The following is a 57671-nucleotide window of genomic DNA, read 5'->3' on the forward strand; positions in this document are numbered from 1 at the left end:
AGACCAAAGAAGCGGGTTTCTTCTTCCGCCATGCCCGGCTCCCATTTACGCGTGGTGTGGGTATCGCCAACGGAAAGGTAGCCTTCATCCCACAGCGGATGGTAGGGCAAGCCGTGCTGCTTCAGATACTGATGCACCTGACGGTTATCCCAGTCGATGATAGGTAAAATTTTAAATACACCGCGTTGCACCGCCAGCACCGGCAGGCTGGCGCGGCTGCCGGACTGATCGCGGCGCAGTCCAGCAAACCAGGTTTGCGCTCCGGTCTGCTGCAGCGCCCGGTTCATCGGCTCCACCTTGTTGATCATATTGTACTGCTCGATCCCCTCAACGCCCTGCTCCCACAGCTTGCCGTAGCGCGCTTCCTGCCACGCTGGCGAGGTTTCCGCGCGGAAGATGTGCAGATTGAGGTTCAACGCGTCGGTTAACGCATCAATAAAGCGATAAGTTTCCGGGAACAAGTAGCCGGTATCCGTCAGGATCACCGGGATATCCGGTTTCTGCTGCGTGACCATATGCAGCAGCACCGCCGCCTGAATGCCAAAGCTGGACGAGAGCACGAATGCGCCCGGCAGCTGCTCCAGCGCCCAGGCCACACGCGCCTCCGCCGACAGCTTCTCCAGCGCCACGTTGCTCGCCGCCAGCGCCATAATGCGATCGACTTTAGACGACGCGTTCAGCGTGGTCAGATCGGGTAATGTCATACGCCCTCCGCATCCCAGAAATCGCGGGCCGGATCCCGCACGGCTTTGACGATCCCGGCGCGCACGGTAAAGTCGCCGAAACCTTCGCCGTCGCTGCGCTCCGTGGCCCAGCGCGCCACCAGCTCATCGATAACGGCGAGAATCTCATCTTCGGTGATGTTTTCACGATACATACGCGGAATCCGCGTGCCAATACGGTTGCCGCCGATGTGCAGGTTGTAGCGGCCCGGCGCCTTGCCCACTAACCCCAGCTCCGCCAGCATAGCGCGCCCGCAGCCGTTCGGGCAGCCGGTAACGCGCAGTACGATATGCTCATCACCCACGCCGTGCTGGTGCATGATGCCTTCTACTTTGGTCACAAACGACGGCAGGAAGCGCTCGGCTTCGGCCATCGCCAGCGGACAGGTAGGAAACGCCACGCAGGCCATGGAGTTTTCGCGCTGCGCCGTGACGTTTTCCATCAGGCCATGCTCACGCGCGAGGGCTTCAATCTGCGCTTTCTGCTGCTCAGGTACGCCAGCGACGATCAGGTTTTGATTGGCGGTGAGGCGGAAATCCCCTTGATGCACCTTGGCAATTTCCGCGATGCCGCGCTTGAGAGGACGCCCGGGATAATCCAGCAGACGACCATTTTCAATGAACAGCGTCAGGTGCCATTTCTCGTCGATGCCTTTCACCCAGCCGATGCGGTCGCCGCGCGTGGTGAACACGTAAGGGCGAATCGGCTCAAAGGTGAATCCGGCGCGCTTCTCAACTTCGGCTTTAAAGGTGTCAACGCCCACCCGCTCCAGCGTGTATTTGGTTTTGGCATTTTTACGGTCGGTGCGGTTCCCCCAGTCGCGCTGCGTGGTCACCACCGCCTCTGCCACAGCCAGAATTTTCTCCACCGGCAGGAAGCCAAACTCGCTGGCGGTGCGCGCATAGGTCGCTTTGTTACCGTGTTCAATGGATAACCCGCCGCCCACCAGCAGATTGAAACCAATCAGCTTGCCGTTCTCGGCAATGGCGACAAAGTTCATGTCATTGGCGTGCAGATCCACGTCATTGTGCGGCGGCACCACCACGGTGGTTTTGAATTTACGCGGCAGATAGGTCTGACCAAGAATCGGTTCCTGATCGGTGGTGGCCACTTTCTCTTTATCCCACCAGATTTCGGCGTAAGCGCGGGTTTGCGGCAGTAGGTGCTCGGAGAGTTTTTTCGCCCACTCGTAGGCTTCCTGATGCAGCGCCGACTCCACCGGATTCGAGGTGCACAGCACATTACGGTTTACGTCGTTAGCGGTAGCCAGCGCATCGAGCCCCACTTCATGCAGCATCTGATGCGACGGCTTGACGTTCTTTTTCAGAATACCGTGAAACTGAAAGGTCTGCCGGTTGGTCAGACGAATGCTGCCGTACAGCGTTTTTTCCGTGGCGAACTTATCAATAGCCAGCCACTGTGTGGGCGTGATGATCCCGCCCGGCAAGCGGCAGCGCAGCATCATCGCGTGACGCGGTTCGAGCTTTTGCGCCGCGCGCTCGGCGCGAATATCGCGGTCATCCTGCTGGTACATGCCGTGGAAACGGATCAGCAGGAAATTATCGCCGCTAAAGCCGCCGGTCAGCCCATTGTCCAGATCCTCGAGAAGGGTACCACGCAGGTAGTTACTCTCTTTTTTCAGTCGCTCAGCGTCAGACAGTTTGCCTTCCACGACCAGCGGCCCGGGGTGTTTTTCGCTCATTAGTAAACGTCTCGCTGATAGCGGCGCTCAATGCGCAGCTCACTTAAAAATTCGTCAGCCGTTTCACGATCCATGCCGCCGTGCTCGACCACCACATCCAGTAACGCCTGCTCGACGTCTTTCGCCATTCGGTTGGCATCGCCACACACATACAGGTGCGCGCCCTCCTGAATCCAGCGCCACACTTCAGCGCCGCGCGCGCGCAGTTTGTCCTGGACATAAATTTTTTCGGCCTGATCGCGTGACCACGCTAAGTCGATGTGGGTCAGTAAACCTTCTTTGACATAGCGCTGCCACTCCACCTGATACAGGAAATCATCGGTAAAGTGCGGATTACCGAAGAACAGCCAGTTTTTACCGCTGGCACCGTCGTTTTCACGCTGCTGCATGAAGGCGCGGAACGGCGCAATCCCGGTGCCGGGGCCAATCATAATCACCGGCGCATCGGGGTTGGCGGGCAAGCGGAAGTTGTCGTTGTGTTCAATGAACACGCGGATCGCCGCGTCCTCCTCCAGGCGATCGGCCAGCCAGGTAGAGGCACCGCCGCCGCGCGGGCGACCGTCAATGTCATAGCGCACGGCGCCGACGGTGATGTGTACCTCGCTCTCGGTCTCCGCTTGCGAAGACGCGATGGAGTAGAGGCGCGGCGTCAGCGGACGCAGCAGGCCAATTAACTGTTCGGCGTTAAGTTCACCGGGTGCCTGGCGGAACATATCCACGATGGGGAAATCTTGCGCGTAGCGCTGCAGCTTGGCTTTGTCGCCCGCGAGTGCAAGCAGCGTTTCATTGCGCGTCAGCGCGGCATACTGCTCCACAATTTGGGCGGTATTGACCGTCAGCTCAAACTGCGTTTGCAGCGCCTCAGCCAGCGGCATGGCGTGGCCGTTAACCTCAACCTGCTCGTCGCCTTTGAGCCACACCAGCGCGAGTAACTCCTCAACCAGCGCGGGATCGTTCTCATACCATACGCCCAGCGCATCTCCCGGTTGATAGCGCAGACCGGAATCCCCCAGATCAATTTCAATATGGCGCACGTCTTTATCCGAGTCGCGTCCGGTGATCTTCTGGTTGACCGCCAGGGTCGCGGTCAATGGCGCTTCTTTAGTATACGGACTGCTATGAATATCGTTGACCGCCCCCGTCGCCGACGCGGCGACAGCCGCCGTGGATTCTGTCGGCGCACGCGCTTTGAGGATTTCCGTGAGCTGTTGACGCCAGGCCGAGGCCTGCGCCTGATAATCAACATCGGCATCCACGCGATCCAGCAAGCGTGAAGCCCCCAGTTCTTCGAGACGTCGGTCAAAATCTTTGCCAGCCTGACTGAAAAACTCGTAAGAGGTGTCACCCAGTCCAAACACGGCGAACGCGGCGCCGTCTAGCGTCGGTGCTTTCTTCGACAGCAAGAATTTATGCAGCGCCACGGCTTCTTCCGGTGGCTCCCCTTCGCCCTGTGTCGACGTCACCACCACCAGCAATTTTTCCTGGCCAATCTGTTTGAATTTGTAGTCACCGGCATTGACCAGGTTGACCTGCAGCTTGGCTGCCAGCAGATCGTCGCGCAACTGTTCGGCTACGCGGCGCGCGTTGCCGGTCTGGGACGCGGAAATCAGCGTGATGCCGGGCTGGGCAGCCTGCGCCGGTGCAGGAGCGGCCACTCCGGGTGCCTGATTGACCATGCCCCAGAAATAGCCCGAAAGCCAGGCCAACTGTGTAGGATTGAAATCGGTGGTCGCCGCCTGTAAGCGTGCAAGTTGCTCCGGTGAAAGCGGAAGCATTGCGGGAGGTGCCTGAGTCGTCATCGCGTTAAAAATTCCAGGTCAAATGGACCGTTTAGTGACGGAAGAGTCGGTAGGTTACTGTGCTGTATATTAACGATTAAAGACGCCTTCGACATAAATAATAACCAAAACGACTAAGAGGTTTTATGGGTAGATGAAATCGAAAAAAGTGGTAGATAAATATGTTTATATTCAACGTATTGATAACCTGCTCGCCAATGCTTCGCTGTTTAACGGGCTTTTCTGCGCCAGCGAGTGCGGAAAATCTGCTTTTACGGTAGACTTCAGCGGTTTTTTCGTCAGAGAGCCATTATGTCTACCACGTTGTTTAAAGAGTTCCAGTTTGAAGCGGCTCACCGCTTACCTCACGTGCCGGAAGGGCATAAATGCGGTCGTCTGCACGGCCACTCCTTTCTGGTACGGCTGGAAATTACCGGTGAAGTGGATGCCTATACCGGTTGGGTAATGGATTTTGCCGAACTTAAAGCGGCCTTTAAGCCGCTGTACGAGCGCCTCGATCATCATTATCTCAATGACATTCCAGGGCTTGAGAATCCTACCAGTGAAGTGCTGGCGAAGTGGATTTGGGATGAAATGAAGCCGCTGCTGCCCGAGCTCAGCGCGGTGATGATCAAAGAAACCTGCACCGCGGGCTGCGTCTACCGCGGGTAAGGTAAAAGCAAAAAGGCGGCCCGATGGCCGCCTTTTTATCAGGCAATGTTCAGATACTTGTGCGTTTGCATCGAAAGCCGCCAGTTGCGGGCAATGCACGTTTCAATGCACAGTTTGGTCGCGGCATCGCCCCGGCTGATAGGCTGTAGCGCCACAATCCGCGGCTTATCATCGTGCAGTTCCGCCAGCAGCGCGTCCAGTGCCTCAACGTCACGCTCACGCGCCACCGGATGTTTAATTTCGTCAGCACGCGCCAGCGCCTGGGAAAGCACATCATAACCGCCGCGCATATTCACCTTGGGCGACACCGTGACCCAGGTGGCGTCTGAACAGCGTATCTCATGCGTGCCGCTGGTTTCGATTTGGCATTGGAATCCTGCCGCCTCCAGCGCCTGCGTCAGCGGACGTAAATCATATATCGCCGGCTCGCCGCCGGTGATCACCACGTGGCGCGCCGTCCAGCCCTGACGGGCAATCGTATCAATCAGCGTTGCCGCATCGGCGCTGCCCCAGGCATCGCTTTCCACGGTTTTTACCAGAATATCGCCCAGCGAGGTCTCCCGATCGGCCAGCTTTTCCCAGGTGTGCTTGGTGTCGCACCAGCTACAGCCCACCGGACATCCCTGCAAGCGGATGAACAGCGCCGGTACGCCGGTGTAGAACCCTTCGCCCTGTAAGGTCTGGAACATTTCGTTAATCGGGTAGAACATTTTTTACTCGTATCTGAAATTGGGGGCGCAGATTATGGCAGATTTTCCACGGCGCTTCACTGTCGCATTGTGCGCTATAACGCAAAAGCCCCGCACAAGGCGGGGCTTTCACAACGGCGATGCTGCATGCAGCAGCATCAGCAGGCGATTACGCCTGGCCTTTGACTTCTTTCAGGCCGTTGAACGGGGCTTTGTCACCCAGCGCTTCTTCGATACGAATCAGCTGGTTGTATTTCGCCACACGGTCTGAACGGCTCATCGAGCCGGTTTTGATCTGGCCCGCTGCCGTACCCACCGCCAAGTCGGCGATGGTCGCATCTTCGGTTTCGCCAGAACGGTGTGAAATCACCGCGGTGTAGCCAGCGTCTTTCGCCATCTTGATCGCGGCCAGAGTTTCGGTCAGTGAACCGATCTGGTTGAACTTGATCAGGATAGAGTTAGCGATACCTTTCTCGATGCCTTCTTTCAGGATCTTGGTGTTGGTCACGAACAGGTCGTCGCCCACCAGCTGGATTTTATCGCCCAGTACTTTGGTCTGGTAAGCGAAGCCGTTCCAGTCAGACTCATCCAGGCCGTCTTCGATGGAGACGATAGGATACTGCTTGGTCAGATCTTCCAGGAAGTGCGTGAACTCTTCAGAGGTGAACGATTTGTTACCTTCGCCCGCCAGCACATAGTTGCCGTCTTTGTAGAATTCAGAAGCCGCGCAGTCCATCGCCAGGGTGATGTCTTTGCCCAGCTCGTAGCCAGCCGCCTTCACCGCTTCAGCGATAACCGCCAGCGCTTCAGCGTTAGAGGCCAGGTTAGGCGCGTAGCCACCTTCGTCACCGACAGCGGTGCTCATGCCTTTGCCTTTCAGCACTTTAGCCAGGTGATGGAACACTTCTGAACCCATGCGGATAGCTTCTTTCAGGGTTTTCGCGCCCACGGGCTGAATCATAAACTCCTGAATATCCACGTTGTTGTCCGCATGCTCACCGCCGTTGATGATGTTCATCATTGGCAGCGGCATAGAGAATTTGCCTGGCGTGCCGTTCAGCTCAGCGATGTGTGCGTACAGCGGCAGGCCTTTTGAGGCCGCAGCGGCTTTCGCAGCTGCCAGTGAAACCGCCAGAATCGCGTTTGCACCGAAGTTAGATTTGTTATCTGTACCGTCCAGCTCGATCATGATCTTGTCGATGTTCGCCTGGTCTTTGGCATCTTTGCCTTTAATCGCGTCAGCGATAGGGCCGTTAACCGCCGCGATCGCTTTGGTCACGCCTTTGCCCAGGAAACGAGACTTGTCACCGTCACGCAGTTCCAGTGCTTCGCGTGAACCGGTTGACGCACCGGATGGCGCAGCAGCCAGACCAACGAAACCGCCTTCCAGATGCACTTCTGCTTCTACAGTTGGGTTACCACGTGAGTCGATGATTTCGCGACCAATGACTTTAACGATTTTGGACATTCGATTTTCCTCAGTACAAGTTAGTCAATCCTAAGACAAACAACGCGCGAAAAGTTCGCGCGCTGTTCGTTAAACTTTTACTTCGCTAAACGCTTCTGGTGTTCATGTGCGGCTTTAACAAAGCCGGCAAACAGCGGATGACCATCGCGTGGGGTCGAGGTAAATTCCGGGTGGAACTGACAGGCGACAAACCACGGGTGATTAGGAATCTCAATGATCTCCACCAGCTGATCGTCACCCGAACGACCGGCAATATGCAGCCCGGCCGCTTCAATAGGCTTCAGCAGCATGTTGTTCACTTCATAGCGGTGACGGTGACGCTCGGTGATCACATCAGAACCGTACAGCTGACGCACCTTGCTCTCTGGCGTGAGCTGGCACTGCTGACTGCCGAGGCGCATCGTGCCGCCCAGATCGCTCTGCTCGGTACGCTGCTCGACGTTACCGTTCTCATCACGCCATTCGGTGATCAACGCAACCACCGGGTATTTACAGTCTGGCACAAATTCCGTGGAATTTGCCCCTTCCATGCCCGCCACGTTACGGGCGAATTCCATCAGCGCGATCTGCATGCCTAAGCAAATACCCAAATACGGGATCTTGTTTTCGCGCGCGTACTGCGCCGTGAGCAGTTTGCCCTCGACGCCGCGGTAGCCAAAGCCACCCGGGATCAAAATGGCATCGAGATCTTTAAGAATTTCCACGCCGCGCGTTTCAACGTCCTGCGAATCAATCAGCTTGATATTCACAGTCACGCGGTTTTTCAGGCCACCGTGCTTCAGCGCTTCGATCACCGATTTGTAGGCGTCCGGCAGCTCAACGTATTTGCCCACCATACCGATGGTGACTTCGCCACCTGGATTGGCTTCTTCGTAAATCACCTGCTCCCACTCGGCCAGATTCGCTTCGGGTGCGTTGAGGTTGAAGCGCTTGCAGATGTAATCATCCAAGCCCTGCGATTTCAGCAGGCCGGGGATTTTATAAATGGAGTCCACGTCTTTCAGCGAAATAACGGCTTTTTCTGGCACGTTACAGAACAGTGCAATTTTAGCGCGCTCGTTGGCTGGCACTGCGCGGTCAGAGCGGCAGATCAGCACATCGGGCTGAATCCCGATAGAGAGCAGCTCTTTCACCGAGTGCTGCGTCGGCTTGGTTTTCACTTCGCCCGCCGCTGCCATATACGGCACCAGCGTCAGGTGCATATACATGGTGTGCTCACGGCCGACATCTACGGCCATCTGGCGAATCGCTTCAAGGAACGGCAGCGATTCGATATCCCCAACCGTGCCGCCGATTTCCACCAGAACGACGTCATGGCCCTCGCCACCTTCAATGATGCGCTCTTTGATGGCGTTGGTGATATGAGGAATAACCTGGATCGTGGCGCCCAGATAGTCGCCGCGACGCTCTTTGCGCAGCACTTCGGAGTAGATCCGGCCAGTGGTAAAGTTGTTGCGGCGCGACATTTTGGTGCGGATGAAGCGCTCGTAGTGACCCAAATCCAGATCGGTTTCGGCCCCGTCGTCGGTGACAAAGACTTCACCGTGCTGGGTGGGGCTCATGGTGCCCGGATCGACGTTGATGTACGGATCGAGCTTCATGATGGTCACATTAAGACCACGTGCTTCAAGGATAGCTGCGAGGGAGGCTGCGGCAATGCCTTTGCCCAGAGAGGAAACGACCCCGCCGGTCACAAAAATATAATTCGTTGTCATGCTGAACCTGAGAGTTTAGGTTTAAAGACGGTGGAATAACCAGGACGGGAAAACAGTATACCCGAAGTCGTCCGCAGCCACAATTGATGAATCACACCATCCTCCCACGCATTGCAGTCTGCAACATAGCCGATAACCTCGCATTGAAATTTGACCTGCGTCACAAACTAAGGCAAAAGCTGAATCGAGTAAGCGCAGACGTCCACTTTATGCACAGCGCAGGAATAATCACGCACGCTGCCCCTGAAGGCTACCCCTTGTTTTCACCCGCTTTAACCTGCTGCCACGCTGCTTCCATCTGCGCCAGCGTCGCCTGCGCCATGGTGAGGCCCTGCTGCGCGACAATCGCCTCGACTTCGCGGAAACGACGCTCAAATTTGTCGTTGGCTTTCTGCAGCGCCACTTCGGCTTTGCTGCCCAGATGGCGTGAAAGGTTGACCGTAGCAAACAGCAAGTCGCCAATCTCCTCTTCAAGCTTGTCGGTATCGATCACCGCCTGCTGCGCTTCGTGCATCACTTCATCAATTTCTTCATGCACTTTATCCAACACCGGCCCCAGGCTGTCCCAGTCAAAGCCGACGCTGCTACAGCGCTTCTGGATTTTGTGCGCCCGCATCAGCGCCGGCAGGGCTTTGGGGATATCATCCAGCGCCGAATGCTGGGATTTCTCCGCCCGCTCACGCTGTTTTATCGCTTCCCAGTTGCGCAGTACCGCCTGCGCGTTTTCCGCTTTTTCATCACCGAAGATGTGCGGGTGACGTCGCTCCAGCTTGTCACTGATCGCGTGACAGATGTCATCAAAATCAAAGCGCTGCTGCTCGGCCCCCATTTGGGCATAGAACACCACCTGAAACAGCAGGTCGCCGAGTTCTCCGCGCAGATCGTCAAAATCCTCGCGTTGGATAGCGTCCAGCACTTCATACGTCTCTTCCAGCGTGTAAGGCGCGATAGAGGTAAAGGTCTGCTCCCGATCCCACGGACAGCCGCGCGCCGGATCGCGCAGGGTTTGCATAATGGTCAGAAGCCGATCGATGGCAGTCATGGGATTTCCTCAAATTTTACGATAAAAAAGGCCGCCGGTAAGGCGACCTGTGAGTACGGTCCGCTGCGCAAAAACGCTTAATTCAGGCGGCGGGCATCAATGATATCCGGCACCTGATTCAGGCGTGCCAGCACCCGACCCAGCACCTGCTGGTTATAGATTTCAATGTCCATGTCGATGGTGGCGAGCTGCTTTTTGGTGTCGCTGCGGCTGGAAACGCCCAGCACGTTGACCTTTTCATTAGCCAAAATTGTGGTGATATCCCGCAGCAGGCCGCTGCGATCGTTGGCGGTGACGCGCACCACCAGCGAATAGCCGCTGGAGTAGCTCTCGCCCCATACGGCATCCACGATGCGCTCTGGCGCGTGCGAAATCAGCTCGCTCAGCTGGTCACAATCGGCACGGTGGATGGAGATACCGCGCCCCTGCGTAATGAAGCCTACGATATCGTCACCGGGAATCGGCTGGCAGCAGCGGGCAATGTGGTGCAGCAGATTGCCGACGCCCTCAACCACCACGCGGCCGCTCTCCTTACGCGACGACGCAGGCTGATACGACTTCTGCGTCAGCTGGCGCAGCGCCTCGCGATCTTGCTCTTCCGCGCTCGGCTTGTGCAGCTTGGCCTGCAGGAAGTTCACCATCTGATTCAGGCGAATATCGCCGCCGCCAATCATCGCCAGCAGCTCGTCCTGCGAACTCACGTTATAGCGCGGCAGCAAGACTTTCTCCGCCTCGCGCATGCTGATGTCGAGCTGGCTCAGCTCGCTGTCGAGAATCTGACGGCCCGCCTGAATATTCTTGTCGCGATCCTGCTTGCGGAACCAGGCGTGGACTTTGGAGCGCCCGCGGCTGGTGGTGATATAGCCGAGATTGGGGTTAAGCCAATCGCGGCTAGGATTCGGCTGCTTCTGGGTGATGATCTCAATCTGATCGCCCATCTGCAGCTGATAGGTAAAGGGCACAATGCGTCCGCTGATTTTCGCGCCAATGCAGCGATGACCGATATCACTATGAATGTGATAGGCAAAATCCAGCGGCGTGGAGCCGGCAGGCAGATCCACCACGTCGCCTTTGGGCGTAAACACGTAGACGCGATCGTCGAACACCTGGCTGCGCACCTCCTCCAGCATTTCGCCGGAGTCGGCCATCTCTTCCTGCCAGCTAATCAGGCGACGCAGCCACGCAATGCGCTCTTCGTGCCCGGCGGCACCGCGCGCGCTGCTGGCGGTGGGCCCTTCTTTGTATTTCCAGTGCGCGGCCACGCCCAGCTCCGCATCTTCATGCATCTGACGCGTGCGGATCTGGATTTCCACGGTTTTTCCCTGCGGACCCAGCACCACGGTGTGGATTGACTGGTAGCCGTTGGGCTTGGGGTTGGCGACATAGTCGTCAAACTCGCTTGGCAGGTGGCGATAAAGCGTATGCACCGTGCCCAGCGCGCCGTAACAATCCTGCAGACGCTCGGCAACGATACGCACGGCGCGCACGTCAAACAGTTCATCGAACGCCAGCGATTTTTTCTGCATCTTGCGCCAGATGCTGTAGATATGTTTGGGACGGCCATACACTTCTGCGCGCACGCCCTCTTTCTGCATCTCTTTCCGCAGGTTATCCACGAAGTTTTCGATGTACTGTTCGCGGTCGATGCGGCGCTCATGCAGCAGTTTGGCAATACGCTTGTATTCGTCCGGATGCAGGTAGCGGAAGCAGTAATCTTCCAGTTCCCATTTGAGCTGGCCGATGCCCAAGCGGTTCGCCAGCGGCGCGTAGATATTGGTACTCTCTTTGGCCGCGAGCACGCGCTCGTCTTCCGGCGCGTCCTTCATTTCGCGCAGATGCGCAATGCGCTCGGCCAGCTTGATAACCACGCAGCGGAAATCTTCCACCATCGCTAACAGCATGCGGCGCACGTTATCGACCTGCTCGGAGGCCATGGAGTCGTTGTGGATAGCTTTTAGCTGGCGAATGGCGTCCATGTCGCGCACGCCGTGCACCAGCGAGACGATGCCCTTGCCAAACGCCTCCTCCAGCGCGTCCTCGCTAACCACGTCGGCGTTGGCGAGCGGAAACAGCAGCGCGGCGCGGAGGCTATCGATGTCCATACTGAGCATGGTCAGTATTTCCACCATCTCAATACCGCGCCACAGCAGCAGAGGTTGATCGGGATGACCGTGCGTTTCGGCTTCACAGTAGCGCCATGTTTCCGCCAATCGCTCACAGGATTGCGGATTAGTAATACTTAAGCTGGCTATCCACTGGTCGAGGGCAAACTCCCCCGCCGTATTCAAATGCGCACTTCTAACCGCAACCATATCCTCTCCTGCCGTAATGATGTTGCCGTCGCTTACTCTTTGCTAAACAGCACCATGGATTCGAGATGACGGGTATGGGGAAACATATCCAGCATCACGACCTTTTCCAAATGGTAGCCCGCCGACAGCAATACCTGACTGTCGCGCGCGAGTGTGGTGGGATTACAGGACACATAGACCACACGCTGCGGCGCAAGTTTAACGATATGCGCCATCACGCCTGCGGCTCCGGCGCGCGCCGGGTCCAGTAATACCTTGTTAAAGCCCTGACGCGCCCACGCCTGGTGGGTGACATCCTCTTCCAGATTATGCTGGAAAAAGCGGACGTGACTCAGGTTATTCCGCTGTGCATTATACTCTGCCTGACGCACTAATGCTGCAACCCCCTCCACACCCACCGCAATTTGTACGCGCTTTCCTATCGGTAATGTGAAGTTGCCCATGCCGCAAAACAGATCCAGTACGCGGTCGGCGGGCTGCAAATCTAGCCACGCCAGCGCGGTCGATACCATCTGCTGATTGACCTCCGCGTTGACCTGAATGAAATCCTGCGGATGAAACTGCAGCGTCAGATCGTGGATGCGATAAAAGGGTTCGCCGTCACCGATGCGCTGCGGGTGAGCGCTGCCATCGTCCAGCCACAGCATCAGCTGGTGCTTATGCGAAAAGCGTTCCAATTCAGCACGATCCCCGGCGCTCAGGGGATCGAGGTGACGCAGCACCATCAGCGGCCCGTTATCGGCCAACACCAGTTCCACGTGGCCCAGTCGTCTCACGGCCTGTAAGCCGCTTAAGCAGTGGTGCAACGGCAGCAGCAACGCCTCAAGCTGGGGCACCAAAACGGGGCACTGCTTCACCGCGACAATGTCGTTGCTTGCCGCCTGACGAAAGCCCATGAGCAAGCGCTGCTGTTTGGGCTGCCACTGCAACCCCAGCCGGGCACGGCGGCGATAGCCCCAGTGACTGCCGCTGAGGATGGCATCGACCGTCACTGGTGACGCGCCCTCTCGGCCCAGCAGCCGGCTCAACGCCCGCGCTTTGCTCGCCTGTTGCAGCGCAATCGACGCGTGCTGCTGCTGGCAGCCGCCGCACACGCCAAAGTGCACGCAGCGTGGCGTCTCGCGCTCGGCGCTGGGATGATGGATTTTTACGGCTTTGGCGCGTGAGAATTGTCGTTTATCCTCCAACACCGTGACGTCGGCCTGCTCGTCCGGCAGCGCGCCGCTCACGAACATCGCTTTGCCATTATGGCGCGCTACGCCCTGACCAAAGGGATCGAGATCCTCGACCGTGACGGTGATCCGCTGCTTGGTCGTCACACGCTGTTTTGCGGAGTAAAATTGCGCCATAGTATTGTGAATTCTCACTATAAGTCGGTGTGCTGCCACGCATGGGGCGCGCACAGGAATGAAAAATGCCAAGAGCGACCAGGCCACAATTATGACCAAATACAGCCTGCGGGCGCGAATGATGATTTTAATACTGGCGCCAACCCTGATGATCGGCCTGCTGCTCAGCACCTTCTTTGTGGTTCATCGCTACAACGAATTGCAGCATCAGGTCCGCGATGCGGGCGCCAATATTATCGAACCGCTGGCGGTATCCAGCGAGTACGGCATGACATGGCATAACCGGGATTCAATTCGCGCTCTGGTCAGTCTGCTGCACCGTCGCCACTCCGATATTGTCCGTTCCATTACGGTTTTCGACAACCATAATCGCGTTTACGTCACCTCCAACAGCAATCAAAACATCGCGCTATTGCAAAAAGAGGATCCCGCCTCGCTGCAGGAAGGCGTATCGGAAGAGCGCCATGGCAATCTGATGGTGCTGCGTACGCCGATCGTCGCCGAAGGCTATTCAGTGGATGAGCCGTCGGACGAAGAGGCAAAACCTGACGGCAATCCGCTGGGGTATGTGGCGATTGCGTTGGATCTACAATCGGTGCGGCTGGCGCAGTACAAAGAGGTATTTGTTGCCACGCTGCTGCTGCTGTTTTGCCTGTGCATCGCGATGCTGTTTGCCTATCGGCTGATGCGCGATGTAACCGGACCTATCCGCAATATGGTCTCCACCGTGGACCGCATCCGCCGCGGCCAGCTCGACAGCCGCGTCGAGGGTTACATGTTGGGGGAACTGAGCATTTTGAAGAATGGCATCAACGCGATGGCCATGTCGCTCACCGCCTACCACGAAGAGATGCAGCAGAATATCGACCAGGCCACCTATGACCTGCGTGAAACGCTGGAGCAGCTGGAAATTCAAAACGTTGAGCTGGATCTGGCCAAAAAACGCGCCCAGGAAGCCGCGCGTATCAAGTCCGAGTTTCTTGCCAATATGTCCCATGAGCTGCGCACGCCGCTCAACGGCGTCATTGGCTTTACGCGCCAGATGCTCAAAACCGGCCTCAGCACTAACCAGCGCGATTATATGACCACTATTGAACGCTCGGCGATCAATCTGTTGAGCATCATCAATGACGTGCTGGACTTCTCCAAACTCGAGGCGGGAAAACTGGTGCTGGAATCGATTCCCTTCCCGCTGCGCGCCACGCTGGATGAGACGCTGGTGCTGCTGGCCCCTTCCGCGCACGAAAAAGGGTTGGAGATCACCGTGTGTCTGGAAAAACAGGTGCCGGACAATGTGATTGGCGATCCGCTGCGCCTGCAGCAAATCCTGATTAACCTGATCGGTAATGCGATCAAATTTACCGAGCGCGGTCATATCGATCTGCGCGTTGAACTGCGCAGTCTCAGCGGCACCCGCGTTGGGCTGGAGCTTCAGGTGCACGACACCGGCATCGGCATTTCCGAGCAGCAGCAGACGCAGCTGTTCCAGGCGTTTCGCCAGGCGGACGCCAGCATTTCACGGCGACACGGCGGCACTGGGCTTGGCCTGGTGATTACCCAAAAGCTGGTCAAAGAGATGGGCGGGGAAATCGCCTTCTCCAGCCAGCCGAATCAGGGGTCGATTTTCCGCGTGCACATTCAGCTCGATCTGAATCCGAATGCACCGGCCATCCCCCGCGTGCTGGACGATCTGCGCGCCACGCGCCTGGCCTATGTTGAACCGCATGCGGCAGTCGCCAAGGTGGTGCAAGAAATGTTGAGCATCACACCGCTACAGGTCACGCATTTCGCCAGCCTGGATGAGATGCCCGAGCAGCGTTTCCCGCTGCTGTTGATGGGCCTGCCAGTCAATCCGCCCTATTCCACGCCCCTTCCCGATGCGCTGATTGCGCAGCTGCGCGCGCGGGCCGACCAGGTGCTGCTGGCGCTGCCGGGCGAAATGATGCTCTATGCTGACGATCTGCGGGCGCGCGGCGTTGCAGGCTGTATTGCTAAACCGGTTTCGCTGACGCGCCTGCTGCCGATGCTGTTGGATCTGCCCAACGGCCATCGCGCCGCCGCCCACGGCGATGCGCGCCTCCCGCTAACGGTCATGGCGGTGGATGATAATCCCGCTAATTTAAAACTGATTGGCACGCTGCTGGAGGAGCAAGTGCAGCACATTCTGCTCTGCGATAACGCCGCCCAGGCCATTCACCAAGCCAAGCAGCACAAGCTGGACGTGATTTTAATGGATATCCAGATGCCAGAGATCGACGGCATCCGCGCCAGTGAGATTATCCGCAGCCTGCCGCTGCATGCGCAGACGCCGATTGTGGCCGTCACCGCCCATGCCCTGGACGGGGAACGCGAACAGCTGATCAGCGCCGGGATGAATGACTATCTGGCGAAGCCGATTGACGAGGACAAGCTTAGCCAGCTGCTGCGGCGCTATGCGCCCGTTGGCGCGCTCTCGGCGATAATGCCCCCTGCGTTGCCGCCGTCACTTGATTGGCCGCTGGCGCTGCGTCAGGCGGCGAATAAGCCTGCGCTGGCGCGCGATCTGCTACAAATGCTGTTGGATTTTATGCCCGAGGTTGAGACGCGCGTGGCGAACGGTATTGCTGCAAACGACGTGGTTAGCCTGCGTGAAACGATTCATAAACTGCACGGCAGCGCCAGCTACAGCGGCGTGCCGCGCCTTAAGCAGCTGTGTCAGCAGTTAGAAAGAAGCTTGCATCAGGCAAGTGATATCGCCGCGCTGGAGCCAGAGCTGCTGGAGCTGTGCGATGAAATGGACAACGTGGCGCGCGAAGCGCGGCGGGTACTGGCCGCAGAAGGCTAAGCGCCGATCCCGCCGGTGGGCAATGCGCCTGGGTTAGAGTTGCTGGCCGATGCGCAGGGTGGCTGCCACGTTGCGCGCGGTGAGGCGCACGTTCTGCGCCGCATTCGCCAGCGCATCTTCCAGCGTGCCCACGCTAAACAGCACGCTGTAGACTGCGTCCAGGCCATGCTCATGCACCACGCCGACGTCGGCGGTTAAACTGCCCGCAATGCCAATCACCGGTTTGTCGAACCGTTTGGCAACCTGCGCCACGCCAATCGGCACCTTGCCGTTGATACTTTGGCTGTCGATGCGCCCTTCGCCGGTGATCACCAGATCGGCGTCCTCAACCTGCTCCGCCAGGCCCAGTGCTTCGGTGACGATCTCAATACCGCGACGCAGCTCCGCCTGACAAAACGCATGCAGCGCCGCGCCCATGCCGCCCGCCGCACCGCCGCCCGCAATGTCGAGCACATCGCGATCCAGATCGCGCTGAATGATCTGCGCGAAATGCGCCAGCGCCCGGTCCAGCTGCGCCACGCGCTCCGGCGTAGCGCCTTTTTGCGGGCCAAAGATCGCCGACGCCCCTTTCTCACCGATCAACGTATTGGTGACGTCGCAGGCCACTTCAATGCGGCACCGGGCGAGACGCGCATCCAGCTGCGCGATATCGATACGCGCCAGCGCTGGCAGCGCGCCGCCGCCGAAGCCAATTTGCCGCTCTTGCGCATCCAGCAGGCGGGCCCCCAGCGCCTGCACCATACCGGCGCCGCCATCGTTGGTGGCGCTGCCACCAATGCCGATGATGATATGCCCGACGCCGCGATCCAGCGCGTTCTTGATCAGCTCACCGGTGCCAAAAGAGGTGGTAATCAGCGGATTGCGTTGTGTCGCGGGTACCAGCTCCAGGCCACTGGCGGCCGCCATTTCAATAAACGCCGTACCTGCGTCGCCTGACAGCCCGTAAAACGCGTCTACGGGCTGCCCCAGCGGTCCAGTGACGGTTAACCGAATAATTTGTCCCTGGGTCGCGGCCACCATCGCGTCCACCGTGCCTTCCCCGCCATCGGCGACCGGAATTTTGACAAATTCAGCGGTGGGAAATATTTCGCGAAACCCTGCTTCAATAGCGGTAGCCACTGCCAGGGCCGATAAACTCTCTTTGTATGAATCCGGAGCGATGACAATTTTCATAGGCAATCCGAGCGCGTAAGGGAAGCGGAACCGTCGTCCGGCTAAAGCTAAGCGGCCCGACAGTGGCACATGCCGGGCCCGCGGCTACCGAGCGATCGTGACCTGGGCTAATTTTTCATAATAGCAGGCCAGCGCGCTGTGGTCGGAAGTGCCCTTACCGTCTGCTTTCAGCGCCTGCATCATCTCCATCACCGCCGCCGTCAGCGGCAGCTGCGCGCCGATGCCATGCGAGGTATCCAGCGCGTTCGCCAGATCTTTAATGTGCAGGTCAATGCGAAAGCCTGGCTTGAAGTTGCGATCCAGCACCATCGGCGCTTTGGCCTCCAGAACGGTGCTGCCCGCGAGGCCTCCGCGGATCGCCTGGAACACGTTTTCCGGATCAACACCGGCTTTGGTTGCCAGCGACAGCGCTTCTGACATCGCCGCGATGTTTAGCGCCACGATCACCTGATTGGCCAGCTTCGTGACATTGCCTGCGCCAATCTCTCCGGTATGTACCACCGATCCCGCCATGGCTTTCAGGATGTCGTAGCAACCGTCAAAGAGCGCGCGATCGCCGCCGACCATCACCGACAGCGTACCGTCAATGGCCTTGGGCTCACCGCCGCTGACCGGCGCGTCCAGCATCTTGATGCCCTTTTCGGCCAGCGCGTCGTGGATCTCACGGCTCGCCAGCGGCGCAATCGAACTCATGTCGATCACCACTAAGCCCGGGCGCGCGCCCGCCACAATGCCGTCGGCGCCCAGGCATACCGCTTTGACCTGCGGCGAGTTGGGCACCATGGTGATCACCACGTCTACCTGCTCAGCCATCTCTTTGGCGGTTCTAGCCACCCGGGCCCCCAGTGCCACCAGTTCGGCTTCATTTTCCGGATGGTGATCGCGCACCACCAGCGAATAACCGGCTTTCACCAGGTTTTTACTCATCGGTTTGCCCATAATGCCCAGGCCGATAAATCCAATTTTCATTGCCTTTCCTCTTGGTCAGTTACTGCTTGAATTTGTCACACAGGGCCTGCGTCGCCTGGCGGAATACCCCCAAATCGCTGCCTACCGCCACAAAACTGGCGCCCCACTCAAGGTAGCGTCGTGCATCGGCCTCCACCGGCGCGAGGATGCCGCTCGGCTTGCCTGCGGCTTTGGCGCGGGCAAACACGTGCTGGATCACTTTCAGCACTTCCGGATGCGCCGGCTGGCCGAGGTAGCCTAGCGCCGCCGAGAGATCGCCGGGGCCAACAAAGATGCCGTCAACGCCCTCAACCGCCGCAATGGCGTCAATGTTATCCACCGCCTGCTGCGTTTCGATCTGCACCAGCAGCGTGATGTTGTCGTTGATGGTGGCGTTATAGTCGGGCAGCGTGCCGTACATATTGCTGCGGTGAGAGACGGAGACGCCGCGGATGCCCGCGGGCGGATAGCGCGTTGAAGCCACGGCGCGACGCGCTTCTTCTTCGGTTTCCACAAAGGGAATTAAAAAGTGATAAAAACCAATATCCAACAGGCGCTTGATGATGACCGGTTCGTTGCACGGGGGCCGCACCACGGCGGCACTGGCGCTGCCTTTAAGCGCCATGAGCTGGGGTACAAAGGTGGTGATGTCGTTGGGCGCGTGTTCGCCGTCGAGCACCAGCCAGTCAAATCCCGCCAGCCCCAGCACTTCGGTGGTCAGGGGATTGGCCAGCGCGCACCAGCTGCCAATCAAGGTTTCACCCGCCAGTAAACGACGACGGAACGCGTTGGGCCAGGCATTACTCATCAGTGTCACTCCTGTGTTTCACCGCGCTTCCGTGGGGGAAGCGCCAAAGGGTTAGCGCACCAGGCAGGGCCGTTTATGATCAAACGTCCAGTTGGGTACGAGGAATTGCATGGCCTGAGCGTCGTCGCGCGCGCCAAGACCGTGTTTTTGATACAGCGCATGGGCCTGCATCACCTGATCCATATCCAGTTCCACGCCCAATCCGGGCGTCTGCGGAACCTGCACTTTGCCACCCACTATTTCGAACGGCGCTTTGGTCAGGCGCTGATTGCCCTCCTGCCAGATCCAGTGGGTGTCGATGGCGGTAATCGCGCCGGGCGCCGCCGCGGCAACGTGGGTGAACATGGCGAGCGAAATATCGAAGTGGTTGTTGGAGTGCGATCCCCACGTGAGGCCGAAATCGTGGCACATTTGGGCCACGCGCACCGCCCCCTGCATCGTCCAGAAGTGCGGATCGGCCAGCGGAATGTCAACCGACTGCAGCGACAGCGTATGGCCCATCTGCCGCCAGTCGGTGGCGATCATGTTGGTGGCGGTCGGCAAGCCGGTGGCGCGACGAAACTCCGCCATCACCTCTCGCCCGGAGTAGCCCTGCTCCGCACCGCACGGATCTTCGGCGTAGGCCAGCACGTTTTTCAGCTGCTTGCCGAGCAGAATCGCCTCATTCAGCGACCAGGCGCCGTTGGGATCGAGGGTGATGCGCGCCTGCGGGAAGCGCTTCGCCAGCGCCGTGACCGCCTCAGCCTCTTCGCCGCCGCGCAGCACGCCCCCTTTGAGTTTGAAATCGTTAAAGCCGTACTTCTCATACGCGGCTTCGGCGAGGCGCACAACGGCGTCAGGCGTTAGCGCGGCTTCATGACGCAGGCGATACCAGTCGCAGGCCTCCTGCGTCTGGCTTTGATACGGCAGCGTGGTTTTCTGGCGATCGCCGACGTAGAACAGGTAGCCCAACATCTCGACGCTATCGCGCTGTTGGCCTTCGCCCAGCAGCGAAGCCACGTTAACGCCAAGGTGCTGCCCGAGCAGGTCCAGCAGCGCCGCCTCAATACCGGTGACCACGTGAATGGTGGTGCGCAGGTCAAACGTCTGATTACCGCGCCCCGCCGCATCGCGGTCGGCAAAGGTGCTGCGCACCGTATTTAAAATGTTTTTGTACTCCCCTACGGTTTTATCGACCACCAGCGCCGCCGCATCCTCCAGCGTTTGACGAATCTTCTCTCCGCCAGGGATCTCTCCCACACCGGTATGGCCCGCGTTGTCTTTGACGATGACGATGTTGCGCGTGAAGAACGGTGCGTGCGCCCCGCTCAGGTTCAGCAGCATGCTGTCGTACCCCGCGACGGGAATAACCTGCATGGCGGTGATTTTCGGTGTCTGACTCATTTCCTGCTCCTTATGCATGACCGCGCCCGAAGGCCGGACGCTTGCGGTCAAAAGACCAACCGGGAACCAAATACTGCATGGCCGTGGCGTCATTCCGCCCGCCCGCGGGCAGGGACTTATAGCGTGCATGCGCCTGATGCAGGCGGTCCCAGTCCAGTTCGATGCCCAAGCCCGGCTTATCCGGCACGGCAATCTTGCCGTGTCGAATCTGCAGCGGTTCTTTGGTCAGGCGCTGATCGCCCTCTTGCCAGATCCAGTGTGTATCGAGGGCTGTCGGCTGGCCCGGCGCCGCCGCGCCAACGTGGGTAAACATGGCCAGAGAGATGTCAAAGTGGTTGTTTGAATGGCAGCCCCAGGTCATTCCCCAGTCGTCACACAGCTGCGCCACGCGCACTGCGCCGCTCAGCGTCCAGAAGTGCGGATCGGCCAGCGGGATATCGACCGCATCGAGCCGCACCGCGTGCTGCAGTTCACGCCAGTTGGTGGCGATCATGTTGGTGGCCACCGGTAACCCGGTGGCGCGCCGGAACTCCGCCATGACTTCGCGCCCAGAGTAGCCTTGCTCGGCACCGCAGGGATCTTCGGCGTACGTCAGCACCTCGTGCATGCCCTTGCACAACGCAATTGCTTCATCCAGCCGCCACGCCCCGTTGGGATCCACGGTAATGCGCGCGTCAGGAAAGCGTTTTTTCAGCGCCACCGCCGTCTCCAGCTCCTGCTCGCCGGGCAGCACACCGCCCTTGAGTTTGAAATCCTTGAAGCCGTATTTATCCTGTGCGGCCTCCGCCAGCCGCACCACGGCGTCCGCCGTCACGGCTTCTTCGTGGCGCAGCTGATACCACGCGTGCTGGTCGGGGGTACCCGCCTGATAGGGCAGATCGGTCTTATGGCGATCGCCCACATAGAACAGATAGCCCAGTACGGTAACGGCTTCGCGCTGCTGCCCGTGTCCCAGCAGCTCGGCCACCGGCACACCGAGGCACTGACCGAGCAGATCGAGCAGGGCGGCCTCCAGCGCCGCCACGGCGTTAACGCGCAGTTCGAAGGTCCAGGCACCGTTGCCAAAGGTGTCAAAATCCGCCGACTGGTTGCCCTTGTGCACCTGCTGCACCAGCCGGTTCAGGCGCGCCACCTGCTGCCCTTTGATGTGTGGAATCGCCGCGTTCAGCGTCTGGAGAATAGTCTCGCCACCGGGCGCTTCGCCGACGCCAACGTGGCCTGCGCTGTCGGTCAGCACCACGATATTGCGGGTAAAGCAGGCGCTGTGCGCGCCGCCAATATTGAGCAACATACTGTCGTAGCCCGCCACCGGAATGACCTGCATTTCCGTGATGATTGGGGAACATTGTGTGGACATATTCACTCCTTAAGCGCGGGTTTTCAGCTCAACGCGTTTGATATCCCCGGCGATCACCAGGAAGCTGAACGCGGCCACAAACGCATGGATCCCGACGTAAACCAGCGCGCCTTCGAACGAACCGCTGGTGGCGATGATGTAACCAATCGCAATCGGCGTGACGATGCCGGAGAAATTACCGAACATATTGAACAGGCCGCCGCTCAGTCCGCTGATCTCTTTGGGCGCGGTATCGGCCATTACCGCCCAACCCAGCGCACCGATGCCTTTGCCAAAGAAGGCCAGCGCCATAAACAGCACCACCACCCATTCGGTTTCGGTGTAGTTGCACATCACCATGGAGATCGAAAGCAGCATGCCGAGTACGATGGGCGTTTTCCGCGCGATGTTCAGCGAGCCGGTTTTGCGCATCAGGTAATCGGAGATCACGCCGCCCAGCACGCCGCCAAGAAAGCCACAAATCGCCGGTATTGAGGCCACCATGCCCGCTTTGAGAATCGACATGCCGCGCGCCTGTACCAGGTAGACCGGGAACCAAGTGATAAAGAAATAGGTCAAGGCATTCACACAATACTGTCCGAGGTAGATACCCCACATCATGCGGGTCGAGAGCAGCTGTCTAATCTGAAACCACTTTTCATCCCAGCTGACTTTGCGCGTCGCTTTTTCCGCGTCCATGTTAATCAGCGCCCCGCCCTGCTCCATATATTCCAGCTCGGCTTTGTTGACGCCGGGATGCGTATTTGGGTCATGCATCACTTTGAGCCAGACAAAGCTGAGAATGATGCCCAGCCCGCCCATAAACCAAAACACGTGCGCCCAGCCGACTTCGGCCACCAGCCAGCCCATGATGGGGGCAAAGATCACCGTGGCGAAATACTGCGCCGAATTGAAAATCGCCACGGCGGTACCGCGTTCCTGCGCCGGGAACCAGGCGGCCACAATGCGGCTGTTGCCAGGAAACGACGGCGCTTCCGCCAGACCCACCATAAAGCGCAGCAGGAACAGAGAGACCACAATGCCGAAGCCGCTAAAGATATCGACGAAGCCTTGCAGCAGCGTAAACAGCGACCACAGAAAAATGCTCCAGAAGTAGACGCGCTTTGAACCAAAGCGGTCTAACAGCCAGCCGCCGGGGATCTGGCCGATAACATAAGCCCATGAAAAAGCAGAGAAGATATAGCCCAGACCCACTGCGTCGAGGCCGATCTCTTTGGACATGGCAGAACCGGCAATCGAAATGGTTGCGCGGTCACCGTAGTTGAACGAGGTGACGATAAATAACATCACCACAATCCAGTAGCGCGCATTGGTGCGTTTTTGCACCGCCTCCGCAGTCTGGCTGTAACTGTTCATGATGCACTCCTGAAATATAGCGAACGCTACATCTACTCTGACTGCATACACATCGCGTTGGGTATCAGAATGATGTTGGGTTAAACACGGCGATTGTTGTTATGGCAAAACGATGATGCGTCGTGACGAATAACCAAACGTGGCAAAACGGAAATCAGTATAGGAACAGCCCTGCGCTGAAACATTGGAAGAACGCCCGAGGTTTCTCGATAAATAAAACCGGTTTTATGGCATATGCACATAGCGTTGCGCAGTGGCTCACGAAACGCGCTTTTTTGTGCCGCCGATGGGAAGTAAACCGGTCGCGGGCGCTGAGTTTGTGAGGTTGCTCGCTTGCATTTGGATAAATGAAACAAAGGCGCGCGATAAATCACCTTAAAGCCAGTCAGTTGCACAATGCCCGCGCGGTTTGCCGCTGTTTATACTGAGGCTGGCAAACGGTGATGACGTGATAAAAGCAGGCAACCGCGCTGCCATGAACAGCGCCCTAACAGGAAGGTAAGCAATGAACCGACCGCCGAGCGAGAAACCGCTCTTTATTCAGGTCCATGACGCCGATAACGTCGCGATCGTGGTCAATACGCAGGGGCTGCCCGCGGGTACCCGGTTTGACAGCGGTCTGGCGCTGACAGAGCACGTGCCGCAGGGACATAAGGTGGCGTTATTGGCAATTCCACAGGGGGGAGCCATCGTGCGCTATGGCGAGGTGATTGGTTACGCGCTGCGCCCAATCGCTGCGGGCAGTTGGATTGATGAGTCGCTGGTCAGGCTGCCGGATGCGCCGCCGCTGGCGCAGCTTCCGCTGGCAACCCAGGTGCCGCCGACGCTGCCGCCGCTGGAAGGGTATACGTTTGAGGGCTATCGCAACGCCGATGGCAGCGTCGGTACCCGCAATCTACTGGGTATTACGACGAGCGTGCACTGCGTGGCGGGCGTGGTGGATCACGTGGTCAAGATCATCGAGCGCGATCTGCTGCCGCGTTACCCCAACGTCGATGGCGTGGTGGCCTTGAACCATCTCTATGGCTGTGGCGTTGCCATTAATGCACCTGCCGCCGTCGTGCCGATCCGCACCGTGCACAACCTCGCGCTTAACCCAAATTTTGGCGGCGAAGTGATGGTGGTCGGCTTGGGCTGCGAAAAGCTACAGCCAGAAAAACTGCTGCTCGGCACGCCGGACGTGCAGGCCATTTCGCTGGAGGAGAATGACATTGTGCGCCTGCAGGATGAGCGCCATGTGGGCTTTGGCAGCATGGTGGATGACATTCTGCAGGTGGCCGAGCGCCATCTTAAAAAACTCAACCAGCGACAGCGCGAAACCTGCCCTGCCGCTGAGTTAGTGGTGGGCACGCAGTGCGGCGGCAGCGATGCCTTTTCTGGCGTAACCGCCAATCCCGCTGTGGGCTTTGCCACGGATTTGCTGGTGCGCTGCGGCGCAACGGTCATGTTCTCTGAAGTAACCGAAGTGCGCGATGCGATTCATCTTTTAACGCCGCGCGCTGCGAGCGAGGCGGTGGGTAAACGGCTGCTGGAGGAGATGGCGTGGTATGACGACTACCTGCGTATGGGACAAACCGATCGCAGCGCCAACCCCTCGCCCGGCAACAAGAAGGGCGGCCTGGCGAACGTGGTCGAAAAAGCGCTCGGTTCCATCGCGAAATCGGGACGTAGCCCGATTGTCGAAGTGCTGTCTCCCGGGCAGCGTCCGACGCAACGCGGCCTAATCTTTGCCGCTACGCCCGCCAGCGATTTCGTTTGCGGTACGCAGCAGATGGCCTCGGGCATTACACTGCAGGTGTTTACCACCGGACGCGGCACGCCCTATGGCCTGGCGGCCATTCCGGTTATCAAGATGGCCACGCGCAATACGCTGGCGGCGCGCTGGCATGACTTAATGGATATCAACGCGGGCACGATCGCCACCGGCGAAGAGAGCATTGAGCAGGTTGGCTGGCGGTTGTTTGAATTAATTCTGGATATCGCCAGCGGGCGCAAGCAGACGTGGTCCGATCGCTGGGGGCTGCATAATCAGCTGGCGGTGTTTAATCCGGCACCCGTGACCTGAGCGGCGCTGATAACGTGGGACGTTGAACCTGCGCCCCACGTTAGCCCATGAGACGGAGGGCAGCCGCAGTCAGAGCAGCTTGCCCCACTGCTCTACCCACGGCGTGGTCACGCTTTCCGGCTCTGGGTTTTCCACGGCATCCACCAGCAGCACCTCTCCGATGCGCTGCGCCTGCTGATCCTGCAGGGTGGCATCGAAGGTTTTGCCCGCGCCGCAGAAATGCTCATAGCTGCTGTCGCCCAGCGCAATCACGCCATAGCGCAGCTCAGGCTGGTAGCCCAGCCGCTCGCGGATCTGCTGATGCAGCCCCGCGATGCTGTCCGGCAAATCGCCCTGGCCGGTCGTGGAGGTCACCACCAGTGCGATGTCACTGCTGTATGCCTGCCAGTCAGCGAGCGTTGCATCCTCAAAGACCCTGACCTCGTGGCCTTGCGCCTTTAATACCGGCTCTGCTTCTTCTGCCACTAAGAGCGCGTTCCCGTAAACGGTACCTGTAAAAATGCCTATTTTTGCCATTGTCTCACTCCTTTAAACGGTCGGCTTATCCTGACCGGACGCTGGGGTAAACTCAACCCCGGCGACATTGAGAATCGCCGCATTCCAGCCGAACTGTGCGCTCATCTGCTGCCAGACATTATCCATGCCGGCGCGGATCACCAACGGTTCGCCGGTCACCGGATGAGTGAGGCTCAAGGCGCTGGCGTGCAGCATCAACCGATCCAGACCAAAATGCGCCGCAGCGGCGCGGTTCTGCCGCAGATCGCCGTGTTTACTGTCGCCGATAATAGGATGACGCAGGTGGGCCATATGCCGACGCAGCTGATGCTTACGTCCGGTATGCGGCGACAACGCCACCAGCGTATACCGTGCGCTGGCGTATTTACCAATCGCGACAGGCATCTCAACCTGCGCCAACGACTGATAGTCGGTCACGGCGGGCTGCGGCACACGAGGTTCAGTGGCAAATTTGTCGGCGATCTTATCCAGCTCCTCGGTGAGCGGATAATCGAGCGTATCGCTGCCGTTAAGCCAGCCGCGCAGCACGGCATGATAGGTCTTTTTGATGTGGTGCTGTTCAAACTGCTGCGACAGCAGGCGCCCCACGTCGCTGGACAGGCCCATCAGCAGCACGCCGGAGGTGGGACGATCGAGGCGATGCACGGTAAACACGTGCTGCCCTATCTGATCGCGCACCGTCTGCATCACCACCACTTTTTCTTTGCGATCGAGCCAGCTGCGATGCACCAGCCATCCGGCGGGCTTATTGACCGCCACCAGCCAGGGATCCTGATAGAGAATCTCCAGCATCAGACCGCAGGCTCGCTGAAGAGCGCATCCAGCCGCGTGAGCGTGGTCAACAGCGCACCGTAGCCCGGCGTGGTGGGTGGCAGCGCCACTTCATAGTACGGCGCCACGGCAAAATTGGTCGGCAGCGGCGCATTGGCGGTCATCAGCGCCTGCAAGCGTGGCAGCAACACCCACTGAAGCCACTCCAGCGGTTGCAAGGTATCCAGACAAAAGGGTTGGGTACTGTTAAACGCTTGCGCGTCAGGCGGGTTGGCCTGCCAGTGACCGTGTTCGCGCAGCACGGCTTCAATCTGCTGCAGCTGCTGAATAAGTAAAGACGGCAGCATAAGCGCCCTCCGGTGAAAATGGGGCGGCAAGCATAGCATTAGTCGCGGCGAGGGTAAAAAAGGATAAAAAAAGGGAGCACTGTTAACACAGTGCTCCCGGTTCGTTTGCAGCATTCCCGCTACTCCGATGCTCCCTGCTCATCCATGACAACTCTTCCTGTGCGCTCCGTTGCCTGTCTTCATGACAGTATTCCTTAGCATCCTGGCCCGCCACGTCCCACATGGCTCACATTCTCCGTCCTGGAGGTGTCCCTGACTCAATCCTGAGTGTCCTGCTTCATCCTGAAGCCTTCCTTGTGACGTAAAATCCGTTACGTTCCCGCCTCTTGGCTGACATTCTCCTGAACGTCTCTCAATCCATGGCTTCATGCCAGTGGTGACTATTCTGTCAGAAACCATTGCAATAACAAGCTAGCGGCATACGTTAATCGTCTGTGTTATCCACTCATTTTCAGAATGATGCCATAAGCTGATGATTCACAATAATTTTACATAACGCCATGGGGAAATAATTCTACACAAAATGACGATCTCTTACAGTACATGTAAGAGATCACTTACAACGGGTCAACCCAAACTCTGCAAATCAGGCGGCGACCGGCTGTAGTTCATCAAGAAACGCCGCAAGCGTTGGTGCCAGCGTTTCACGTATTTTCGTGCCCGGCTGTTCCAGAATAACTTCACCGGAAAGGTTGCACAGCGCGACAATCGCCTCATCGGAGGCGGTGGTGGCGATGAAAACCGTGGGGCTCTGTTTCAGACGGCGCTTCATCACCAGATGACCAATAAGGTTCTCTTGCAAGCGGGTAAAATCTGATTCGCTCCACACCTGCAATAGCGTTAGCGCTCGCTCACCATGCAGCACGGACATATCGCCGGCAAATTGCGTGGTGTAAAAGGCACTGGCGTCAGGCTGCAACTGAATATCCAGCGCGCGTTCGACTGCATCTAGCGTCGCAGGCAAACTAAACGGCTGCGGCTGCCACAGCACGCGGTCGTCCAGCGTGCTCACCTCACAGGGCGAGGGCACGCCGTATAATTCGCTGCTGGCGGGCAGATGCCCGGCCTGCTGCTGCCAGTGTTGCACAAAGCGGGCGGTAAATGCCCGCAGCGCATCCGCGGTTTGCTGCATGATTCATCTTCTCACGTGTGATCGGTTACACTTAGCCCCTTTAGAGAAAGGAAAGTGGTAACCGTATGTCTTCTGAAAACCAGGAGCAGGCGTTAAGCGGCCTGACCTTAGGTAAGCCCACGGCTTATGTTGATCGCTATGATAACACGCTGCTGCAATCGGTGCCGCGCAGCCTCAACCGTGAGCCGCTGGGACTTTATCCGGACAATCTGCCGTTTCACGGCGCAGACATCTGGACGCTGTATGAGCTCTCCTGGCTTAACGGAAAAGGCGTGCCGCAGGTCGCCGTGGGCGAAGTGCAATTGGATGCGGATAGCGAAAACCTCATTGAGTCCAAAAGCTTTAAGCTCTATCTCAACAGTTTTAATCAGACGCGCTTCGCCGATTGGGGCGAGGTGCGCCAAACGCTAGAGCGTGATTTGCGCGCCTGCGCCAACGGTAACGTGCGCGTTGCGCTGCATCGTCTGGGCGAAATAGAAGGTCTGCCGATTGGCCATTTCGCAGGCGAAGTCATCGATGAGCAGGATATCGAGGTCGCCGATTACGCCTTCAATGCCGATTACCTGGCTGGCGCTACGGGCAGCGAATCCGTTGCGGAGACGCTGGTAAGTCATCTGCTGAAATCCAACTGCCTGATTACCCATCAGCCCGATTGGGGCTCGGTGATGATTCGCTACCAAGGGCCACGCATTGACCGTGAGGCGCTGCTGCGCTATCTGATCTCCTTCCGCCAGCACAATGAGTTTCACGAGCAGTGCGTAGAGCGCATTTTCAACGACATTCTGCGCTTTTGCCAGCCGGAATCTCTCACGATTTATGCGCGTTATACCCGCCGCGGGGGACTGGACATCAACCCGTGGCGCAGCAATGTGCCCTTCTCGCCCGGCTTGTCCCGCCTGGTGCGTCAGTAAACGCGTGCCTGCACGCGGGTTGGCCGTCGCAGGGACGCGCGGTTCTTCTTGAGCATTCCCCGTAGACAACGTTACTCTGTCTGAAGCGCGATGGTCACAGCGTGCATCCCAGGGATTTTCGTCACTGCGCTCAAGCCGTTAAACGCAGCGTCATCTGTCACGCTTACGCGTGTAAAGGAGTTCTCTTGATTACACATATCAGCCCTCTTGGCTCAATGGATCTGCTCTCTCAGCTTGAAGTGGATATGCTCAAGCAAACTGCCAGCAGCGACCTCTATCAGCTGTTTCGTAATTGTTCCCTCGCGGTGCTTAACTCCGGCAGCCAAACCGACAGTAGTCAGGAGCTGCTCTCTCGCTTCAAAAACTTTGACATCAACGTGCTGCGCCGCGAGCGTGGCGTAAAGCTGGAGCTGATCAATCCACCGGAAGAGGCGTTTGTGGACGGGCGGATTATTCGTTCGCTGCAGGCCAACCTGTTCGCCGTGCTGCGCGACATTTTGTTCGTTAACGGCCAGCTTGAGCGCAGCGACAATCGCACCGCGCTGGATTCCGCGCACATCACCAATCAGGTATTTTCTATCCTGCGTAACGCGCGCGCCCTGCACATCGGTGAATATCCCAACACCGTGGTGTGCTGGGGCGGCCACTCTATCAACGCGGTGGAGTATCAGTATTGCCGCAACGTCGGCACGCAAATGGGCCTGCGCGAACTGAACATTTGTACCGGTTGCGGACCGGGCGTCATGGAAGCGCCTATGAAAGGTGCGGCGGTGGGGCATGCGCAGCAGCGCTATCATGAAGGGCGTTTCATTGGTCTGACCGAGCCGTCCATTATTGCCGCCGAACCGCCAAACCCGCTGGTCAACGAACTGATCATCATGCCGGATATCGAAAAGCGCCTTGAAGCGTTTGTGCGCATTGCGCATGGCATTGTGATCTTCCCCGGCGGCGTGGGCACGGCGGAAGAGCTGCTCTACCTGCTCGGTATTCTGATGAACCCGCATAACAGCGATCAGGTGCTGCCGCTGATACTCACCGGGCCAAAAGAGAGCGCTGACTATTTCCGCGTGCTGGATGATTTCATCGTCAATACGCTGGGCGAGGCCGCGCGCAAGCACTACACCATTATCATTGATGATGCCGCAGAGGTGGCGCGTCAGATGAAGAAAGCGATGCCGCAGGTCAAAGAGTATCGACGTGAAACCGGCGATGCCTACAGCTTCAACTGGTCGATCCGTATTTCTCCCGATCTCCAGGTGCCGTTCCATCCCACCCACGAAAACATGGCCAACCTGAACCTGTTTCCCAATCAACCGGCTGAAAAACTGGCGGCCGATCTTCGTCGGGCGTTCTCGGGCATCGTGGCGGGTAACGTCAAGGAGATGGGCATTCGTGAAATCCGCGAGCGCGGCCCTTACCAACTGCGCGGTGACGCCGATTTGATGCACCGCATGGACGAGCTGTTACAGGGCTTTGTGGCGCAGCAGCGTATGAAACTGCCGGGCAGCGCGTATATTCCGTGCTACGAAATCATTAAATAACTTTCCAGGATGGCAGCCTGCGGGCTGCCCTAATCGCGATGCCGCTTCATCTTCTTATTATTGATGCGCTCAACCTCATCCGTCGACTTCACGCGGTGCAGGGTTCGCCGTGCCGCGACGGCTGCGTGGCGGCGCTTCATCAGCTATTGGGCCATACGCGCCCTACCCATGTTGTTGCCGTGTTCGACAGCGCAGAACGCCGCCCCGGCTGGCGTCATCAGCTACTGCCCGATTACAAAGCGGGTCGTCCGCCGATGCCTGACGATTTGCAGGCGGAAATGCCAGTGTTGCAGGAGGCCTTCCGCACACTGGGCGTCAGCTGCTGGGTAGCGGAGCAGGATGAGGCCGACGATTTGGCCGCCACGCTGGCGGTGAAAATGGGGAACGCCGGTCATCAGGCGACCATCGTTTCTACCGACAAAGGCTATTGCCAGCTGCTGGCACCTAACATCCGCATCCGCGACTATTTTCAAAAGCGTTGGCTGGATGTGCCCTTCATCGAGCAGGCGTTTGGCGTCGCCCCCGCTCAGCTTCCCGATTACTGGGGATTATGCGGCATCAGCAGCAGTAAAATTTCCGGCGTGCCGGGTATCGGCCCCAAGAGCGCGCGCGAATTGATCCTGCAGTTTGGCTCCTTGGCGTCATTGTATGCGCAGCTCGATAGGGTGCCTGAGAAATGGCAAAAGAAACTGCAGCAACAGCAGGAGATGGCGGAAATCTGTCAGCGGGTGGCGACGCTAAAGCGCGATCTGGTGCTGCAAGGCAACCTGAATACGCTGCGATATACGCCTTAAGACCGCCGTCAGCGCGACAGCAAAAGGCCCCGATGCGCGTTGGGAGAGACGCATCGGGGCCGTGGCCCAGGGCACGATGCGGCCGCCGTTTAGCGTTCGTCGCGACGACCGCCCACCGCAGCCCACATCCTGCGCACGTGCACCGTGACTTCTTCCCGATCGTGATACAGCTGACGCGCCTGAATCTGCGCGTTAATGCCCTGCGCTTTGAGCGCGGCATCTATCATCGCGAGGTTCTGCGTCACCTCCTCATAGCGCTTCTTCATGGGAAGTTTGAGGTTGAAGATGGCTTCACGGCACCAGCCGTTGACCAACCATTCGGTCATTAAGTTGGCGACCCGCACCGGTTTCTCTACCATGTCACACACCAGCCAGCTGATATTGGTGCGCGGCGGGCGGAATTTGAAACCATCCTCGCGGCAGTGTGTCACCTGTCCGGTATCCATCAGGCTCGGTGCCATCGGGCCGTTATCCACGGCGTACACCATCATGCTGCGCTGCACCAGCTGGTAGGTCCAGCCACCGGGACAGGCGCCGAGATCCACCGCATACATGCCGCTGGCCAGTCGCTCATCCCACTCATCCGCCGGGACAAACACGTGAAATGCCTCTTCAAGCTTCAGCGTTGAACGGCTTGGCGCATCTGACGGGAATTTAAGGCGAGGAATGCCCATATAAAACGGCGAATTATTCTCCGGCAGCGAGTAGCCTACATAACAGGTGCCCGGCGCGATAAAGAACACGTGTACCACCGGACGCTTAGGCGACTCATAGTTGAGCAGAATGTTGCTGGCCCGCAGGCTGGCGCGCAGCGGCACGGTGAGTTTCCGGCAGAACTTGGTCAGCTCTTTTGCCGCGTTGGTGTCCGGTACCTCAACCCGCAGCTCACCGCCTTTTTCTACAACGCCCGTGAGCATGCCGACGATCGGCGTCACGCGATCGTCTGGCGGCAGATCGCGCAGCAGCTCGCCCACCACCACCATTTGCCGGGCAAAAATCAGCTCGGCAAAGGGCAGCGTGCGCATCAGCATTTCTGCCTGTTCGGGTTGATAGCACTCGTAGAGCACGTAGCCCGCGTCATCTTTGACCCGGGCGAACCCGTAGATCTCACGCTCAGCAGCCTTGGCGCTGATCTCTGCCGCACACTCTTTTTCAAATCCGGGACGGCAATAGAGTAAAACTTTATTCATGGCGTTCTGCCTTTGGTTTAAGACGCAGTGCGCCAATCAACATCAAGAACCACCCCGTCAGGAAGAACAACCCGCCAACGGGAGTGACAAAGACCCAAAACTTCAAATGAGAGAGCGCAAGGCAGTAAAGGCTGCCGCTAAACAACACGGTACCTAACGCCAGCGCGGCGCTACTCCAGTAAAACCAAATATTGGCGCGGCGCAGCATCGCTGCGCCCAATCCGATAACGGCGAGCGTATGGTAGGCTTGATACTCCAGGCCGGTGTGAATCCACGCCATCTCCGCCTGGCCAAGCGACTTGCTCAACACGTGCGCCCCAAACGCCCCAAACGCCACCAGCACAAATCCGCTGATGGCGGCAAATACAAACATGGCACGACTGGACATTCACTGATCCTCAAGGTTGAAGCCGCATGCGATGCGGCTCACCACGCATTATTGTTCGTAGCGAAAGCGGAATTTTTCTTGTTCGCTGGCCGCTTTTTCCAGAATCCACTGGCGAAAAGCGGCTATTTTACCCAGTTCTGCCTGGCTGTCATGACAAACGATGTAAAAAGCGTTTTTACTCACCAACACATCGTTAAAGGGACAGACCAGCCTTCCTGCTTCAATCTCACTTTGTGCCATGACATTATTGGCCAGCGCGACGCCCTGCCCATGAATGGCGGCCTGAAGCACCATCGCGCTGTGGCTGAAAATGGGGCCCTGCTGCACATTAATATGCTGCAAGCCAAGCTGGCGAATGTAGGCTTGCCATTCGCGGCGTGAGGCATCATGCAGCAGCGTGAAATGCGCGAGATCCGCCGGGGATTTTAGCGCGTGTGCGCCGGTAAGCAGCATTGGCGAGCAGACGGGCAGCAAATATTCCGCATACAGTTTTTCCACGCGCAGGCCCGGCCAGTTGCCGCGACCGTAGAAAATCGCGACATCGACGTCGTCGGCCAACTTCTCTTCATCGCGGTCGACGGCCTGGATACGCACATCTATGCCCGGATAAGCCATATTAAAGCTGGAAAGGCGCGGAACCAGCCACTGGATAGCAAAGCTCGGCAGCAAGCTCACCGTCAGGGCGCCTTTTGCGCTGCGCGCTTGCAGCTTGCGTGTCGCATCGTTGAGCGCCGAGAAGATCTCTTTGATATCGAGATAGTAGCTTTGCCCCTCTTCAGTGAGCAAAAGCGAGCGGTTACGGCGGCGAAATAGCTTTAAACCGAGAAAATCTTCCAGAGATTTGATCTGATGACTCACTGCTGCCTGCGTCACAAATAGCTCTTCAGCGGCTTTGGTGAAGCTTAAATGGCGAGCGGCGGCATCAAAAACGCGCAGGGCGTTGAGCGGCGGAAGGCGTTTAGACATGGTTTTCCGTAGGCGGATTTACAAGGCAATACTGCAACTTACACAAAGTCGTTACGTATTAGTTTTTTTTATCCGAGCCATTATAATTTGTCCGTTGAGGAAGCTCCAGCAAATACCTATAGTTGCCGCACTTCCTGAGCCGGAACGAAAAGATTTCTGGAAACGTGCGAGAGATCGCAGACTTTTGGAGAGCTTTTGGCTTGTGGTCGTGATGTTGTGTTTGCATTTTGATCTGACGATTGCAGATCAAACTTTTTAATTCCTGTGATTTACCCTGTCTGTCCAGAGTGATTTAAACAGCACCGCAACTTGCGGTGCTTTTTTTTTAGCTTCACATCCCTGTGTCGCCTGCGCCGCGCTGTCGCTAACGCGACCGCTTCCGGCCTGCACGGACGCGGTGCTTTCAGGGTTACTGACCCATTTCTACCATTTCTTTTACGTCGGAACGGTTAATCTGTTGCTCGTTGCCATTCGCATCTTTATAGCTGATCATACCGGTCTGGTCGTCCACTTTTGGTTTGCCGTTGGCAACAATAGTGCGACCATCATTGGTGTGCATTACATAGTTGCTGGAACAGGCAGCCAGGGTAAAGGCCATGGTACACGCGGCCAACACTGCGGCGAGTTTTTTCATCTTCTATCTCCTTGTAGAGTGATTGCATCAAACCTCCCGGCCGCGCTGGACAACGCCAGCAGACAGAGAATTCGACTAGTGAAAGCCGCTTCACTGCGCGGGATTGGGTTCAAACCTTGCAATACTTAGCATAACGCGCTTTTTCAGCTTTTCCAGCTGACGCACGGGCTTTCGGCTCGCCACATTTTTACAAGAGTGGGATAAACATGACCCTTTTTTCCCCCACGGCATTTCGCCAACAATTTCCGGCGCTGAGCGATGCTGGCGTCTACCTGGATAGCGCCGCGACGACGCTCAAGCCGCAGGCGGTGATCGACGCGACGACACAGTTTTATTCGCTGAGCGCCGGTACCGTCCATCGCAGCCAGTTCACCGCGGCCCGCGCGCTGACAGAACAGTATGAGGAGGCGCGCGGCAACGTGGCGCGCTGGCTCAATGCCCGTGACGACCGGCAGATCGTCTGGACGCGCGGCACCACAGAGGCGATTAATTTAGTCGCGCACAGCTGGCTGGCGCCGCGTCTGCAGCGCGGCGATGAGATTGTGGTCAGCGAGGCGGAACACCACGCCAACCTGGTGCCGTGGCTGATGCTTGCAGAGTCGCACGGCGCCAGAATCGTGAAATGGCCGCTAGGCGCGGATCGCCTGCCGGACCTCGCGCAACTGCCCGCGCTGCTGAACCACAGAACACGCCTGCTGGCGGTCAGTCAGATGTCGAACGTGACCGGCGGCTGTCCGGATCTGGCGCAGGCTATCACGCTGGCTCACGCGGTGGGCGCCAAAGTCATGGTGGATGGTGCGCAGGGCGTGGTGCACTGTCCGCCCGATGTCCAGGCGCTGGATATTGATTTCTATGCGTTTTCGGGCCACAAACTCTATGGCCCGATGGGCATCGGCGTGCTGTATGGAAAAGCGGAACGGTTGGCAGAGATGCGGCCCTGGCAAGGGGGCGGCAAGATGCTCACCCACGTCGATTTTTCCGGTTTCACGCCACAGCCTGTGCCATGGTGCTTTGAGGCGGGCACGCCTAACGTGGCGGGCGTGATTGGCCTGAGCGCGGCGCTGACGTGGCTGGCACAGTATAATGCCGAGAGCACAGAAACATGGTGTCAGCAGCTGGCCTGCCTGGCAGAAGAGCAGCTCAGCGCCCTGCCCGGTTTTCGCAGCTATCGCTGCGGCAGTGCCAGCCTGCTGGCATTTGATATCGCCGGCATTCATCACAGCGATATGGTCACGCTGCTGGCAGAACAGGGCATCGCACTGCGTGCAGGCCAACACTGCGCTCAGCCGCTCATGGCAGCCCTTGGCGTAAGTGGTACGCTACGCGTCTCTTTTGCCCCCTATAATAATTTGCAGGACGTAGAGGCGCTGGTGCGCGCTACGCACCATGCCGTAGACATATTAAGTGAATAAGATGACAACGTTGCTTGCGCCCCACCCGTTTGGTCGTGATATCACGGTTGACAGCCTGACCTCCACGTTTAGCCACTTACCGCAGTGGGAAGATCGCTATCGGCAGCTGATCCAGCTTGGCCGCCAGCTCCCTGCGCTCCCCGAAGCGTTAAAAACGCAGGAGATCGCCCTGTCCGGCTGTGAAAATCAGGTTTGGTTCAGCAGTCAGCCGCAAAGTGACGGCACGCTGCATTTCTACGGCGACAGTGAAGGACGCATTGTACGCGGGCTGCTGGCGGTGCTTCTGACGGCGGTTGAGGGGCAAACACCGCAGGCGCTGCTGCAGCACGACCCGCTGGCGCTGTTTGACACGCTGGGCCTGCGCGCGCAACTCAGCGCCTCACGCAGCAGCGGGCTGCAGGCGCTGGCGGAGGCGGTAAAACGGGCTGCGCAGCAGCATCAAGCGGCCTGACGTCTGGCGCGCGCGAGAAACTTCTTCAGCGCGTGTGACACGGCGATAAAGCCAAAGGTCGCGGTGACCATGGTCGCCGCACCAAATCCGGCAGCGCAGTCCATGCGTTTCGGTCCTTCAGCCGTACTGCGTGATGCGCATACGCTGCCGTCCGGCTGCGGATACACCAGCGCTTCAGTGGAAAATACGCAGTCGATGCCCAGCTTGCCTTTGCTGTTTTTCACCACGCCAAAATCACTTTTCAGTCTTTCGCGCAGCTTGGCCGCCAGCGGATCCTGGATCGTTTTCGCCAGATCGCTGACCTGAATCTGCGTGGGATCGATCTGCCCGCCAGCGCCACCGGTGGTGATCAGCGGCAGCTTATTGCGACGGCAATAAGCAATCAGCGCGGCTTTCGGGCGTACGCTGTCAATGGCGTCAATCACGTAATCAAAATCCGATGCCAGATAGGCCGCCGCGTTCTCCGGCGTAATAAAATCATCAATACAGATCACGTCACATTCAGGGTTGATTGCGCGAATGCGCGCTGCCATCACCTCGGTTTTGGCCTGTCCCACGTTACCCTGCAGGGCATGAATCTGACGATTGGTGTTGGTAATGCACACATCGTCCATATCGATCAGCGTGATGCGCCCGATGCCGGTGCGCGCCAGCGCTTCGGCTGCCCAAGAGCCGACACCACCGATGCCCACCACGCAAAAATGGGCTTGCGCAAATCGCTGCAGCGCATCTTCACCGTACAAACGCGCCGTACCGCCAAAACGTTGCCGCCAGGCGTCGCTTACAACTGTCATACTTAACCTTATTCAAACGAGCGGGCCACGTTAGCCCGCCGGGAGGATATCAATTTGCGCCGATCAGCAGTGAACCGTTGTTGCTTTGCGGGGTGCTAAACAGCGGCTGACCGGTGCCAGGGGCCGCTTTCAATACCCAGACGCGCCCATAGTGATTATAAAAACCGGCCAGGTGCGCGGCATCGGGGCCAACGCCTTGGTAAATATCAAAGTGTTGGCCTTTGATAGCGCCGCCCACGTCCAATGCAACCATCAGGCGCATCTCATATTTGCCGTTGAATTTGCCCTTTTCGTTTAGCTGCGGCACTTCCGCCAGCAGCACGGTACCGGCTGGGATCAGCGAACGATCCGAGGCTACGGAGGCTTTGGCGATTAATGGCACCGCGCTGGCGCCGCGCACCGGCACGTACTCTTCTGGCTTGAAGAACACAAAAGATTGATTGGTCTCCAGCACGTCGCGCACCTGCTCTGGGGAGTGGTCTTGTGCCCACTGGCGAATCGCCTGCATTGACATATCTTCGCGTTTCACTTCGCCGCGATCGATCAACTCTTTACCAATGCTGTGGTAAGCCCAGCCGTTCTTACCGCCGTAGCCAAAGAAACGCAGCGGGCGACCATCGCCGAAATCCACGTAGCCGCTGCCCTGCACATCCATCATAAAATTATCGATCAGCGAATTACTCCAGGCGATAACGTAGCGCTCGTCCAGCGCACCGCTATAAATCGCTGCACGGCTGGGCAGCTTCTGCCCGCGCGGGCGCGGTGGCATGCGGTAAATGGGATACTGGAATTCGCCCTGACGCGTATAGCGTGCTTCAACCACCGGCGTGTAGTAGCCGGTAAACTGGACGTTGCCGTAATTATCGGTGCCTTCCATTTGGTAAGCATTGAGTCCGTAGTTGCGCAGCTGCCGCGTGTCGGCCCCGGAGAGCAACCAACTCTGCACGGCGTTATAGGTGCTGGTGTTACGGCCATATAAGCTCGAGGCGGCGCGTTGAATCTGCGTGACCTGCTGGCCAAAATCGCGGCCGTTGACCGGGCGACCTTTGGCATTCGGCTCATTCACCAGCCCGAGCGGTTGCTCGAGCTTGCCATCTTTATATTGCTGACCGCGATCGGTGGGTTTTGAACTACAGCCTGCGAGCAGCGCCAGAAACGCTGCGGTAAGGGCAGCTTTGCCCCAATATCCTTTCATGAGCTTCTCTTTTATTGCGTGTTTGCAGGCGACGATAGCAAAGGGGCCGCGAGAATGAAATCTGCCACAAAGGGCCTGCATCACATCTGTTCAATAAACCATCGGATGGATAAAATATTCATCAACTAACCGTAAATTTAAGCGCTTAGGGCAAAAAGGGGTTGCATCATCAGACGCCGAGTGTATAGTGCGCATCCACGGACGCGGGGTGGAGCAGCCTGGTAGCTCGTCGGGCTCATAACCCGAAGGTCGTCGGTTCAAATCCGGCCCCCGCAACCAATTCTTCTTAACTGAAGAGACAATGTGAAGCGTTGCGTAATGCAACAGACGGACGCGGGGTGGAGCAGCCTGGTAGCTCGTCGGGCTCATAACCCGAAGGTCGTCGGTTCGAATCCGGCCCCCGCAACCATTTGTCTTGAAGAAGAATACAGCATGAACGTCGCACAATGCGACAGACGGACGCGGGGTGGAGCAGCCTGGTAGCTCGTCGGGCTCATAACCCGAAGGTCGTCGGTTCGAATCCGGCCCCCGCAACCACTTCAATTAAACACCTTAACGGGTGTTTTTTTGTTTGTAGCTTCGCAAAAAAGCGGCAATACTGCCGCCCTTCTCACCGATGCGCCAGCACGGCCCCTTTCTCAAAATAGGCCTTAATGCCATGCAGGATCGCCTCCGCAACTTGATGCTGGTAGCGCGGCGTGCGTAGCTTACGCTCTTCCTCAACGTTACTGATAAACGCGGTTTCCACCAAAATAGACGGGATATCCGGCGCTTTTAGCACGGCAAAACCCGCCTGATCCACCGTGCGCTTGTGCAAATGGTTGATGCGTCCCAGACGCGTTAACACCTCTTTGCCGAACTTAAGGCTGTCGCTGATGGTTTGACGCTGCACCATGTCGAACATGGTGTGGTCGAGATAGCGGTCGCCGCTCATGCTGACGCCGCCAATCAAATCGGCTTCGTTCTGCGTTTGCGCGAGAAAACGCGCAGCGGCGGAGGTGGCGCCGCGCGTTGAGAGCGCAAACACCGACGAACCGCGCGCGGCACGGCTGGTAAACGCATCAGCGTGAATAGAGACAAACAGATCGGCCCGCTGTTTGCGCGCCTTCGCTACGCGCACGCGCAGCGGAATAAACACATCTTCGTTGCGCGTCATGTACGCCTTCATGTTGTGTTCTTTCTCGATCAGCGCTTTTAGATAGCGGCCAATCTTCAGCACAATGTCTTTCTCACGCGTTTTGTATTTGCCGTGCGCGCCCGGATCTTCACCGCCGTGACCGGGATCGATCATGATAATAATAGGACGATCCCGCCCCGCTTTACCGGGCAGCGGCGCCTGCGCGGGCTGATCGCGTTCCAGATCCCCTTGGTTGTAATCGTGCAGTAACGCCAGCAGCGGATCCTCTTCCGCAGACGCCTCGCGGGGATAGAGATCGACCACTAAGCGATGTTTGATGCCGGCGACCGGAGACAGCGTAAAGATTTTCGGCGCCACGTTGCGCTTGAGTTCCAGCACGACGCGCACCGTATTGGCGTCGAACTGCCCCACGCGCGCCGTTTTAATAAAGGGATCGTCAACGCGCACTTGCTTATCCACCCCTTTCAATACCGGATTGATATGCAGGTTATCAATGTCGATCACCAGACGGTCTGGATGGCTCAAGGCAAATTGACGATATTTCAGCGGGACATTGGACTCCAGCGTCACGCGGGAATAGGTGGATGAGGGCCAAATACGCACGGCAACGATGTGCGCGGCGCCCGCAGCCGCGCCGGTACGCGTGACACTGAGCAAAAATAGCGCGCCTGCGCCCTGTAATAATCGTCGTCGTGTAAAAGCCTGAGACATACTGCTCCAACTGCCCTGTGGTGTCTAAAATATCGCCAAGTGATCAATCGAGGATGAAAACTTTACGCAAAATGAGAGGGGTTGTCTTGTGAGAAAAACCAGATAATGCAGTCTGTTAGCGTGAGATGCATCCGAAAATTCGTAAAGTATCGTCAGTGGTCAGGCTTGCAAAAACGACAAAAAGAGAATAAAAATACGAAAATTTCGAATAAACATGCACTGAGGGTTTGCCGTGAAGGAACGTAGCACCGAACTGGTACAGGGCTTTCGCCACACCGTTCCCTATATCAACGCCCACCGCGATAAAACGTTTGTCATTATGCTCGGCGGGGAAGCCATTGAGCATGAAAACTTCTCTAACATCGTCAACGATATTGGCCTGTTGCACAGCCTTGGCATTCGCCTGGTGGTGGTGTACGGCGCGCGGCCACAAATCGACGCCAGCATGGCGCAGCAGCAGCTGGAGCCGATCTATCACAAGCACACGCGCGTCACGGACGCGCAGTCGCTGGAGTTGGTGAAACAGGCCGCGGGTCGTCTACAGCTGGACATCACCGCGCGTTTGTCGATGAGCCTCAACAACACGCCGCTGCAAGGCGCGCACATTAACGTGGTAAGCGGCAACTTTATCATTGCCCAGCCGCTGGGCGTGGATGATGGCGTCGACTACTGCCACAGCGGCCGCATTCGTCGTATCGACGAAGAGGCCATTCACCGCCAGCTGGATAATAACGCCATCGTGCTGCTGGGACCGGTCGCGGTTTCGGTCACGGGCGAGAGCTTTAATCTCACGTCAGAAGAGGTGGCTACCCAGTTAGCCATTAAATTGAAAGCCGAAAAAATGATCGGTTTTTGTTCTGAACAGGGCGTGACCAACCGCGCGGGTGAGATCATCTCCGAGCTGTTTCCCAATGATGCGCAGGCGCGTATTGACGAAATGGAAAGCGACGGCGATTTCCTCTCCGGTACCGTCCGCTTCCTGCGCGGCGCGGTGAAAGCGTGCCGCAGCGGCGTGCGCCGCAGCCACTTGATCAGCTATCAGGAAGATGGTGCCCTGCTCCAGGAGTTATTCTCGCGCGACGGTATCGGTACCCAGATCGTGATGGAGTCAGCGGAGCAGATTCGCCGCGCCAATATCAATGATATCGGCGGTATTCTGGAGCTGATCAGGCCGCTTGAGCAGCAGGGTATTTTAGTGCGCCGCTCGCGTGAGCAGCTGGAGATGGAGATTGATAAATTTACCATTATCCAGCGCGACAATCTGACCATCGCCTGCGCTGCGCTCTATCCCTTCCCGGACGAACAGATTGGCGAAATGGCCTGCGTGGCGGTGCATCCTGATTACCGCAGCTCTTCACGCGGGGAGCTGTTGCTGGAGCGAGTGGCGCTGCAAGCGCGTCAGATGGGGCTGAAAAAACTGTTTGTCCTGACCACGCGCAGCATCCACTGGTTTCAGGAGCGCGGTTTTACCCCGGTGGATATTGAGTCGCTGCCTGAAAGTAAAAAGCAGATGTACAACTACCAGCGCCGCTCAAAGGTGCTGATGGCCGATCTACGCTAAACGCCACGGGCACGCGCGCAATCGTGCCCTGTTATTCTTTCCCTCGTGACGTGCGGCGGTCAGCTCTCCGTCAGCCGCTGTAGCAGGCCGCTGCGGCGCTGGGTTTGCAATTGCACGGCGCGGCGAAACACCCCTTCTTCACTGTACAGCGTGAGCTGCTTGCGCGCGCGCGTGATGGCGGTGTAAATCAGTTCACGCGTCAGCACGGGGACAAACTGCGCAGGCATCACCAGTGCGGTGTGATCGAACTCAGAACCCTGTGATTTATGCACCGTCATAGCCCAAGCCGTATCGTGTACGGGCAAACGGCTGGGCTGCACGGCTTTGATGGTGCCATCGGGCAACGGGAAGAACACCTTCAATACGCCGTCGTGGTCTTCGAGCGCAATGCCAATGTCGCCGTTAAATAACCCCAGCGTGCTGTCATTGCGCGTCACCATGACCGGGCGTCCGGGATACCAGCGGCTGCCGTTTTTGGGCCGACGCAGCCACTGCATTTGCATCAGCTTTTGCTCAATGCGCTGATTCAATCCCTGCACGCCAAACGGCCCTTCCCGCAGCGCACACAGCAGTTGATAGCGGGCGAATGCCTGCAAGATCGCGCCGGGTGTCGCCTGCTGCTGTACCAATTCAATAAACGGTCGGTAGCCTTCGGTGATCTCAGCCAGCATGGCTTGGTAGGCCTCGCCGCTGTTGAGCGGGCGCCGCGCAATATCGCTGAAGCCTGCGGCAAACGCCGCCTCTACGGCGTCAATCTCACCGCCGTTCACCGCGGCCGCCAGCTTGCCGATACCGGAATCTGCTGCAAAGCGGTAGCTTGTGCGCAGCAGGCAGATGGCATCGCGTACCGCCGGTGCAACGTCATCGTCACGGCCTTCGAGGGCGCAGCCGGTGAGCGTGGCGAGCTGTAATGCGCGCACCGGGCTGTAGCCCGCCTCGGCGCAGCGACAGATATCACCCAGCACCGCCCCGGCCTCAACCGAGGCAAGCTGATCGCGATCGCCGAGAAAAATCACCCGCGCCTGAGGCGGTAACGCGGCAATTAAATTCGCCATCATGCTCAAATCCACCATGGAGGCTTCATCCACTACCAGCACGTCCAGATGCAGCGGATTGCCCGCGTGATAGCGTAAACGCTGTGACTCGGGCTGCGCGCCCAATAATCTGTGCAGGGTGGTCGCCTCGGCCGGAAAGCGCTGACGCTCCTGTTCCGTGACCGGCAGCGCCTGCAGTGCATTCCCCAGAGATTCAGTCAGGCGGGCGGCGGCTTTACCTGTAGGGGCGGCGAGCTGAATGCGCAACGCGCCCTCACTGAGATGAATCAGCGCGGCCAGCAGCTTCGCCACTGTGGTGGTTTTGCCCGTGCCCGGCCCGCCGGAAATCACCGCTGTTTTTTGCGTAAGCGCCACGGCGGCCGCAATTTTCTGCCAATCCTCGGGCTGCTCGCCGAACAAGCTGTTTAGCACCGCTCGTATCTGCTCCGCGGCAAATTGCTGCGGTGCGGCGCGGGTCTGGAAAAACTGCGCGACCCGTCCTTCATGGTGCCAAAGGCGGTGCAGATAGAGACGATCGTTGTTCAATACCAGCGGCGCGGCGCGATCGCTCTCGCTCAACGCTGACCAGCCCGCCAGCAGCGCAGGCCAGTCCTCCGGCTCCCCTGCCGCCTGCCAGATGGCCTGCGCCAACTCGGGGTGACGCCCACTAAACAGCGTATCGCGCCGCAGCAGCGAGAGCGGCAGACAAACATGCCCTTCTCCCGCCTCTGCGCTCAGGCAGGCGGCGGCTAGCAGCCGTGCCGGTTGTGTCTCATCAGCCAATAGCTGGGCGAACTGCACGTCCAGCGCGCGCAAGGCCCGCAGCGCTATCGCCTGCTCTAATAGCGCGGTCATGCCGCTCATGCTGAAGCTCCTTGCCCGCGAAACAGGCCATCCAATTGTGTGACAAAATCATGCCGGGGACGCGTATGAAACACGCCATTCTCTGGCGAACTGCCGTCCATACCGCGCAGGAACAGATAAAAGACCCCGCCGAAATGCCGCTCGTAATCGTAGTCAGGCAGGCGGTGACGCAAATAGCGATGCAGCGCGAGCGTATACAGCTGGTACTGCAGGTCATAGCGGTGATCCACCATCGCCTGCGCCATCGCCTCTGGCGTGTAGGCCTCACGCGTGTCGCCCAGCCAGTTGGATTTGTAGTCCAGCAGATAATATTTTCCCTGCCAGCGGAACACCAGATCAATAAAGCCTTTTAGCATGCCCTGCACCTGACGAAAGTCCAGTGGAGGCGCCGCGGTAGACAGCGGATCCTGGCGCACCAGCGCATCCAGTTCCTGCGCGGTCAGCAGGCCGTCAATCGGCAAGTAAAACCCCATTTCCACCAGCCTGTCGCTGGACTTCACGCTGGCAAGCCGCAGCCCCTGCGCGTTTAGCGGCGTGTTTACCACGCGGGTAATCCACTCACTGAGCATCGGTTGCCAGAACAGGGGATAGCCACTTTGCTGAAGATGACGCGTGAGCGTGTCTTCATCCGGCGGGTGCGGAAAATCAAGGGATTCAAATAGCGTATGCAAGAACGTGCCCGGCGCGGCGCCGCGCGGAAAGTGATGCGGCGTCAGCGCCGCTTCCGCTTCCTCGCTCGACGACGCTTCCCCGGCCGCGTCAATATCAAAGCCTGGCATCACGTCCAGCAGACGATGGCTGCTGTGCTGTTGCAGCGCGGAATAGCTGGTGACGCGCCACGGGTCGACTAGCGTGCGGGTGACAGCACGTGCACGCAGCGTGTCTTCAGGCAGCGGTGCGTCGTGCCAGCGCGTCGCTTCACCCGCCTCGGCCAACACCACCTCGGTGCCCACATGGTCGATTTCACCCAGCAAAACGGCCAGCTGCTCTGCGCTGGCGGCTTCACCCCGCTGCAGCAGGAAACCCAAGGCGCTTTTGTGCAGATCGCTTGCTCCCTCGCGTTTGCGCGTGCCGCGAAACAGTGGCGCGACGCCAACGCTACAGTGAAAGATGGAGCGCGTCAGGGCGACATAAAGCAAGCGTAGATCTTCCGCCAGGCGCTCCTCTTCTGCCAGCGCCAAGCTCTCTTCGTTGCTGTGCAGGTCGAGCACCGGATTGAAGCTGTCGCGATCGTGATAAAGCGCCGTATCCGCCTCGCGGAAACCAGCGGCAAAAGGCAACCAAACCAGCGGATACTGCAATCCTTTCGACTTGTGGATGGTAACGATCTGCACCAAGTGACGATCGCTCTCAAGGCGCAGTTGCTGGCTGGCAGACTGGTTATCCGGACTGGCTATCTGCTGCGCCAGGTAACGCACCAACGCGTGAGGACTGTCGAGTTGCGCCGCCGCTTCCTGCAGCAACTCGCCGAGGTGCAGCAGATCGGTCAACCGACGTTCGCCGTTTTCCGATGCCAGCAGGTTTTCCGCCAGATGCCGCTCCAGCATAAGCTGCCGCAGCATGGGCAGGACGCCGCGCTGATGCCAAAGCTGCTGCCAGCGGGCAAAGGTCTCGACCAGCTCGTCCCAGGCGCGCGCATCGTGATCGAGTGCATCCAGCTGGGCGGCGTCAAACGCAAACAGCGAGGTCGCCAGCGCAGTGCGTAGCATCCGCTCCTGCTCGGGGGCCAATACCGCTTGCAGTAGCCAAAGTAGCTCTCGCGCCTCCGGCGTGGTGTAGACGCTGTCGCGATTGGACAGGTACACCGAGGGAATGCCGAGCTGTTTTAAGGCTTCGCGGATGTGGTTAGCCTCACTGCGGCTGCGTACCAACACCGTCATGTCCGACGCCTGCACCCCACGCTGCAGGCCGGCCTTGCCCAACAGCGCACGCCCCTGCTGACCCGCCTGCAGCCAGCGGCTAATGTCGAGGGCGCACTGCTGCGCCATGTACTGTTGGTAGTCACTGACGCTGCAGCCTCCGCCAGGTTGTAACCAGAGTCGGAGCGCGGGCTGCACGCGATCGTCTACCGTCAGTGAGAGCGACTGATTAGGCGGCGCGAACCGCACGGGCAGAAAGGGAATATCCTCAAATAAAAACGGCGATGGCAGCCGTGAAAACAGGTGGTTCACGGCCTCAACCATCTCAGGCGAGGAGCGCCAGTTGGTATCCAGTGTGTAGTGCGCACTCACTTCATTACGTGCGCGAATGTAGGTAAAAATGTCGGCGCCGCGAAACGCATAGATCGCCTGTTTGGGATCGCCAATCAGCAACAGCGCCCGATCGGGCTGCTGATGGTACAGGGTGCGAAAGATACGGTACTGCTGCGGATCGGTGTCCTGGAACTCGTCAATCAAGGCAACCGGATAGCGCTGGCGAATAACCTCTGCCAGCCGTTCGCCGCCGGACTGGTGCAGGGCGTCATCCAGGCGGCTCAGCAGATCGTCAAAACCGAGCAGCGCCTGCAGCCGCTTCTCTTTATGCACCGCCGCGCGGACTTCCACCAGCGCGCGCGCAATCATCAGATCGCGTAACGAAAGCGGTTGTGCCAAAAAGTCATCTATTGCGTCAAACAGCGCATGGCGCGGTGCGCTGCCTTTTTTGGTCTTTTCTTCCAGCAGCCGTTGGCTAAAGCGTGCCAGCTCAGCCGGCACCGTGTAATCACGGGTTTCGCTTTGCGCCCAGTCGCTGATTTTATTGACCCATACCGGCAAATGCTTGCTGCTGTAGCTGCGCTTATCAACGTCAGACTGGCTGACTAATGTGAGTACTTCCTCACCCACAGTGCGCCACTGCGCCTTAATTTTCTCGATTTGCGCCAGATTGCGTGCATGGCGAGTCGCCAGCGTTTCATCATCGGCTGGCGGCAAGCGCAAGCCGGGAGACTCCCCTTGTAGCCACGGTCGCAGCGTGGTCAGCAGCTGATCTGGCCCGCTCCATTCATTGACCACCACGCGTGCGATATCCAGCGTCAGCGGATAGCAGTGACGTCGCCAAAAGTCGGCGGTGGCGCGCCGCAGCAGAGGATGCTCATCCTCAATCAACTGTTGTTCAAACAGCATGCCTGATTCAAAGGCATTAAAATTCAGCATGCGCTGACAAAAACCGTGAATGGTGAAAATCGCGGCCTCATCCATTTGCCGCTCGGCCGCCAGCAGCAGCGATGCCGCGTCAGCTGGCTGGGCGATCTCCTCCAGCAGCTGATTCAACATCGCGTTGCTGCTTACGCCGCGAATGCAGGCCAAACGCAGCTCGTGGATATTATCGCGAATGCGGCCACGCAGTTCGGCCGTGGCGGCCTCGGTAAAGGTCACCACCAAAATTTCATCGACCGACAGCGGGCGCGAATAGGCATGCTCACCGCCGAGCCCAAGCAATAGTCGCAAATAAAGCAGGCCAATGGTGAAGGTTTTCCCCGTACCGGCTGAGGCCTCAATCAAGCGCTCACCGCGCAGCGGCAGCGTGAGCGGATTAAGCGTTTCAGGCTGCTGCGTCATGGCATATCACGCTTTACGTCCAGCGACTGCTGTAGCTTATCGACGCGATCCCACGTTGTGAAGCCCGTCACCTTGGCATAGTCGGCTGTATGAGCCGATGACTGGCTACCGCCAATTTGTGAAAGCATTGCCATTCCCTGCTGCTGCAGCACCGCCTGGTGGAAAAAGTCTGCCAAACTCGTTGGCGTGAGCTTGCCAATGGCGGCGAGGGTTTTTTCTCGGGTGTCGAACGCAAAGTTCTGCCGGTTGAAATCACGCTCATAGCGATTCGCCTCTTCTTCGAGGGTTTGCGGACGCTGTTTAAGATCGTTTATCAACGCCAGCTGATACTGCGCGAAATCTTCGTCACTTAACTGGCGCAGCCGCTGCTCTGCCTGCGGATAAAAGGCGCGGAAGCGCTCAAGTAGGTAAGCGGGCGATTTGCTGTTGCTTTGCAGCAAGAATCCAATGCCCCACTGACGGCCAATGGGCATTTGATAGCAGAATACGGCGTAGCCAAGCTGTTCTTCGGTGCGCAACTGGTTGTAGAACCACGGTTGGACAATCTGGCTCAGTAAGGTGCTGCTGGCCATGCTTTGGTATTCGCCGTATCCCAGCGGCACGTAGAGCGTCGCCAGCGCGGAGTCGGTGCTGCTGCTTGCGGTCTGCAAGTTCACTTTTCTGGCGTTATCAATGGCGACGTAATCGCTGTGCCAGTCTGTCTGCCCACGACTCTGGAGCTGCTGACGCAACTGTACCGCCAGCTGTTTGACGCGATCCGCGGACAGGTTGCCTACCGCCATCATTTCCGGTGTCGCCTCACGAATCAGTGCATCACGATACGCGGTGACCTCCTCAAGTGTGATGGTTTTGACCACGTCTCGCCGCGTATCGCGTTGCGTATAGGGCAGCTGTGAAAGCATTTGCATTGGCTGAATGGCCTGCTCAAACGCCTTGCCTCTCTCTGCGGCGTCAAGGCGATCGAGATACCAGGATTTTGCCTGTTCAAGCTGCGGCGGCGTGGGCTGGAAACGCGCGTAGCCTTCCACCAGCTTTTGCAGCAGTTCAGGCAGACGCTGCGTGAAGCCACTGGCGTTAAAGACCAATCCCTCATTTTCTCCGATGGAGAAACTGATTCCCGCCACCGACGCCTGATTATTTAACTTATCAAGCGCCAGGCTTGAGAGATAATCATTTAAACCAAACAGCACCTGCTGACGCGCATCGCTGATGGCATGTTGGTTGCGCAGCGCCAGCGTTATCGCCGCCTTGGGTTCCTTGGCGAACGCCGCGCTGGGCATCCAGTAAATACGCATACTTGCGGCATCACCAATCGCCATCGGATGGGAAAGGGTTTTTCCCTGCGCGTCGATGAGGGAAAAGTCAGAAGGAATGTAAGGATTGAGCGTTGGCAATGCCAACGGGAGATCTCCCCCCTGCTGCTGCCAGGCGCTAAATTGCGCAAGAGTAATGTTATCCACTTGATAAGGGGCCTGGACAAAATACGCTTCCTTATTGTGCGGTTCATTGGGGCTGATAAACCAAATTCGGGCGTTTTGCGGCGTCATATCACTCAAACGCGCCTTGATAGCGGCAGGATCGAAATCGTCCGCAAGATAAGGCGCATCCAACGTATGTTGCAGCGGCACGCGCAGCATGGTATCCGCTAGCCACTCAATGTAATCCATATCCCGGGTGATAGAGGGATAGCGGAAATCCAGCGCCAGTACGTGCGAAACCTCGTCAAAGTAGGCTTTATCAATGCCCTTGTCGCGCAACAGGGTTAGATAGCGGAATACCGCACCCAGCACTTTATCACGCTGCGCGAGCCCTTTATCCGTCAGGGACACGGTGATAGCGAACACGCCGCTGCTGCGTTCAGTGAACGGATCGGCACCCGCGTTCACGCCATCCGCCAGTCCCTGCTTTTGCAGCCAATCATTCAGCGTATTCTCACTGCGATTGGTTAGCATGTAGCCGATGAGCGTGTCGGTTTTGCTGCGGAACCGATCGCTATTGTTAGCGATGCGAAACTCAATTTTTAGCTGTTTGCGCGGCTGGGCAGGCACGTAGTGGATGATGATGCCTTTTTGCGCGTCAGTCACCACCGGCACGGTGATAGCAGGTACGCTGGCTTGGTGATTTGCAATACGTCCAAACGTCTGGGCGGCGATGCCAGCCATCTCAGGCAGCGACTTGTTGCTGTAAATGACGCCTTTCATGAGGTTAGCGGAGTAATGACGTTGATAGAACTGCACCAATGCCTGATGCAAATTGCTCTCGGGCTTGTCGCTTAACGTTTCAAGGTTACCGCCTGAGTAGCGTGAAGCCGGGTGTGCCGGATTAAGCGTCTCGGCGCCAACCTGCGCCATGCGCAAGCCATCGCGCGACCGCGCCATGGTCAGCTCGGCATTGACTGCGTGACGCTCGCGATCGGCATTCACCGGATCCAGCAATGGATGCGCAATCGCATCCGCCAGGCGATCCACCGCAGGCAGTAGCGCGTCATTCGCCACTTCCAAATAAAACGCGGTGCGATAGGATGCCGTGCTGGCATTATGGCTTCCACCGTGCTTTTTCAGAAATTCGGCCAAATTATCTGGCTGCGGATAACGCTGCGAGCCCATCAAAACCATGTGCTCCGTATAGTGCGCTAAGCCAAGCTGCGCGTTGGGGTCGTCAAGTGAGCCAATGGGCAGCGTCAGGGCCGCCAGTGATTTCGGCGCATCAGGATCAGAAACCAGTAGCACCGTCATGCCGTTATCCAGCGTGATTGCCTGATAGCTGCGCGGATCGCGTTCGCTCTTACGAATGCTGTCATTAACCGGTTGCCAGCCGCGATCGGCGGCAGCCGTCGCCTCAAGTGCCAGCATACTTAATAGCAGCGCGCCTACCCAGCGTGCATGAATCCGCATGTAAACCCCTTTGATTACTGATTATCGCCAGCTGTGTGTACGGCGACATACTCCATACTAACAAGGCAAAATGGTGACAATGAGCCGTGAACCCTGTGCGTTATTCGTTAGCTTGATGCGCGAGGCGCACCGGTAAATACCAGCGACGCGCGGCGGCAATAATCGCCTCGACAGCGGCGTCGTCGAGCGTGCGGCAAAGACGTTGCAGATAGGGATCGCTGCCTTCGCCTTCAATCTGATAACCGCCCTGCCATGCCTGGAGCAGTTTATTGCGCGCTTTTTGCTGAGTCTGCTCATCCTCTAACAGCTGATGCGATTTCACATCAAAGCTGGCATCCAGCCAGGCGCTGCCCGCTTTATTCAGCAGCAGGAGCGGTTCAGACAGTCCGGCCTGGTAAGCAGTAACATATTCGGTAAGCAGCGTCTGCGCGTGCTCGGCGCTAATCGCCTTAAAACCCCAGTGGCTCTGTTTACGCCCGTACATCCGACTATCCCCTTTACCGCCTAGCGCGCAATACACCAGATGCTCAAGCCACAGCAGCAGCCCATCGTTCATGCTCAGAACCCCTGGCCGCCAGCGCAGGAGGCCGTCAGCTTGCACCTGGGTTAACCAACCGGTCAAGAGAACCTCACCCAAAGGCAGCGCGACCTCCCAGCTCTCGGCCGGCAATCGCTGACCGGCAATGTTCTCGGCCACTTCCTGCATCTCTTCCGTTTGGCGCTGCCAGAAGAGTTCGCCAAAAGCACCGTAAGGTAAGTTACCTGCGGCGCGGTGACGCGCAAACAGCTGCGCCGGATCCGCGCCCTCGACCAGCGCGTTGAGCAATTCCGCATTGATTTGATAACGCTCGAGGCTGTCAGGCGCAAAAGGTTCGCTATCGGGTAGCTCGCTCTCTTCCATCCAGAATGAGACGCCAAGCCGCTGCTGGAACCAGGCGCGCACCGGATGCCGCCAAAAGCGCAGTAGCTGCTCTAGCGACAGGCTCGTCAGCACGTGTTGCGGTAACGGCTGCACGAAATCCGGTTGCGCAACGCCGCTGCCCGTTGCGGCGGGCAGCCATTCAGCGGCAAAGCTTTGTCCGCTGAAACCGGGGTGAAAATTTTCCGGTGCGAAAGGCATACGGCTGTGCAGCGTTTGCAGATGCGAGCGAACGCGCTGTTCACTGACGTCAGGCTCGGCGGACTCATCACCGGGCAGGCAAAAACTCTGACTCAGGTAATCCAGCAGCTCAGTGACCAGTACCGAAGGATAGCGCGCGCTGTTATCCTGAATGGCGCGGCCTATATAGCTGATATACAGCTGGTCTTGGGCGCTGATGAGCGCCTCAAGAAACAGGTAGCGATCGTCATCCCGTCGGCTGCGGTCGCCTTTGCGCGTCTGCTGCTGCATTAAATCAAAGCCGAGCGGCGCCAGCGTGCGCGGATAAACGCCATCGTTCATGCCCAGCAGGCACACGACCTTAAACGGGATGGAGCGCATAGGCATCAGCGTACAGAAGTTGATGGGGCCAGCCAGGAATCGCTGGCTAATGCGCTGTTGATCAAGGCGTGAACGCAGCTCATCACGCAGCAACGTTACCGGGATAGGCTGCTGATAGGTGGCCTGCATCCCCTGTTCAATGATCTGCGCCCACTGGGTTTCCACCAGCAGCAGCGCGGCTTCGCTCTCGGCATCCGCAATAAAGAAGGTATCGATCAGCTCGCGGCACAGCGGCATCCACTCTGCCAGCGTGCGATCCTCTTTTAATCGCGCGCGCCAGAGATCGAGGCACGCGAGCAGATTCGCTAAGTGGCCCGCGAGCTCGGCGATCAGCCCACTGGATTCGTCGTAGGGCAAAATGCCCTGCCAGTCGCCATTGCGACTCTCCAACGCATAGCCCAGCAGCATGCGCTGCAGGCCAAAGCGCCAGGTATGCTGGCCCGTTACCGGCAGCGCCAGCGCTTCGACGCTGGCATCATCCAGCCCCCAGCGTATGCCCGATTCCATTACCCAACGTCGCAGCAGGCGCAAGCCACTCTCATCCACGGAAAAGCGCTGTGCCAGCGCGGGCACTTCGAGCAACGCCAGGATTTCTTCCGAGGCGAAGCGGCTTTCAGGCAGCATCAGAAGGGAGAGTAGCGCCTGAATCGCCGGATGCGCCTGGCTGGCGCGACGATCTGAAATAGCAAACGGCAGGTAACGGTCGGCAGGCGCACTCGCGAACGCGGCCTGAATAAAGGGCGCGTAGCTATCAATGTCCGCCACCATCACAATGATATCGCGCGGCCTGAGCGAGGGATCGGCCTCCATCATCGCCAGCAAGTGGTCCTGAAGCACCTCAACTTCTCGCTGAGCGCTGTGGCACACCTGTACCGTCACGGAGCGATCGTCAGGGTCAAGTCGGCGCTTGCTACGGCTGCTGCCTAACTCATCTGCCGTGAGGCCAATGACCGCCCTGTCCTCAAGGTTGAGCAGATCGGCCTGCAGGCTATGCAGCAGGTTATCCTCGGGCATATCGACGAATGCATCGACATCGTTTGCAGCGGCCTCCATCTGGCTTAATAAGAACAGATTGTCGCGTCCCAGCTTGCCCCATGAGGCCAGCAGCGGATTAGTGAGCTGCTGTTCACCCAATTCATTGAATAGCGTGGTGGCCGCATCGGGATCGCGAAACAGCGGCTGTGCGTCATCCGAGTGAAGGCGACGACGCTGGCGACTCTGTAGTTTCGCCAGAAACGCGTAGTCCTGGATGTCGCCCCAATAGTGACGGCATGGGTTGGTAAACAGCAGGTGAATATCGATATGGCGGCCAAGCGCTTCAAGCGCCTGCAGATAGACCGGCGGCAGCGCAGAGATCCCGCAGATAAAAACGCGCTGAGGCAAACCAGCGGGCGGTGAGGTGGCCTGCTCAAGCGTTTGAATAAAGCGAGCATAGAGGTTAGCGCGGTGCCACATCGGCTGCCCAAGCTGCTCTGTAAAGCTCACTAAATCGCGCCACAGCGCAGCTTGCCAAATTTGCACCTCTCCCAGCCCTTCGACAAGTTCGCCACGTTCCCAGCGGTTTAACCAGTCAGAACGGTAAACCAGATACTGGTCAAACAGGTCGGCAATACGGGCGCAAAGCTGGTACAGCTTGCGTTTATCCTCATCGTCATTGAGGTATTGGTGCAGCGGCTGAAACGCGTCTTGTTCCAGCAAGTCAGGCAAGCGATGCATCAGCTTCCAGCTCATGCTGGCTTTGTTGAACGCGCTTTCTTCAGGAATACCGGGCAGCACTTTCACAAACATGCTCCAGATAAAGGTCGCAGGCAGGGGAAACGCGATGTTCGCGGCGATGCCAAAACTGTTTGCCAACTCCATTTGCAGCCATTGCGCCATGCCGGGACTTTGCACCAGCACCTGTTCAGCCGCCAGGGGATCCTGTAATGGCTGATTTTCAATCAGGATCCCGGCAAGATTTTTCAAAAGATCAAGCTGATTGGAGTGGTAAACCCGGAACATAATTCTCCTCAGAAGCAAAGACAGCGCAGCCTGGTCACTCTACCTTGTATCGTATGCAATGCCTACCGCGCTGCGCGCAGGTTACCGGCATTTAAGCTGGGCTAACGTGGCGGTCCGCTGTTGTGCACCCGTAACGGTCACACGTTCCAGCGTGCAACTTGCTGAAACAGCCTGCTGATGACGCTGCGTGCGCCACCCTGCAACGTCACGTCCTTGCATGGCTTGCGCAGCCGCCTGCCAAGCCTGACGCTGGAGCCATTGCTGGCTGAACCCCTGCGCCAGCGCGCGATGATAGTGCAGCAGAGCGGTGATGGTAAGCGCCAACAGCAGCATCGCAACCAGCGTTTCCGTCAGACTAAAGCCCTGTATCGCCATTTTGCGGCATGCACGCCGCGGGCGTTGCCAGCGGGCAGAAGTCGATCCATCCATGCGCGGCGGCTTGTGGGACCTCCGTTTCCAGGGAGACCCAGCGCCACAGCGAGAGCGCGCGATCTTCACCGCGTCCAGAGAGCAACCCATAATTATCCTCCGTGCGCAGCAAGCAGCTTTGCCACTGTTCTGCCGGCCATGACTGACACTGCCAGCCCTCTGCTTTTGGCCAGCGCTGTGTCCGCCCCCATTCCAGCGCCGAATGCGCTTGCCAATAATCTTTGTGATAGTGCTGCTCATCCCCCACGGTTTGCAGGTTCTGCGAGAGCTGCGTGCGCATGGCGTGCAGCGTGATGCCGCCCAGCAGCATCAGCAACAGCACCATGCTCAGAGGACTGTTTCCTTGCTGTTTCACAGATTCATGCCCTGAACCCAGTGCTCAAGCGCAACCCGCTGACGTCCTGCCGACGCGGCAAGGTACACCATCAGACGCGTTCCCTGCCGCACGACGCGAAAGGTCTCCACGGTAAGAAACGCACCATCAGTGAGCCGCTCCCACCCGCCGCCAGCGCAGTTCTCTACCCCGCGCTGCATTTCAATTTGCCCTTCTCGCAGGCGATAGCCATACCATTCGCTCTCGCTGTGAGCAACGCCTTCCCAACGGCCATTGCTGTTTTCATCCCAGCGCAGCAGCACACACGCACCGCCAGAGGCGAGCTGTAGCGCCGGGCCACTGCACGTGCCGCGACAATAGCCTGCACGCTGAAGCGCTTTTTGCAGCGTATGGGCGAGTTGCTGCAGTTCCTGTTGCAGCTGGACACGCTGCTGAAGGCGCAGAGTGTGATCCAGCAGCAGTGGCAAAAAACGCCCCACGCTCACCATCAGCACCGCGCCGACAGCCATCGCCAGCAGCATTTCAAGCAGGCTAAAGCCGCGCTGATCTAGGTGCATTTTTTATCCTCTGGGCGACATAAACGGATGCGCGCACGTGAAGAGATGATGACCCGCCAGCGCCCGGCCTCGCTTTCAATGTCGATGCTGCCCGGGCGGGCCACGTCACGCCGACCGTAAAATCCCGGCTCGCCTATCAGGCTTTGAATCCGCACGCCGGGATAAGGCGGCGTATACACCCAGCGCGATGGCGGCTGACAGCGCATGTCCGGTGCTTTTCCTGCGCCAAGACAGCCCGGCTTGCCTGGCATTAACCACAGATTGACCTCACGGTTATGCCAGTTAGCGTACGCGCGCACACGCAACAAAAAGCCTTGCAGCTGGCGGGCGCTATCGCGCAGCTGTTGCTGCTGTTGCCAACGCTGCCAGCCCTGAAAGCCCCCTAAACTGATGATTCCGGCAATCGCCATTACCAGCATCAGCTCAGGCAGGGTGAAACCCGTAAAAGGATGCTTGTTCATGGCGCATGACTTTGCGCGTTATGGCGTGGGCCCACAAGCGCGTAGCTGCGAATAGGGAATGAGGCTTACAGACAATGCAGGGCGTTTACGCGAGATGCAGTTGGGGTGTGCGATGGCTTCAAAAATAACAGGCGATAATACGCTTTCAGGGTAAAAAAAACCCTGCCATACGGCAGGGCTGCGTGCGCATAGCGCTGTGAACGCTAGACCGCTACCGGGGCCTTGATAGCGGGATGCGGATCGTATCCCTCAACCACAAAATCATCGAAGTGATAGTCAAAAATCGACGCGGGTTTACGCTTGATCACCAGCTTTGGCAGTGGACGAGGCTCACGCGTCAGCTGCAGTCGCGCCTGCTCCAGGTGATTGCTGTAGAGGTGCGTATCGCCGCCGGTCCAGACGAAATCGCCGACCGCTAAATCGCACTGCTGCGCCACCATATGTACCAGCAGCGCATAGCTGGCGATGTTAAACGGCAAGCCAAGGAAGATATCGCAGGAGCGCTGGTACAGCTGACAAGAGAGTTTGCCGTTGGCGACGTAGAACTGGAAAAACGCGTGGCACGGCGCCAGCGCCATCTGATCCAGCTCGCCCACGTTCCACGCAGAGACGATAATGCGGCGCGAGTCGGGATCGCGCTTCAGCTGCTCAATCACTTTCGTGATTTGGTCGATCTCTTCGCCAGAAGCGGTGCCCCAGCTGCGCCACTGTTTACCGTACACCGGCCCAAGATCGCCGGTCTCGCTTGCCCACTCGTCCCAGATGGTGACGTTATTCTCTTTGAGGTAGCCAATATTGGTCTCGCCCTTCAGGAACCACAGCAGTTCATGAATAATCGAGCGCAGATGCACTTTTTTGGTGGTGACCAGCGGAAACCCTTCCTGCAAATTAAAACGCATCTGGTGGCCAAAAATAGAGCGCGTGCCGGTGCCGGTACGATCGGCCTTTTCGGCGCCCTCATTTAGCACGTGTTGCATCAGGTCCAGATACTGTTTCATTTTACCTCTCGTGTGTGTTGCTGCGGGCGACGATATGCCCAAACCATCATAATAATGCCTGCCAGAATCATGGGAATTGAAAGAATTTGCCCCATGCTAATGCCGCCTTCAAACAGGCCGAGCTGCGCATCTGGCTGGCGGAAAAACTCAACGATAATACGAAATGCACCGTAGCCAATCAGGAACAAGCCTGAAACACTGCCCATCGGGCGAGGCTTACGGATGAATAAATTAAGAATGATAAACAGCACCACACCTTCCAGCGCCAGCTCGTAAAGCTGCGAGGGATGACGCGGCAGCACGCCATAGGTATTTAACAGCGACTGGTACTGTGGATTGTTAGCAGCCAGCGCAATATCTTCACTGCGCGAGCCCGGGAACAGCATGGCGTATTTAAAATCAGGTGCTACGCGGCCCCACAGCTCGCCATTAATAAAGTTACCTAAGCGACCCGCCCCCAACCCGAAAGGAATCAGCGGCGCAATGAAGTCCGCCACCTGGAAGAAATGACGCTTGGTACGGCGCGCAAAAATCAGCATCACCACGATCACGCCAATCAGGCCGCCGTGGAAGGACATGCCCCCGTCCCACACTTTAAACAGATACAGCGGATTCTCAAGGAACAGTGGCAGGTTATAGAACAATACATAGCCAATACGCCCGCCCAAAAATACGCCCAGGAAGCCGGCGTAAAGCAAGTTTTCAACTTCCTCTTTTTTCCAGCCGCTGCCCGGTTTATTGGCACGGCGAACTGCGAGCCACATCGCGAAGACAAAACCCACCAGATACATCAAGCCGTACCAGTGAAGTGAAACCGGTCCGATAGAGAAAATCACCGGATCGAATTGGGGAAACGAAATGTAGCCGTTAGTCATCATTCACCATCGTTTTTTCTGCCCTGAAACGGGTCTGACTTAAGGGGTCGATATAATAAAAGGCTGCGCATGATAGCACAGCCGCTTTGTACAATTTCCGCAGAAATGTAAACAGTTAACGCCCGCCGCGAATCAATCCGCCCAAGCCACGGCGCTCCATAAATGCGGAGATCCGATGCCGCACTTCCGACGCGGTGTGTGCCTCGACGGCTTCGTCACTCAGCTTTTGCGCTTCTTCGTAATCCAAGTGACGCAACAGATATTTGACGCGCGGTATGTTCTTGCCATTCATGCTGAGGTGATGGTAGCCCAGTCCCACCAGCAGCGCGACACACATTGGATCGCCCGCCATTTCACCACACAGGCACAGCTCAAGATTGGCCTTACGGGCT

46 protein-coding genes and 3 tRNA genes (2 of these 49 only partly in view) are annotated in these 57671 nt (G+C 58.0%); 12 read left to right on the forward strand and 37 right to left on the reverse strand.

Going from position 1 to position 57671, the window contains the following annotated elements:
* The 3 genes in view from LU196_RS06360 to cysJ are tightly spaced (each overlapping or abutting the next) and all read right to left on the reverse strand, a layout consistent with a single transcriptional unit that may run on beyond the window.
* On the reverse strand, positions 1 to 704 hold the 5' portion of the coding sequence (locus tag LU196_RS06360; RefSeq protein WP_232758795.1) for a phosphoadenylyl-sulfate reductase. 31 nt of this gene lie to the left of the window's left edge; the window shows 704 of its 735 coding nt (coding positions 1-704); it begins with the start codon at positions 702 to 704; its stop codon lies beyond the left edge, outside the window.
* Positions 701 to 2425, reverse strand: a complete 1725-nt coding sequence (gene cysI / locus LU196_RS06365) for an assimilatory sulfite reductase (NADPH) hemoprotein subunit (RefSeq protein ID WP_232758794.1) — start codon at positions 2423 to 2425, stop codon at positions 701 to 703. Before cysI ends, LU196_RS06360 begins: the two co-directional genes overlap by 4 nt.
* Entirely contained in the window at positions 2425 to 4224 is a 1800-nt protein-coding gene (gene cysJ / locus LU196_RS06370) for an NADPH-dependent assimilatory sulfite reductase flavoprotein subunit (protein WP_232758792.1), read from the reverse strand. The genes cysI and cysJ overlap by 1 nt, the downstream gene beginning before the upstream one ends.
* A 288-nt stretch (positions 4225 to 4512) precedes the next feature.
* Here cysJ and queD point away from each other — a divergent pair, with 288 nt between their 5' ends.
* The gene (gene queD / locus LU196_RS06375) at positions 4513 to 4875 is read left to right on the forward strand and encodes a 6-carboxytetrahydropterin synthase QueD (protein ID WP_232758917.1); all 363 of its coding nucleotides are present in this window, start codon (positions 4513 to 4515) and stop codon (positions 4873 to 4875) included.
* A gap of 38 nt (positions 4876 to 4913) precedes the next feature.
* Here queD and queE read toward each other — a convergent pair whose 3' ends face one another.
* The 6 genes from queE to rlmD form a co-directional block, all read right to left on the reverse strand.
* Positions 4914 to 5585 (reverse strand): 7-carboxy-7-deazaguanine synthase QueE, encoded by a 672-nt coding sequence (gene queE, locus LU196_RS06380; protein ID WP_232758789.1) that lies wholly within the window; start codon positions 5583 to 5585, stop codon positions 4914 to 4916.
* 148 nt (positions 5586 to 5733) lie between these two features.
* Complete coding sequence (gene eno, locus LU196_RS06385; protein ID WP_232758787.1) at positions 5734 to 7032, reverse strand: phosphopyruvate hydratase; 1299 nt, start codon at positions 7030 to 7032, stop codon at positions 5734 to 5736.
* Between the two features lie 77 nt (positions 7033 to 7109).
* Positions 7110 to 8747 (reverse strand): glutamine hydrolyzing CTP synthase, encoded by a 1638-nt coding sequence (gene pyrG / locus LU196_RS06390; RefSeq protein WP_232758785.1) that lies wholly within the window; start codon positions 8745 to 8747, stop codon positions 7110 to 7112.
* 250 nt (positions 8748 to 8997) lie between these two features.
* Positions 8998 to 9789, reverse strand: coding sequence for a nucleoside triphosphate pyrophosphohydrolase (gene mazG, locus LU196_RS06395; protein WP_232758783.1), 792 nt, complete (start codon positions 9787 to 9789; stop codon positions 8998 to 9000).
* Positions 9790 to 9866: 77 nt separating this feature from the next.
* The gene (gene relA / locus LU196_RS06400; protein WP_232758781.1) at positions 9867 to 12101 is read right to left on the reverse strand and encodes a GTP diphosphokinase; all 2235 of its coding nucleotides are present in this window, start codon (positions 12099 to 12101) and stop codon (positions 9867 to 9869) included.
* A gap of 32 nt (positions 12102 to 12133) precedes the next feature.
* Positions 12134 to 13450: a 23S rRNA (uracil(1939)-C(5))-methyltransferase RlmD gene (gene rlmD, locus LU196_RS06405; RefSeq protein ID WP_232758780.1), complete on the reverse strand. Its 1317-nt coding sequence runs from the start codon at positions 13448 to 13450 to the stop codon at positions 12134 to 12136.
* A 91-nt stretch (positions 13451 to 13541) separates the two neighbouring features.
* On the opposite strand from rlmD, the gene barA reads away from it, so the two are divergent.
* Positions 13542 to 16274, forward strand: a complete 2733-nt coding sequence (gene barA, locus LU196_RS06410) for a two-component sensor histidine kinase BarA (protein WP_232758779.1) — start codon at positions 13542 to 13544, stop codon at positions 16272 to 16274.
* Between the two features lie 33 nt (positions 16275 to 16307).
* Here the strand turns inward: barA and LU196_RS06415 are convergent, their stop codons facing one another.
* From LU196_RS06415 to LU196_RS06440, 6 genes are all read right to left on the reverse strand, one after another.
* A complete protein-coding gene (locus tag LU196_RS06415) occupies positions 16308 to 17447 on the reverse strand; it encodes a glycerate kinase (RefSeq protein ID WP_232758778.1) in 1140 nt (379 codons plus the stop codon).
* Positions 17448 to 17531: 84 nt separating this feature from the next.
* Positions 17532 to 18416, reverse strand: a complete 885-nt coding sequence (garR, locus tag LU196_RS06420; RefSeq protein WP_232758777.1) for a 2-hydroxy-3-oxopropionate reductase — start codon at positions 18414 to 18416, stop codon at positions 17532 to 17534.
* 19 nt (positions 18417 to 18435) lie between these two features.
* A complete protein-coding gene (gene garL / locus LU196_RS06425; protein WP_232758776.1) occupies positions 18436 to 19203 on the reverse strand; it encodes a 2-dehydro-3-deoxyglucarate aldolase in 768 nt (255 codons plus the stop codon).
* A gap of 51 nt (positions 19204 to 19254) precedes the next feature.
* Positions 19255 to 20586, reverse strand: coding sequence for a glucarate dehydratase (gene gudD / locus LU196_RS06430; RefSeq protein ID WP_232758775.1), 1332 nt, complete (start codon positions 20584 to 20586; stop codon positions 19255 to 19257).
* 10 nt (positions 20587 to 20596) lie between these two features.
* Positions 20597 to 21943 carry a glucarate dehydratase family protein gene (locus LU196_RS06435; protein ID WP_232758774.1) on the reverse strand — a complete coding sequence of 449 codons (1347 nt, stop codon included), beginning with the start codon at positions 21941 to 21943 and terminating at the stop codon, positions 20597 to 20599.
* A gap of 9 nt (positions 21944 to 21952) precedes the next feature.
* Positions 21953 to 23299: an MFS transporter gene (locus LU196_RS06440; protein ID WP_232758773.1), complete on the reverse strand. Its 1347-nt coding sequence runs from the start codon at positions 23297 to 23299 to the stop codon at positions 21953 to 21955.
* A gap of 505 nt (positions 23300 to 23804) precedes the next feature.
* Between LU196_RS06440 and garD the strand changes: the two genes are divergently transcribed.
* The gene (gene garD, locus LU196_RS06445) at positions 23805 to 25364 is read left to right on the forward strand and encodes a galactarate dehydratase (protein WP_232758771.1); all 1560 of its coding nucleotides are present in this window, start codon (positions 23805 to 23807) and stop codon (positions 25362 to 25364) included.
* 69 nt (positions 25365 to 25433) lie between these two features.
* Here the strand turns inward: garD and LU196_RS06450 are convergent, their stop codons facing one another.
* From LU196_RS06450 to syd, 4 genes are all read right to left on the reverse strand, one after another.
* Entirely contained in the window at positions 25434 to 25880 is a 447-nt protein-coding gene (locus LU196_RS06450) for a flavodoxin (protein ID WP_232758770.1), read from the reverse strand.
* A gap of 12 nt (positions 25881 to 25892) precedes the next feature.
* A complete protein-coding gene (gene truC, locus LU196_RS06455) occupies positions 25893 to 26672 on the reverse strand; it encodes a tRNA pseudouridine(65) synthase TruC (RefSeq protein ID WP_232758768.1) in 780 nt (259 codons plus the stop codon).
* The gene (locus LU196_RS06460; protein ID WP_232758766.1) at positions 26672 to 26998 is read right to left on the reverse strand and encodes a YqcC family protein; all 327 of its coding nucleotides are present in this window, start codon (positions 26996 to 26998) and stop codon (positions 26672 to 26674) included. Before LU196_RS06460 ends, truC begins: the two co-directional genes overlap by 1 nt.
* A 586-nt stretch (positions 26999 to 27584) precedes the next feature.
* Positions 27585 to 28133 carry a SecY-interacting protein gene (gene syd, locus LU196_RS06465; protein ID WP_232758915.1) on the reverse strand — a complete coding sequence of 183 codons (549 nt, stop codon included), beginning with the start codon at positions 28131 to 28133 and terminating at the stop codon, positions 27585 to 27587.
* Between the two features lie 62 nt (positions 28134 to 28195).
* On the opposite strand from syd, the gene queF reads away from it, so the two are divergent.
* From queF to xni, 3 genes are all read left to right on the forward strand, one after another.
* Positions 28196 to 29041, forward strand: a complete 846-nt coding sequence (queF, locus tag LU196_RS06470) for an NADPH-dependent 7-cyano-7-deazaguanine reductase QueF (protein ID WP_232758765.1) — start codon at positions 28196 to 28198, stop codon at positions 29039 to 29041.
* 185 nt (positions 29042 to 29226) lie between these two features.
* Positions 29227 to 30582 (forward strand): nucleotide 5'-monophosphate nucleosidase PpnN, encoded by a 1356-nt coding sequence (ppnN, locus tag LU196_RS06475; protein ID WP_232758764.1) that lies wholly within the window; start codon positions 29227 to 29229, stop codon positions 30580 to 30582.
* Between the two features lie 38 nt (positions 30583 to 30620).
* Complete coding sequence (gene xni / locus LU196_RS06480; RefSeq protein ID WP_232758763.1) at positions 30621 to 31376, forward strand: flap endonuclease Xni; 756 nt, start codon at positions 30621 to 30623, stop codon at positions 31374 to 31376.
* Between the two features lie 89 nt (positions 31377 to 31465).
* Here the strand turns inward: xni and rlmM are convergent, their stop codons facing one another.
* From rlmM to LU196_RS06500, 4 genes are all read right to left on the reverse strand, one after another.
* A complete protein-coding gene (rlmM, locus tag LU196_RS06485; protein WP_232758762.1) occupies positions 31466 to 32566 on the reverse strand; it encodes a 23S rRNA (cytidine(2498)-2'-O)-methyltransferase RlmM in 1101 nt (366 codons plus the stop codon).
* Positions 32559 to 32954 (reverse strand): DUF423 domain-containing protein, encoded by a 396-nt coding sequence (locus tag LU196_RS06490; RefSeq protein ID WP_232758761.1) that lies wholly within the window; start codon positions 32952 to 32954, stop codon positions 32559 to 32561. Before LU196_RS06490 ends, rlmM begins: the two co-directional genes overlap by 8 nt.
* A 48-nt stretch (positions 32955 to 33002) precedes the next feature.
* Positions 33003 to 33920, reverse strand: coding sequence for a transcriptional regulator GcvA (locus LU196_RS06495; protein ID WP_232758760.1), 918 nt, complete (start codon positions 33918 to 33920; stop codon positions 33003 to 33005).
* A 409-nt stretch (positions 33921 to 34329) separates the two neighbouring features.
* Positions 34330 to 34554 (reverse strand): YgdI/YgdR family lipoprotein, encoded by a 225-nt coding sequence (locus tag LU196_RS06500; RefSeq protein WP_232758758.1) that lies wholly within the window; start codon positions 34552 to 34554, stop codon positions 34330 to 34332.
* Positions 34555 to 34760: 206 nt separating this feature from the next.
* Here LU196_RS06500 and csdA point away from each other — a divergent pair, with 206 nt between their 5' ends.
* A complete protein-coding gene (csdA, locus tag LU196_RS06505) occupies positions 34761 to 35966 on the forward strand; it encodes a cysteine desulfurase CsdA (protein WP_232758756.1) in 1206 nt (401 codons plus the stop codon).
* Between the two features lies 1 nt (position 35967).
* Positions 35968 to 36417 (forward strand): cysteine desulfurase sulfur acceptor subunit CsdE, encoded by a 450-nt coding sequence (gene csdE, locus LU196_RS06510; protein WP_232758754.1) that lies wholly within the window; start codon positions 35968 to 35970, stop codon positions 36415 to 36417.
* Here the strand turns inward: csdE and tcdA are convergent.
* Complete coding sequence (gene tcdA / locus LU196_RS06515; RefSeq protein ID WP_232758752.1) at positions 36405 to 37211, reverse strand: tRNA cyclic N6-threonylcarbamoyladenosine(37) synthase TcdA; 807 nt, start codon at positions 37209 to 37211, stop codon at positions 36405 to 36407. The genes csdE and tcdA overlap by 13 nt on opposite strands.
* 49 nt (positions 37212 to 37260) lie before the next feature.
* The gene (mltA, locus tag LU196_RS06520; protein ID WP_232758751.1) at positions 37261 to 38406 is read right to left on the reverse strand and encodes a murein transglycosylase A; all 1146 of its coding nucleotides are present in this window, start codon (positions 38404 to 38406) and stop codon (positions 37261 to 37263) included.
* Positions 38407 to 38608: 202 nt separating this feature from the next.
* Here mltA and LU196_RS06525 point away from each other — a divergent pair.
* From LU196_RS06525 to LU196_RS06535, 3 genes are all read left to right on the forward strand, one after another.
* Positions 38609 to 38685: transfer RNA gene (locus LU196_RS06525), tRNA-Met, on the forward strand.
* Positions 38686 to 38738: 53 nt separating this feature from the next.
* A tRNA-Met gene (locus LU196_RS06530) sits at positions 38739 to 38815 on the forward strand.
* A 51-nt stretch (positions 38816 to 38866) separates the two neighbouring features.
* Positions 38867 to 38943, forward strand: a tRNA-Met gene (locus tag LU196_RS06535).
* A gap of 73 nt (positions 38944 to 39016) precedes the next feature.
* On the opposite strand, the gene amiC is transcribed toward LU196_RS06535, so the two are convergent.
* Entirely contained in the window at positions 39017 to 40255 is a 1239-nt protein-coding gene (amiC, locus tag LU196_RS06540; RefSeq protein WP_232758750.1) for an N-acetylmuramoyl-L-alanine amidase AmiC, read from the reverse strand.
* A 232-nt stretch (positions 40256 to 40487) separates the two neighbouring features.
* Between amiC and argA the strand changes: the two genes are divergently transcribed.
* The gene (gene argA, locus LU196_RS06545) at positions 40488 to 41816 is read left to right on the forward strand and encodes an amino-acid N-acetyltransferase (RefSeq protein WP_232758749.1); all 1329 of its coding nucleotides are present in this window, start codon (positions 40488 to 40490) and stop codon (positions 41814 to 41816) included.
* 59 nt (positions 41817 to 41875) lie between these two features.
* On the opposite strand, the gene recD is transcribed toward argA, so the two are convergent.
* The 11 genes from recD to ptsP all read right to left on the reverse strand — a co-directional run.
* Complete coding sequence (gene recD, locus LU196_RS06550; RefSeq protein WP_232758748.1) at positions 41876 to 43714, reverse strand: exodeoxyribonuclease V subunit alpha; 1839 nt, start codon at positions 43712 to 43714, stop codon at positions 41876 to 41878.
* Positions 43711 to 47250 (reverse strand): exodeoxyribonuclease V subunit beta, encoded by a 3540-nt coding sequence (gene recB / locus LU196_RS06555; protein WP_232758747.1) that lies wholly within the window; start codon positions 47248 to 47250, stop codon positions 43711 to 43713. The genes recD and recB overlap by 4 nt, the downstream gene beginning before the upstream one ends.
* Complete coding sequence (gene ptrA, locus LU196_RS06560; RefSeq protein ID WP_232758746.1) at positions 47247 to 50144, reverse strand: pitrilysin; 2898 nt, start codon at positions 50142 to 50144, stop codon at positions 47247 to 47249. The genes recB and ptrA overlap by 4 nt, the downstream gene beginning before the upstream one ends.
* A gap of 100 nt (positions 50145 to 50244) precedes the next feature.
* Positions 50245 to 53625: an exodeoxyribonuclease V subunit gamma gene (gene recC / locus LU196_RS06565; protein WP_232758745.1), complete on the reverse strand. Its 3381-nt coding sequence runs from the start codon at positions 53623 to 53625 to the stop codon at positions 50245 to 50247.
* 81 nt (positions 53626 to 53706) lie between these two features.
* Positions 53707 to 54000, reverse strand: coding sequence for a prepilin-type N-terminal cleavage/methylation domain-containing protein (locus tag LU196_RS06570; RefSeq protein ID WP_232758744.1), 294 nt, complete (start codon positions 53998 to 54000; stop codon positions 53707 to 53709).
* Entirely contained in the window at positions 53981 to 54409 is a 429-nt protein-coding gene (locus LU196_RS06575) for a DUF2509 family protein (protein WP_232758743.1), read from the reverse strand. The genes LU196_RS06570 and LU196_RS06575 overlap by 20 nt, the downstream gene beginning before the upstream one ends.
* Positions 54406 to 54945, reverse strand: coding sequence for a prepilin peptidase-dependent protein (locus tag LU196_RS06580; RefSeq protein ID WP_232758741.1), 540 nt, complete (start codon positions 54943 to 54945; stop codon positions 54406 to 54408). The genes LU196_RS06575 and LU196_RS06580 overlap by 4 nt, the downstream gene beginning before the upstream one ends.
* The gene (locus tag LU196_RS06585) at positions 54936 to 55406 is read right to left on the reverse strand and encodes a prepilin-type N-terminal cleavage/methylation domain-containing protein (RefSeq protein ID WP_232758739.1); all 471 of its coding nucleotides are present in this window, start codon (positions 55404 to 55406) and stop codon (positions 54936 to 54938) included. The genes LU196_RS06580 and LU196_RS06585 overlap by 10 nt, the downstream gene beginning before the upstream one ends.
* Positions 55407 to 55609: 203 nt before the next feature.
* Positions 55610 to 56404: a thymidylate synthase gene (thyA, locus tag LU196_RS06590; RefSeq protein WP_232758737.1), complete on the reverse strand. Its 795-nt coding sequence runs from the start codon at positions 56402 to 56404 to the stop codon at positions 55610 to 55612.
* Positions 56401 to 57279, reverse strand: a complete 879-nt coding sequence (gene lgt, locus LU196_RS06595; protein WP_232758913.1) for a prolipoprotein diacylglyceryl transferase — start codon at positions 57277 to 57279, stop codon at positions 56401 to 56403. The genes thyA and lgt overlap by 4 nt, the downstream gene beginning before the upstream one ends.
* 115 nt (positions 57280 to 57394) lie before the next feature.
* Positions 57395 to 57671, reverse strand: partial view of a phosphoenolpyruvate--protein phosphotransferase gene (gene ptsP, locus LU196_RS06600; RefSeq protein ID WP_232758735.1) — the end only. Its footprint extends 1970 nt past the window's final position; only the last 277 of its 2247 coding nucleotides appear in the window; its start codon lies beyond the right edge, outside the window; it ends in the stop codon at positions 57395 to 57397.

The sequence above is a fragment of the Pantoea sp. Mb-10 genome, from assembly GCF_021272205.1.
Classification (GTDB): domain Bacteria; phylum Pseudomonadota; class Gammaproteobacteria; order Enterobacterales; family Enterobacteriaceae; genus Pantoea.

Coding starts and splice junctions, on each gene's coding strand:
- csdA (WP_232758756.1), top strand. CDS start 34,761: ATGACCCTTTTTTCCCCCACGGCATTTCGCCAACAATTTCCGGCGCTG.
- queF (WP_232758765.1), top strand. CDS start 28,196: ATGTCTTCTGAAAACCAGGAGCAGGCGTTAAGCGGCCTGACCTTAGGT.
- queE (WP_232758789.1), bottom strand. CDS start 5,585: ATGTTCTACCCGATTAACGAAATGTTCCAGACCTTACAGGGCGAAGGG.
- eno (WP_232758787.1), bottom strand. CDS start 7,032: ATGTCCAAAATCGTTAAAGTCATTGGTCGCGAAATCATCGACTCACGT.
- LU196_RS06460 (WP_232758766.1), bottom strand. CDS start 26,998: ATGCTGCCGTCTTTACTTATTCAGCAGCTGCAGCAGATTGAAGCCGTG.
- LU196_RS06585 (WP_232758739.1), bottom strand. CDS start 55,406: ATGAACAAGCATCCTTTTACGGGTTTCACCCTGCCTGAGCTGATGCTG.
- tcdA (WP_232758752.1), bottom strand. CDS start 37,211: ATGACAGTTGTAAGCGACGCCTGGCGGCAACGTTTTGGCGGTACGGCG.
- rlmM (WP_232758762.1), bottom strand. CDS start 32,566: ATGAATAAAGTTTTACTCTATTGCCGTCCCGGATTTGAAAAAGAGTGT.
- mltA (WP_232758751.1), bottom strand. CDS start 38,406: ATGAAAGGATATTGGGGCAAAGCTGCCCTTACCGCAGCGTTTCTGGCG.
- truC (WP_232758768.1), bottom strand. CDS start 26,672: ATGCTGGAGATTCTCTATCAGGATCCCTGGCTGGTGGCGGTCAATAAG.
- lgt (WP_232758913.1), bottom strand. CDS start 57,279: ATGACTAACGGCTACATTTCGTTTCCCCAATTCGATCCGGTGATTTTC.
- recC (WP_232758745.1), bottom strand. CDS start 53,625: ATGTTCCGGGTTTACCACTCCAATCAGCTTGATCTTTTGAAAAATCTT.
- LU196_RS06495 (WP_232758760.1), bottom strand. CDS start 33,920: ATGTCTAAACGCCTTCCGCCGCTCAACGCCCTGCGCGTTTTTGATGCC.
- cysJ (WP_232758792.1), bottom strand. CDS start 4,224: ATGACGACTCAGGCACCTCCCGCAATGCTTCCGCTTTCACCGGAGCAA.
- LU196_RS06440 (WP_232758773.1), bottom strand. CDS start 23,299: ATGAACAGTTACAGCCAGACTGCGGAGGCGGTGCAAAAACGCACCAAT.
- cysI (WP_232758794.1), bottom strand. CDS start 2,425: ATGAGCGAAAAACACCCCGGGCCGCTGGTCGTGGAAGGCAAACTGTCT.
- gudD (WP_232758775.1), bottom strand. CDS start 20,586: ATGAGTCAGACACCGAAAATCACCGCCATGCAGGTTATTCCCGTCGCG.
- thyA (WP_232758737.1), bottom strand. CDS start 56,404: ATGAAACAGTATCTGGACCTGATGCAACACGTGCTAAATGAGGGCGCC.
- xni (WP_232758763.1), top strand. CDS start 30,621: ATGCCGCTTCATCTTCTTATTATTGATGCGCTCAACCTCATCCGTCGA.
- LU196_RS06570 (WP_232758744.1), bottom strand. CDS start 54,000: ATGGCGATACAGGGCTTTAGTCTGACGGAAACGCTGGTTGCGATGCTG.
- relA (WP_232758781.1), bottom strand. CDS start 12,101: ATGGTTGCGGTTAGAAGTGCGCATTTGAATACGGCGGGGGAGTTTGCC.
- amiC (WP_232758750.1), bottom strand. CDS start 40,255: ATGTCTCAGGCTTTTACACGACGACGATTATTACAGGGCGCAGGCGCG.
- mazG (WP_232758783.1), bottom strand. CDS start 9,789: ATGACTGCCATCGATCGGCTTCTGACCATTATGCAAACCCTGCGCGAT.
- ptrA (WP_232758746.1), bottom strand. CDS start 50,144: ATGCGGATTCATGCACGCTGGGTAGGCGCGCTGCTATTAAGTATGCTG.
- LU196_RS06435 (WP_232758774.1), bottom strand. CDS start 21,943: ATGTCCACACAATGTTCCCCAATCATCACGGAAATGCAGGTCATTCCG.
- LU196_RS06500 (WP_232758758.1), bottom strand. CDS start 34,554: ATGAAAAAACTCGCCGCAGTGTTGGCCGCGTGTACCATGGCCTTTACC.
- garL (WP_232758776.1), bottom strand. CDS start 19,203: ATGAGTAATGCCTGGCCCAACGCGTTCCGTCGTCGTTTACTGGCGGGT.
- LU196_RS06415 (WP_232758778.1), bottom strand. CDS start 17,447: ATGAAAATTGTCATCGCTCCGGATTCATACAAAGAGAGTTTATCGGCC.
- LU196_RS06490 (WP_232758761.1), bottom strand. CDS start 32,954: ATGTCCAGTCGTGCCATGTTTGTATTTGCCGCCATCAGCGGATTTGTG.
- LU196_RS06450 (WP_232758770.1), bottom strand. CDS start 25,880: ATGGCAAAAATAGGCATTTTTACAGGTACCGTTTACGGGAACGCGCTC.
- LU196_RS06580 (WP_232758741.1), bottom strand. CDS start 54,945: ATGCACCTAGATCAGCGCGGCTTTAGCCTGCTTGAAATGCTGCTGGCG.
- garD (WP_232758771.1), top strand. CDS start 23,805: ATGAACCGACCGCCGAGCGAGAAACCGCTCTTTATTCAGGTCCATGAC.
- barA (WP_232758779.1), top strand. CDS start 13,542: ATGACCAAATACAGCCTGCGGGCGCGAATGATGATTTTAATACTGGCG.
- recD (WP_232758748.1), bottom strand. CDS start 43,714: ATGAGCGGCATGACCGCGCTATTAGAGCAGGCGATAGCGCTGCGGGCC.
- csdE (WP_232758754.1), top strand. CDS start 35,968: ATGACAACGTTGCTTGCGCCCCACCCGTTTGGTCGTGATATCACGGTT.
- rlmD (WP_232758780.1), bottom strand. CDS start 13,450: ATGGCGCAATTTTACTCCGCAAAACAGCGTGTGACGACCAAGCAGCGG.
- pyrG (WP_232758785.1), bottom strand. CDS start 8,747: ATGACAACGAATTATATTTTTGTGACCGGCGGGGTCGTTTCCTCTCTG.
- recB (WP_232758747.1), bottom strand. CDS start 47,250: ATGACGCAGCAGCCTGAAACGCTTAATCCGCTCACGCTGCCGCTGCGC.
- garR (WP_232758777.1), bottom strand. CDS start 18,416: ATGAAAATTGGATTTATCGGCCTGGGCATTATGGGCAAACCGATGAGT.